This window comes from Prauserella sp. PE36 (assembly GCF_003311655.1).
Lineage (GTDB): Bacteria > Actinomycetota > Actinomycetes > Mycobacteriales > Pseudonocardiaceae > Prauserella_A > Prauserella_A endophytica.
In genome coordinates this window covers 115,344-172,674 of record NZ_QEQT01000082.1, presented here as the reverse complement: position 1 = coordinate 172,674, position 57,331 = coordinate 115,344, and the positions used below count along the sequence as shown (strand labels likewise).

53 protein-coding genes (2 of these 53 only partly in view) are annotated in these 57,331 nt (G+C 71.3%); 19 read left to right on the top strand and 34 right to left on the bottom strand.

Annotated elements, in window-relative coordinates; genetic code table 11:
- The 12 genes from DI005_RS23250 to DI005_RS23195 all read right to left on the bottom strand — a co-directional run.
- A protein-coding gene (locus tag DI005_RS23250) for an NAD(P)/FAD-dependent oxidoreductase (RefSeq protein ID WP_113643520.1) crosses the window boundary here: on the bottom strand, nt 1-850 show its 5' portion. It extends 410 nt beyond the left edge of the window; the window shows 850 of its 1,260 coding nt (coding positions 1-850); it begins with the start codon at nt 848-850; its stop codon lies off the left edge, out of view.
- Nucleotides 850-1,170, bottom strand: a complete 321-nt coding sequence (locus DI005_RS23245; RefSeq protein ID WP_112273327.1) for a 2Fe-2S iron-sulfur cluster-binding protein — start codon at nt 1,168-1,170, stop codon at nt 850-852. Before DI005_RS23245 ends, DI005_RS23250 begins: the two co-directional genes overlap by 1 nt.
- Before the next feature lie 23 nt (nt 1,171-1,193).
- Entirely contained in the window at nt 1,194-2,687 is a 1,494-nt protein-coding gene (locus tag DI005_RS23240) for a glutamine synthetase family protein (RefSeq protein ID WP_112273329.1), read from the bottom strand.
- A 17-nt stretch (nt 2,688-2,704) separates the two neighbouring features.
- Entirely contained in the window at nt 2,705-3,376 is a 672-nt protein-coding gene (locus DI005_RS23235) for a type 1 glutamine amidotransferase (protein WP_112273331.1), read from the bottom strand.
- Nucleotides 3,373-3,648, bottom strand: a complete 276-nt coding sequence (locus DI005_RS23230; RefSeq protein ID WP_113643519.1) for a hypothetical protein — start codon at nt 3,646-3,648, stop codon at nt 3,373-3,375. Before DI005_RS23230 ends, DI005_RS23235 begins: the two co-directional genes overlap by 4 nt.
- Nucleotides 3,649-4,248 (bottom strand): aromatic-ring-hydroxylating dioxygenase subunit beta, encoded by a 600-nt coding sequence (locus tag DI005_RS23225; protein ID WP_112273335.1) that lies wholly within the window; start codon nt 4,246-4,248, stop codon nt 3,649-3,651.
- On the bottom strand, nt 4,245-5,573 hold the full coding sequence (locus DI005_RS23220; RefSeq protein WP_113643518.1) for a Rieske 2Fe-2S domain-containing protein: 1,329 nt from the start codon (nt 5,571-5,573) through the stop codon (nt 4,245-4,247). Before DI005_RS23220 ends, DI005_RS23225 begins: the two co-directional genes overlap by 4 nt.
- Nucleotides 5,574-5,777: 204 nt before the next feature.
- Nucleotides 5,778-6,548, bottom strand: a complete 771-nt coding sequence (locus tag DI005_RS23215) for a FadR/GntR family transcriptional regulator (RefSeq protein ID WP_113643517.1) — start codon at nt 6,546-6,548, stop codon at nt 5,778-5,780.
- 21 nt (nt 6,549-6,569) lie between these two features.
- Entirely contained in the window at nt 6,570-7,403 is an 834-nt protein-coding gene (locus tag DI005_RS23210) for a GntR family transcriptional regulator (protein WP_113643570.1), read from the bottom strand.
- A gap of 11 nt (nt 7,404-7,414) precedes the next feature.
- Nucleotides 7,415-8,458, bottom strand: a complete 1,044-nt coding sequence (gene pdxA / locus DI005_RS23205) for a 4-hydroxythreonine-4-phosphate dehydrogenase PdxA (protein WP_113643516.1) — start codon at nt 8,456-8,458, stop codon at nt 7,415-7,417.
- Nucleotides 8,455-9,633, bottom strand: coding sequence for a four-carbon acid sugar kinase family protein (locus tag DI005_RS23200; protein ID WP_113643515.1), 1,179 nt, complete (start codon nt 9,631-9,633; stop codon nt 8,455-8,457). The genes pdxA and DI005_RS23200 overlap by 4 nt, the downstream gene beginning before the upstream one ends.
- Nucleotides 9,630-10,625 carry a 2-keto-3-deoxygluconate permease gene (locus tag DI005_RS23195; RefSeq protein WP_170200512.1) on the bottom strand — a complete coding sequence of 332 codons (996 nt, stop codon included), beginning with the start codon at nt 10,623-10,625 and terminating at the stop codon, nt 9,630-9,632. The genes DI005_RS23200 and DI005_RS23195 overlap by 4 nt, the downstream gene beginning before the upstream one ends.
- Nucleotides 10,626-10,917: 292 nt before the next feature.
- On the opposite strand from DI005_RS23195, the gene DI005_RS23190 reads away from it, so the two are divergent.
- From DI005_RS23190 to DI005_RS38705, 7 genes are all read left to right on the top strand, one after another.
- Nucleotides 10,918-11,982: a LacI family DNA-binding transcriptional regulator gene (locus DI005_RS23190; protein ID WP_113643514.1), complete on the top strand. Its 1,065-nt coding sequence runs from the start codon at nt 10,918-10,920 to the stop codon at nt 11,980-11,982.
- A gap of 40 nt (nt 11,983-12,022) precedes the next feature.
- Nucleotides 12,023-13,651 carry an FAD-dependent oxidoreductase gene (locus DI005_RS23185; protein WP_113643513.1) on the top strand — a complete coding sequence of 543 codons (1,629 nt, stop codon included), beginning with the start codon at nt 12,023-12,025 and terminating at the stop codon, nt 13,649-13,651.
- 21 nt (nt 13,652-13,672) lie between these two features.
- On the top strand, nt 13,673-15,811 hold the full coding sequence (locus tag DI005_RS23180) for a hydantoinase/oxoprolinase family protein (RefSeq protein WP_228713648.1): 2,139 nt from the start codon (nt 13,673-13,675) through the stop codon (nt 15,809-15,811).
- Nucleotides 15,808-16,458 carry a hypothetical protein gene (locus DI005_RS23175; RefSeq protein WP_233520286.1) on the top strand — a complete coding sequence of 217 codons (651 nt, stop codon included), beginning with the start codon at nt 15,808-15,810 and terminating at the stop codon, nt 16,456-16,458. Before DI005_RS23180 ends, DI005_RS23175 begins: the two co-directional genes overlap by 4 nt.
- Nucleotides 16,459-16,467: 9 nt before the next feature.
- The gene (locus DI005_RS23170) at nt 16,468-17,751 is read left to right on the top strand and encodes a TRAP transporter large permease subunit (protein ID WP_113643511.1); all 1,284 of its coding nucleotides are present in this window, start codon (nt 16,468-16,470) and stop codon (nt 17,749-17,751) included.
- 34 nt (nt 17,752-17,785) lie between these two features.
- Nucleotides 17,786-18,769 (top strand): hypothetical protein, encoded by a 984-nt coding sequence (locus DI005_RS39165; protein ID WP_113643510.1) that lies wholly within the window; start codon nt 17,786-17,788, stop codon nt 18,767-18,769.
- Nucleotides 18,770-19,089: 320 nt separating this feature from the next.
- Nucleotides 19,090-19,332 (top strand): hypothetical protein, encoded by a 243-nt coding sequence (locus DI005_RS38705; RefSeq protein WP_199543145.1) that lies wholly within the window; start codon nt 19,090-19,092, stop codon nt 19,330-19,332.
- A gap of 148 nt (nt 19,333-19,480) precedes the next feature.
- Here DI005_RS38705 and DI005_RS23150 read toward each other — a convergent pair whose 3' ends face one another.
- Both DI005_RS23150 and DI005_RS23145 read right to left on the bottom strand, forming a co-directional pair.
- Complete coding sequence (locus DI005_RS23150) at nt 19,481-20,107, bottom strand: MBL fold metallo-hydrolase (RefSeq protein ID WP_112273353.1); 627 nt, start codon at nt 20,105-20,107, stop codon at nt 19,481-19,483.
- Entirely contained in the window at nt 20,104-21,189 is a 1,086-nt protein-coding gene (locus tag DI005_RS23145) for an S-(hydroxymethyl)mycothiol dehydrogenase (RefSeq protein WP_113643509.1), read from the bottom strand. Before DI005_RS23145 ends, DI005_RS23150 begins: the two co-directional genes overlap by 4 nt.
- Before the next feature lie 152 nt (nt 21,190-21,341).
- Between DI005_RS23145 and DI005_RS23140 the strand changes: the two genes are divergently transcribed.
- The 5 genes from DI005_RS23140 (at nt 21,342) to DI005_RS23120 (ending at nt 27,194) form a co-directional block, all read left to right on the top strand.
- Nucleotides 21,342-22,616, top strand: a complete 1,275-nt coding sequence (locus tag DI005_RS23140) for a LuxR C-terminal-related transcriptional regulator (protein ID WP_113643508.1) — start codon at nt 21,342-21,344, stop codon at nt 22,614-22,616.
- A gap of 471 nt (nt 22,617-23,087) precedes the next feature.
- Nucleotides 23,088-23,741, top strand: coding sequence for a TetR/AcrR family transcriptional regulator (locus tag DI005_RS23135; protein WP_158303050.1), 654 nt, complete (start codon nt 23,088-23,090; stop codon nt 23,739-23,741).
- Between the two features lie 206 nt (nt 23,742-23,947).
- Nucleotides 23,948-24,856 (top strand): SMP-30/gluconolactonase/LRE family protein, encoded by a 909-nt coding sequence (locus tag DI005_RS23130; RefSeq protein ID WP_113643506.1) that lies wholly within the window; start codon nt 23,948-23,950, stop codon nt 24,854-24,856.
- Nucleotides 24,857-24,870: 14 nt separating this feature from the next.
- Entirely contained in the window at nt 24,871-26,430 is a 1,560-nt protein-coding gene (locus tag DI005_RS23125; protein WP_158559884.1) for an AMP-binding protein, read from the top strand.
- Between the two features lie 2 nt (nt 26,431-26,432).
- Nucleotides 26,433-27,194 carry an SDR family NAD(P)-dependent oxidoreductase gene (locus DI005_RS23120; protein ID WP_113643504.1) on the top strand — a complete coding sequence of 254 codons (762 nt, stop codon included), beginning with the start codon at nt 26,433-26,435 and terminating at the stop codon, nt 27,192-27,194.
- A gap of 19 nt (nt 27,195-27,213) precedes the next feature.
- Here the strand turns inward: DI005_RS23120 and DI005_RS23115 are convergent, their stop codons facing one another.
- The 6 genes from DI005_RS23115 to DI005_RS23090 all read right to left on the bottom strand — a co-directional run bounded on the left by DI005_RS23115 (nt 27,214) and on the right by DI005_RS23090 (nt 33,645).
- Nucleotides 27,214-28,773, bottom strand: coding sequence for an MFS transporter (locus DI005_RS23115; RefSeq protein ID WP_113643503.1), 1,560 nt, complete (start codon nt 28,771-28,773; stop codon nt 27,214-27,216).
- A gap of 158 nt (nt 28,774-28,931) precedes the next feature.
- The gene (locus DI005_RS23110; protein WP_112273368.1) at nt 28,932-29,567 is read right to left on the bottom strand and encodes a class II aldolase/adducin family protein; all 636 of its coding nucleotides are present in this window, start codon (nt 29,565-29,567) and stop codon (nt 28,932-28,934) included.
- Nucleotides 29,567-30,520, bottom strand: a complete 954-nt coding sequence (locus DI005_RS23105; RefSeq protein ID WP_158303047.1) for a sugar-binding transcriptional regulator — start codon at nt 30,518-30,520, stop codon at nt 29,567-29,569. Before DI005_RS23105 ends, DI005_RS23110 begins: the two co-directional genes overlap by 1 nt.
- A gap of 94 nt (nt 30,521-30,614) precedes the next feature.
- Entirely contained in the window at nt 30,615-31,379 is a 765-nt protein-coding gene (locus tag DI005_RS23100; protein WP_113643502.1) for a glucose 1-dehydrogenase, read from the bottom strand.
- A 2-nt stretch (nt 31,380-31,381) separates the two neighbouring features.
- The gene (locus DI005_RS23095) at nt 31,382-32,347 is read right to left on the bottom strand and encodes a carbohydrate kinase family protein (protein ID WP_113643501.1); all 966 of its coding nucleotides are present in this window, start codon (nt 32,345-32,347) and stop codon (nt 31,382-31,384) included.
- The gene (locus DI005_RS23090; RefSeq protein WP_112273375.1) at nt 32,344-33,645 is read right to left on the bottom strand and encodes an MFS transporter; all 1,302 of its coding nucleotides are present in this window, start codon (nt 33,643-33,645) and stop codon (nt 32,344-32,346) included. Before DI005_RS23090 ends, DI005_RS23095 begins: the two co-directional genes overlap by 4 nt.
- 187 nt (nt 33,646-33,832) lie before the next feature.
- On the opposite strand from DI005_RS23090, the gene DI005_RS23085 reads away from it, so the two are divergent.
- The 3 genes from DI005_RS23085 to DI005_RS23075 are packed head-to-tail and all read left to right on the top strand — an operon-like array spanning nt 33,833 to nt 37,919.
- Complete coding sequence (locus DI005_RS23085) at nt 33,833-35,377, top strand: FGGY family carbohydrate kinase (RefSeq protein WP_112273376.1); 1,545 nt, start codon at nt 33,833-33,835, stop codon at nt 35,375-35,377.
- The gene (locus tag DI005_RS23080) at nt 35,377-36,378 is read left to right on the top strand and encodes an NAD(P)-dependent oxidoreductase (protein ID WP_113643500.1); all 1,002 of its coding nucleotides are present in this window, start codon (nt 35,377-35,379) and stop codon (nt 36,376-36,378) included. The genes DI005_RS23085 and DI005_RS23080 overlap by 1 nt, the downstream gene beginning before the upstream one ends.
- 23 nt (nt 36,379-36,401) lie before the next feature.
- Nucleotides 36,402-37,919 (top strand): aldehyde dehydrogenase, encoded by a 1,518-nt coding sequence (locus DI005_RS23075; protein ID WP_199543143.1) that lies wholly within the window; start codon nt 36,402-36,404, stop codon nt 37,917-37,919.
- 34 nt (nt 37,920-37,953) lie between these two features.
- On the opposite strand, the gene DI005_RS23070 is transcribed toward DI005_RS23075, so the two are convergent.
- The 14 genes from DI005_RS23070 to DI005_RS23005 all read right to left on the bottom strand — a co-directional run bounded on the left by DI005_RS23070 (nt 37,954) and on the right by DI005_RS23005 (nt 52,659).
- The gene (locus DI005_RS23070) at nt 37,954-39,129 is read right to left on the bottom strand and encodes an acetyl-CoA C-acyltransferase (protein ID WP_112273378.1); all 1,176 of its coding nucleotides are present in this window, start codon (nt 39,127-39,129) and stop codon (nt 37,954-37,956) included.
- Nucleotides 39,126-39,554, bottom strand: a complete 429-nt coding sequence (locus DI005_RS23065) for a MaoC family dehydratase (protein WP_112273379.1) — start codon at nt 39,552-39,554, stop codon at nt 39,126-39,128. Before DI005_RS23065 ends, DI005_RS23070 begins: the two co-directional genes overlap by 4 nt.
- Nucleotides 39,551-40,768, bottom strand: coding sequence for a nitrate/nitrite transporter (locus DI005_RS23060; protein ID WP_112273380.1), 1,218 nt, complete (start codon nt 40,766-40,768; stop codon nt 39,551-39,553). Before DI005_RS23060 ends, DI005_RS23065 begins: the two co-directional genes overlap by 4 nt.
- Nucleotides 40,758-42,098: an MFS transporter gene (locus DI005_RS23055; protein WP_113643567.1), complete on the bottom strand. Its 1,341-nt coding sequence runs from the start codon at nt 42,096-42,098 to the stop codon at nt 40,758-40,760. Before DI005_RS23055 ends, DI005_RS23060 begins: the two co-directional genes overlap by 11 nt.
- A gap of 31 nt (nt 42,099-42,129) precedes the next feature.
- Nucleotides 42,130-42,537 carry a Zn-ribbon domain-containing OB-fold protein gene (locus tag DI005_RS23050; RefSeq protein WP_112273381.1) on the bottom strand — a complete coding sequence of 136 codons (408 nt, stop codon included), beginning with the start codon at nt 42,535-42,537 and terminating at the stop codon, nt 42,130-42,132.
- Nucleotides 42,534-43,691: a thiolase family protein gene (locus tag DI005_RS23045; protein WP_113643499.1), complete on the bottom strand. Its 1,158-nt coding sequence runs from the start codon at nt 43,689-43,691 to the stop codon at nt 42,534-42,536. Before DI005_RS23045 ends, DI005_RS23050 begins: the two co-directional genes overlap by 4 nt.
- Entirely contained in the window at nt 43,688-45,622 is a 1,935-nt protein-coding gene (locus DI005_RS23040; RefSeq protein WP_233520285.1) for an AMP-binding protein, read from the bottom strand. Before DI005_RS23040 ends, DI005_RS23045 begins: the two co-directional genes overlap by 4 nt.
- Before the next feature lie 123 nt (nt 45,623-45,745).
- Complete coding sequence (locus DI005_RS23035) at nt 45,746-46,957, bottom strand: CdaR family transcriptional regulator (RefSeq protein ID WP_113643497.1); 1,212 nt, start codon at nt 46,955-46,957, stop codon at nt 45,746-45,748.
- A 67-nt stretch (nt 46,958-47,024) separates the two neighbouring features.
- Entirely contained in the window at nt 47,025-47,651 is a 627-nt protein-coding gene (locus DI005_RS23030; RefSeq protein WP_158559882.1) for a 3,4-dihydroxy-2-butanone-4-phosphate synthase, read from the bottom strand.
- The gene (locus DI005_RS23025) at nt 47,644-48,408 is read right to left on the bottom strand and encodes an enoyl-CoA hydratase/isomerase family protein (RefSeq protein WP_158303045.1); all 765 of its coding nucleotides are present in this window, start codon (nt 48,406-48,408) and stop codon (nt 47,644-47,646) included. Before DI005_RS23025 ends, DI005_RS23030 begins: the two co-directional genes overlap by 8 nt.
- On the bottom strand, nt 48,389-49,573 hold the full coding sequence (locus DI005_RS23020; protein WP_113643495.1) for a CaiB/BaiF CoA-transferase family protein: 1,185 nt from the start codon (nt 49,571-49,573) through the stop codon (nt 48,389-48,391). Before DI005_RS23020 ends, DI005_RS23025 begins: the two co-directional genes overlap by 20 nt.
- A complete protein-coding gene (locus DI005_RS23015) occupies nt 49,570-50,730 on the bottom strand; it encodes an LLM class flavin-dependent oxidoreductase (RefSeq protein ID WP_112273392.1) in 1,161 nt (386 codons plus the stop codon). Before DI005_RS23015 ends, DI005_RS23020 begins: the two co-directional genes overlap by 4 nt.
- A gap of 26 nt (nt 50,731-50,756) precedes the next feature.
- Nucleotides 50,757-52,097, bottom strand: a complete 1,341-nt coding sequence (locus DI005_RS23010; protein ID WP_233520284.1) for an MFS transporter — start codon at nt 52,095-52,097, stop codon at nt 50,757-50,759.
- A gap of 37 nt (nt 52,098-52,134) precedes the next feature.
- Nucleotides 52,135-52,659 carry a flavin reductase family protein gene (locus DI005_RS23005; RefSeq protein ID WP_158559881.1) on the bottom strand — a complete coding sequence of 175 codons (525 nt, stop codon included), beginning with the start codon at nt 52,657-52,659 and terminating at the stop codon, nt 52,135-52,137.
- Nucleotides 52,660-52,804: 145 nt separating this feature from the next.
- On the opposite strand from DI005_RS23005, the gene DI005_RS23000 reads away from it, so the two are divergent.
- The 4 genes from DI005_RS23000 to katG all read left to right on the top strand — a co-directional run.
- Nucleotides 52,805-54,034 carry a CdaR family transcriptional regulator gene (locus DI005_RS23000; RefSeq protein ID WP_113643493.1) on the top strand — a complete coding sequence of 410 codons (1,230 nt, stop codon included), beginning with the start codon at nt 52,805-52,807 and terminating at the stop codon, nt 54,032-54,034.
- Nucleotides 54,035-54,113: 79 nt separating this feature from the next.
- Complete coding sequence (locus DI005_RS22995; RefSeq protein WP_113643492.1) at nt 54,114-55,223, top strand: TetR/AcrR family transcriptional regulator; 1,110 nt, start codon at nt 54,114-54,116, stop codon at nt 55,221-55,223.
- Nucleotides 55,224-55,357: 134 nt separating this feature from the next.
- Nucleotides 55,358-55,813, top strand: coding sequence for a Fur family transcriptional regulator (locus DI005_RS22990; RefSeq protein WP_113643491.1), 456 nt, complete (start codon nt 55,358-55,360; stop codon nt 55,811-55,813).
- A protein-coding gene (katG, locus tag DI005_RS22985) for a catalase/peroxidase HPI (RefSeq protein ID WP_113643490.1) crosses the window boundary here: on the top strand, nt 55,810-57,331 show its 5' portion. 755 nt of this gene lie beyond the right edge of the window; the window shows 1,522 of its 2,277 coding nt (coding positions 1-1,522); its start codon is at nt 55,810-55,812; the stop codon falls past the right edge of the window. The genes DI005_RS22990 and katG overlap by 4 nt, the downstream gene beginning before the upstream one ends.

Below are 57,331 nucleotides of genomic sequence, written 5' to 3'. Positions count from 1 at the left end.
CCGCCCACACCCCGGGATGGTTGGTCCGGCAGGCGGCATCGACGACGATGCCGCGCCGCACGTCGAGCCCGAGCTTCTCGGCCAGCGTGGTCTCCGGCACCGCCCCGATCCCCACCAGCACGAGATCGGCCGGCAGCAGCCGCCCGTCGGCCAGGCGAACGTCATGGACGCGGTGACCGTCACCGACGAGCTCCCGGACGTCGGCGGCGAGCTCGAACTCCACGCCCCACTCGCGATGCCGCTCGGCCAGGAACTCCGACAGCGGAGCGGCGCTGACCCGGCTCAGCAGGCGGTCCTCGCGTTCGACCACCGTGGTCGCCAGACCGCGCACGCTGGCGAGCGCGGCGACTTCCAGGCCGATGTACCCGCCACCGACGATCACGACCCGGCCCGCCGTGGCCAGCCGGTCGCGCAGGCGCTCCGCGTCGTCGAGGCCGCGCAGGACGCACACGCCGTCCAGGCCACCGCCGTCGACCGGGAGCGGGCGTGGCCGCGCACCGGTCGCCAGGACGAGCCGGTCGAACTCGACGGTGTCCCCACCCTCGCACGTCGCCGTCCCGGAGCCGGAGTCGTCCACCTCGACGTCCGTCACCCGTTGGCCGGGGCGCACCTCGATGCCGGCGTCGCGAAAGAACTCCGGGGTGCGCAAGGCCAGGTCGGCGCGGACCGCCTTGCCGTCGAGAAAAGCCTTGGACAGCGGGGGCCGCTGGTAGGGCTGGTGGGGCTCGTCACCGCAGAGCACGATCGGCCGGTCGTAGCCGAGCTCGCGCAACGTCGTCGCGACGCGGACGCCGGCCTCACCGGCTCCGGCGACGAGCACACCGGCTCGCGCGGGGACACGCTCGCTCATCATTGCTCCGGAGCCACGGTCACCTCGATGCCGTCCAACTCGTCGGTCATCCGGATCTGGCAGGACAGCCTGCTGTTGGCCGTACGTTCGGCGGCCGCGTCGTCCAGCATCTCGTCCTCGAACTCACCGACCTCACCGACCAGCGGCAGGTAGTCGTCGGCGACGTAGACGTGACAGGTCGCGCAGGCCATGGCACCGCCGCACTCGGCGACGATCCCGGGGACTCCCGACCTGGTCGCCGTATCCATGATCGAAGCACCCGGACGGGCTTCGACGATCTGCTGGGAACCATCGGCACGGTTGAACACGATCTTGGGCATGAGCAGGTCTCTTCGGTCGGGGCTCAGAACAGCTCGAAGTACTCGCGGTGCTCCCAGTCGGTCACCCCGTTGACGTAGGTGTCCGGGTCGGGGTTGTCGGCGACCCAGGCTTCGTAGCGGGAGATCTCGCTGCGCTTCATCGTCACCAGGTAGTCCACGAAGGTGTCGCCGAACTGCTTGCGGAAGAACTCGTCGGCGTGCAGGACGTCGACCGCGTCAGCGAGCGTGGTCGGCAGATGCGGAACCTCTGCCGCGTACGGGTCCTCGCTCAGCGGGCCCGGCGACGTCTCGTTGAGGATGCCGTCCAGCCCGGCCGCGGCCTGGGAGGCAAGGTAGAGGTAGGGGTTCGCGGCGGCCTCGCCGACCCGGTTCTCCACGTGGGAGGCCTTGTCCCCTGGCGAGCTGATCACGCGCATCATGGCCGCGCGGTTGTCGTAGGCCCACGTGAGCCGGTCCGGCGCGAGCGAGTACGGACGGCGCCTGCGGTAGCCGTTGACAGTGGGTGTGGTGAACACCGACGCAGGGGCGCCGTGGGCCAGCTGACCTCCCACGTAGTGCTGACCCAGCGGGGACAGGGCCTCGTCCTTGCCGGGAACCATCAGGTTCTCGCCGGTCGTGGCGTCGGCGATGGAGGTGTGCAGATGCCAGCCGCTGGCATAGAAACCCTCGATGGCCGGGGTGCACATGAACGACGCGAGGAATCCCCGGCGTTTCGAGATCTGCTTGACCGCCATCTTGAACAGGATCGCCGCGTCGGCGGCCGCCATGCCCTCCAGGACGTCGAACGTCGTCTCGACCTGGCTCGGCGCCCACTCGTCGTCGAACGAGCGCAGCGGAAGGCCCATCGCCAGTAGCGCCTCCCGGATCGGGAGCAGGGCGTGATCGATCTCGTCGAGGTGGTCGAGCAGCAGGTAGTTGTAGCCGCGGGCGACGGGGGCGACGCTCGGCGGGTCCGCCGGGCTGCCGGGCGCGCCGAGCGAACCCTTCCCCAGCAGGTCGTCCACGACCCTGGTCAGGTACCACTCCATCTCGATCCCGGACACGAGGGTGTAGTTGTGGTCGGCCAGGCGGTTCAGCGCGTCACGCAGGATGGTGCGGGGCGCGAGCGGAAACGGTGTCCCGCTGGTCAGGTACAGATCCGTGAACACCACGGCGGTCTTCGGCGCCCAGGGCAGGATCGTGAACGTCTGCGGGTCGGGCACCATCGTGACGTTCGGGCTGCCCCCGAGTCCCTCTATCTCGAAGCCCCCGTCGGCGCTGAAGGGGTTGAGCACGATCGCGTTCGCCGGGTCGAAGAAGAACGGCGCCATCGTGATCTCGTTACCGGACTCCAGGGCACCGAAGTACGCGGGTGCCGTCAGGGCCTTGCCGCGCATCAGGCCGTGCTGGTCGGGCCACACCAGGCGGATCATCTCGATACCGTGCTGTTCGACCAGGGAACGGGAGCGCGCTGCCGCCTCGGCCTGTTCCGGAGTGTGGAGGCCGTGACGTTCGATGAACTTGGCGTTGCTTGGCATTGATCTCTCCTTTGAAATCAGCGGGAAAGGCGGTCGAACCACCGGTTCAGCAGGGCTCGAGAGTCGTCGGCACCGTCGGCGAAGTACCGTTCGGCGTCGCGTCGCATACTCGCCACGTCCACGCCGAACCGCTCGAGTTTGGGGCCTTCGACGGCGAGAAGACCGCCGATGCCGCGCATGGTGATCTCGGGATGGAACTGCACCGCGAAGGCCGATCCTGCCGACCATGCCTGCAGGTAGCGGTCCGATCTCGCGAGGATCTCGGCGCCCACGGGCGGGGTGGCGGAGTCGGAGTGGAACGAGAAGAACTCGCCGGCGACCTCCGTCGTGGCTCCCTCGGCGGGCTTGACCGTGATCATGCCCGCCTCCAGGCCGGTGTCCCCCGGCTCCGCCGACCCGCCGAGCGCGCGCGCCAGCAGCTGGGAGCCGAGGCAGATGGCGAGGACGGGAACCTCGTCGCCGACCGCGGCGGCGAGATAGCGTTCTTCCTCGCGCAGGTAGGAATGATCGTCGTAGGCGCTCTGCGGACCGCCCATCGCCACCACCGCACCGACCCGGTCGAGCCGGGGCAGCTCGTCGCCCCGATAGGGCCGGACGAGCTCCAGCGCGATGCCACGTTCCCTGCCGAGTTCGGCCACAAGTCCCACGTCTGCGCGGTCGACATGGGTGATCACCGCGATCGGTTTCATGGTCGCGGCCTCGGCTCGATCGTGGTGCCCCACGGGTTCCAGTGGTCGATGCGGGCGAGCGCGGCCATCAACGCCGCGGCCTTGCCGCGATCGACAGCGCCCCAGCTCTCGTCCGGACCGACCTGGTACGGGGCGAAGTCCCAGAAAGCGAGGTGCTTGACCTGCTCGACCAGCGGGGCGACGCTCGCCAGTTCGCGCTCCAGCCGCGCGATCCGACGGCGGAGCAGGGCGTTCTCGCGCCGGAGCACGTCGAGTTCCTTGTCGTCGGCCATTCAGAACACCAGCGTGAGATTCTCGTGGAGCTGGTCGGAGTCGAGCAGGTTCACCTGCTTCAGCCTGATGCGCCAGCCGTCCGAAGAGGACCGGAGCACGTGCCCGTACCACCCGGGGTAGATTTTGGTGACGCCGGCCCGGAACTCGTGCACGACGAAGTTCGAACGCACCAGCCGGTCCCCGGTCGAGGGATCGACCGTGGTCTCCACGTTCCCGATCACCCGCCTCGTCCTGGACGCGGGGATCTGGCAGAAGGCCAGTCCCGTCCGCAGCCAGTAGACCCGGTCGGTGAGCCGGCGCCGGTCGTCGAACGCGTGCGACACCTCGACGGTCGGTTCCCCGCCACCCGGGGTCACCGGAACCCAGTAGAGGCAGTCGTCGGTGAACAGTTCGAGCCAGTCGTTGAAGCGGCCCTCGTCGACCAGCCGCGCTTCCCCGGCGAGGAACGACGTCGCGCGGGACAGTTCGTCCGTTGTGGACTCCGGCCAGTCCTCCCTGAGCAGCTCGGACTGGCGGCTCAGCTCACGGTAGTAGTCGTTGCCGATGTGGTACGACCACGACGACGTGTCGGCGAACCGCGAGGGAATCTCGGTGCTCATCGGACCCCTCCGGGAGTCATCAGGTCGAGCCAGGTGGCGTAGTAGTGCCGCATGTGCAGTTCGTCGGTCGCCGTGCTGGAAACCACGCCGTCGGGGCCGACCTCCTGCCAGCCGGGGACGTTGAGCCCGCGGTTCGCGAAGACCCATTCCGCCTCCGGCGCCGCGAGACCACGCTGAACCTCCTCGAAGTTCGCCTGGTCGTCTGGCTCGCCGAACGCGGGAAAGTCCTCCTGCGTGCGCATCCTCATCGTGTTGATCTCCGGGGGAACGCCGCCGATCGACGTGGCGTGCCAGCTCAGCTGCGTGCTGTCCACGGCGAGCGGTTCGACGACCTGGATCTGGTTTCCGATGATCAGCAGGTTCGGGAAGATGCTGAGATTGATCTGCGAGCCCACACAGAGGTCCAGGAGCCGGTCGGCCTCGGCGCCGTACTCGGCGCGGATGTACTCCTCGACCCGTTCCCGGCCCGGCTGTGGCCGCTGGTTGGCCCAGAAACTGCCCGGGCCTTCGTAGTTGGGCCGCTGGTCGATCACGCTGTGCCCGTTGCCGAGCATGTAGGTCCGCATGGGGCCCTCGTCCGGTGACCGTCCGAAGTAGGCCATGTCCTTGCTTTCTCCCATGCGCGAGGCCATCTCCAGCAGCGACCGGTGGGAGAACGCCGGGTGGTAGCCATCGCCGGCGTTATCGTAGGCGAGCTTCCAGTTGCCGCGGTAGCCCATGCGATGCGCCCCGCTGCGGACGAGGACCTCCCCGCCGGGAGCGCGGTCGATCCAGTAGTCGAGCCACCCGGTCGCCGGGCCGAGCCAGTCCGAGAGCGCCGGTGCCGACTCGTTGAGCGTGGCGAAGACGAACCCACGGTAGGACTCGGTCCGGGCAACCTTGTGCAGGCCGAACTCGCCGCGGTCGAAGTCCTCCCCGTAGCCCTGCGGCCACGGCGTCCCGACCAGCTCACCGGTGTTGCGGAAGGTCCAGCCGTGGTACGGGCACTGGAAGCTCTTGGCGACCCCGCTCTGCTCACGGCACAGCGTGGCTCCCCGGTGACTGCAGCGATTGAACACCGTGTGCAGCGCGCCCGCCCGGTCGCGGGTCACGATCACCGGTCGGAGTCCCATTCGGACGGACAGGAACGAGTTCGGCTCCGGCAGTTGCGACTCGTGTGCGAGGTAGACCCACGATCGTCCACCGAAGATCTTCACCATCTCCTCGGCGAAGATCTCCGGGTCGGTGTACAGGGTCCGGTGGACCCGGTCGTCGCGGACGAGGGCGCGGAGATCCGGCCGGATCGCGGCGGATCGCCCGGCCACCGCGTCGTGCTGGAGGGTCATGCCCACCTCCGGCCGGGAAAGCGCGAAGCGTGTTTCGGCGCTCGCACTTCGGAAACCGACGTCATCGCCATTCCGGTTCACTCCTAGCAACACCATTGGGCCGGACTGCTTTCGAACGCGCGGTGCGTTCTGGGCACTATCGTCGGCCGGTGCCGTCAGGGAGTAAAGGCAAGGATTCTGACAATTCGAACCGTGGCCGGAGTCTCAGCGCTGTGCGGGCGGCTCGATGCCGCACAGGTCTCCAGCCAGTTCGAGATGACGCCGCATGGCGTCACGCGCCAGGAGCGGGTCGCCGTCCACCACGGCCTGCCGGACGTCGTCGATGTGGGCGAGGACGTCCGCCGGATCGAAGTCCTCGATATTCACGCCACAATCCTGGAAAGCGATGATCGTGGAGCTGACAAATGCCACGACCATCGGATTGTGCGAGCATTCGGCCAGTTTGCGGTGGAATGCGAGGTCGTAGCGCAGAGCCGACTGCCGGGTCCACGAACCCTCGTCCCCGGCCGGGCGCAGCCGCTCCAGATCGGCCAGCGCATCGAGATCCTCCGCGGTGCGCCGCTGCGCCGCGGTCCGCGCCGACAGCAGTTCGAGCTCGAACCGGACCTCGACGATGTCGCGGTAGCTCATCCGCTCGGCGCCGATCGCGAGTGTCATGTACTGACCCATTCCGAGCGCGAAGTGCTCCATGGAAAGGTCCGAAACGCAATGCCCGCCGTTGCGGCCTCTCGTCGCGATGATCACCCTGGCCTGCTTCAGCGTCCGCAGCGCCTCCCGCACGGTCGGCCTGCTCACCCCGAAGTTCTCGGCCATCTCCTCTTCCGAGGGAAGGCGGGATCCCGGAAGCAGGCTTCCGTCCAGAATGGCCTCCTTGATCGCCGTCGCGACCTGTTGCGGAGCCGTTTGGACCTTCTTGAACAGCCGAGCGTCCACCTTGCCCACGAGCACTCCCGACTGGTTCACCGCTGTGTGCACTTCAGCGGGAGTATAGGGTGCTCACCCGAGTACCCGCCGCAGCTCGTCGAGCAGTGCGCGCGCCCGGTCCAGGTCCGCGCCCGCGGGCGTGGCCGTGGGCGCGGGCGTGTCCATGCGCACCGTTTCAGCAGCCGTTTCCGAGACGTCGATGTCGAACACCACGCGGTCGGCCCGGTGCCACGCGGCGAACCACTCCAGCGGGCGTTCGTGCTGGTCGGTCGTCTCGCCCTCCAGCAGTAGCAGGGGGTCGCCCGCGCCGGCGTGCAGTGTGGCGGCGAGCGCGTCGTCCGCGGCGACCGCGCGCACCTGTCTGCGGCCCCGCACCGGCCGCAGCCCGTATACGTCGGTGAGCAGCCGGTGCAGGGACGCGTCGGTGAGCTGGTCTGCCCGCAGCCCCGGCACCCGTTCGGCGGGCAACCACGTGCGGACGTAGGAGAGCACCTCGCCGTCGACGAGGCGGACGCGTTCCAGGCGAAGGGCTTCGCTCGTGCGCAGGAACGCTCGCGCGGCCGGGGGCGGCTCGTCGGCCCGCAGGCCGAGCACAGTGGTGCGCAGGTCCTGTCCCCGGCTGGCGAACTGGTCGAACAGGCCGGTGGCGCGCTGGACCAGCCTGCGGTACTCGGCGGGCTGGGCCACCAGGGTCGGCCTGCCCTGACTGCGGATCACGAGGCCGTCGGAGGCGAGAGCGGCCATGGCCTGGCGCACCACGCTGCGCGCGACCCCGAACCGCGTGCTCAGCTCCGCCTCGCTGGGCAGCGGTGCGCCAGGGGGCAGGTCGTGGTCCAGGATCTGCTTCCGCAGCGCCTGGGCCACCTGCTGGTGCAGGGGTCGCGAGTCGGACCGGTCGACGAGCACGATCGTGGATTCTACGAACCGGCCGTCGCGCGTGCGGCCTCCCACACCTGACCCCAGCCGGGTGCGAGCTCGGCCGCGCGACGGGTGGCGAGCACCAGGCTCGCCTCCCTGGCGACGCCCTTTCCCGCGATGTCGAACGCGGTGCCGTGGTCGACGGACACGCGGACCACGGGCAGCCCTGCGGTGATGTTGACGCCGTCGTCGCCGTAGACGGCCTTGAACGGGGCGTGCCCCTGGTCGTGGTAACAGACGACGACCAGCTGCCACTTGCCGCGCACGGCCGCGGGGATGAGCGCGTCCGCGGGCAGCGGGCCGACGGCGTTGATCCCGGCGGCCTTCGCCCGCTCGATCGCGGGCGCGAGCACGTCGGCGTCCTCGTCCCCGAACAAGCGGTTCTCCCCCGCGTGCGGGTTCAGCCCGGCGACGCCGACCGGGGTGTCCGGGCTGCCGAGCGCGTCGGCGAAGGACCCGACGAGGCGCAGGACCTCGTCGACCCGGCCGGGGGTGATGCCCTCGATGGCGTTGCGCAGCGAGACGTGGGTCGTGAGGTGGAAGAGGTACAACTCGCCGGCCGAAAGGACGAGGCTGAAGTTGCGTACCCCGAACTCGTGGGCGAGCAGTTCGGTGTGCCCGGGCCAGTCGTGCCCGCCCGCGTGCATGGCGGCCTTGTTGAGCGGGGCGGTGACGATGCCGTCGATGAGTCCGTCCCTGCCCAGCGCGCACGCGGCGATGACGAAGCGAGCCGCCGCGTCGCCAGCCACGGCGCTGAGCTCGCCGTAGGGCACGGCCTCGAGCTCCGGGCCGACCTGGATCAGCTCGATCGTGCCCGGCTCGTTCGCGGCCTCGGCCGGTGAGCCGATCACCCGCACGACGCCGGGATCGGCGCCGACGAGCTCGACGGCCCTGCGCACGGCACCGGCGTCGCCGAGCACGACCGGCCTGCACACCTCGCGCAGCTGGTCGTGGAACAGCAGGGTGCGGGCCGTGATCTCGGGCCCGATTCCCGCAACGTCGCCCACGGTCAGCGCGAGGGTGGGTACCCGCGGTTGGTTCACCGCATGCTCCTTCTCTCTCGGACCGCCTCCGCGGCCTTGATCAACACATGGGGGTCGCCGAATCCGCCCGCCTTGGTGGAGATGGGCAGCCCGGCGGCCCAGCCTCCGACGACACTGCCCAGCGGCACGCCCGGCGCGACGTGGCCCTGCAGGCGGATGCCGGCCCCGTCGAGCCGGTCGAGCACGGCGCGTGCTCCGTCGCCGCCGGTCACCACCAGTCCGGCGAGGTCGTGGGCCCGCAGGACGCGGGAGGCCACGTCCGCCAGCCGGTCGCTGACCAGCGCGGCGGACAGCCCGGCGGTGCCCGGCGCGGTGAGCAGGAGCACGGGCGGCCTGGCGGCGGCCGACTCGAGCACGCCAGCGGCGAAGGACTCCCAGGCCGCGTCGTCGGCCAGGGCCCCTCCGGCCGGTTCGTGCTGGACGGCGGAATGCGCCGCGAGCGCCCGCACCTGTTCCCGCGCGGCGTCGTGCTGGCTGGTCACCACGACGAGCACCGTGCTGGGCTTCGCCGTGGGCTGCCACAGCCTGGCGAGCGACCCCGCCAGCCCCGCCGAGCCCACGGGCAGCGCGGGTGGCCCGAGCTCGACCGCGGTGCGGGCGATCCGCACCAGGTCGTCGTCATCGGCGGCGTCGAGTACGACGACCGGCGCCGCCTCGCGGACCTGTCGCGCCCACGTGACGGGTGAGCCGTGCGGATCGAGCCGCACGAGGGGCGCGCCGAGCAGCGTGGGCACGTGGCTCTCGGTCACCGGCGTCACCGGGTCGCGCCCGGCGGAGGTCTCGGCCACGGGCCGCCCGTTCACCAGCAGCACGCCGTCCTCGACCGTGCGGCCGAGTGCGGGGAACGCGGGACAGACGAGGGCCGTGGTGCCGGGGGCGAGCTCGCCGAGCACCGCGTCGAGCTCGGCCCGGATCGGGCCACGAAGGGTCGAGTCGACCTTCTTGAACAGGTGCGTCACGCCCGTGCCGAGCAGGTCCTTGACCGCGTCCCGCACCAGGGCCGCCGCCTGCTCCGGCGCGCAGGCGCGGGAGTCGGTCGTAACCGCGACGACCTGCGCGCTGCTGTGCCCTGGCCGCAGCCTCAGCTCGGCGGCCCAGCCCTCTTCGCTGAACTGTACCGCCGTGTCGCCGGCCCCGGTCAGGTCGTCGGCGACGATCGCGACGTCGTGGCTCATGCCGGGGCCGCCGTGGAGTCCGAGGGTTTGAGAGCGCCGGCCCGTTTCAGCGCGAAGGAGGCCAGCAGTGGCGCCACGATCGCCGTCACGAGCACCGAGGCGGCGACCTGGGCGGTGGCCGTGCCGACGTACTGCTGGAAGCTGGGGTCGGCGGCGGCGACCACGGCCGGAGTGGCGATCGCGTTGCCCGCCGTGGTCCCGGCGGCGAAGCCGATGCCCGACATGGCGCCGCGGCGCAGGAGGAACCGGTAGCCGAGGTAGACCAGCCCACCGGTGACCGGCGCGATCACGAGGCCGAGCACGAGGCCGGTGAGCCCGCCCGTCACGACGTCACCGAGATCGATGCCGGTGCCCAGCGCGAAGGCGAAGAACGGGATCACGATGTTGGGCACGGGCTCCACGACCCGGCGCCACTGGGCGTCGATGTTGCCGACCACGACGCCGAGCAGGAACGGCACGATCGCGGCGACGAGGGCGAGCAGCGGGATGTCGCCGAACCCCGAGGCGCCGAGGAACAGCAGCGTGAGGAACGGTCCGTCGTTCACGGCGCTGGCCACGTAGGCGCCCCGGTCGCGCTCGTCGCCGTACTGCCCGGTGAAGGCCAGCCACAGTCCGCCGTTGCTGTTGTCGATCGCCGCGAGCAGGCCCAGCAGCGAGATGCCGAGGAACCCGTCGACGCCGACGAAGACGCCGAGCAGCACCACCAGACCGGCGGGGATGAGGCTCTTCGTCAGCAGGACGGTGCCCGCGGTGGCCAGGACCTGACCGCCGGTGCGGGCGGTGACCTGCGTGCCCGTGGCGAAGATGAGCAGGGCGATGAACGGCAGGGCGCTCTCCTGGAACAACGCCGTGGTGAAGCTGCCGATCTCGAGAGCACCTGGCGCGAACGTGCCAACGAGCGCACCGAGCACGAGCGGGACCAGCATGAGCCCGCCCGGAATGCGCTGCATGGTGGCGAACAGGGGAACTCGCGAGGCGTCCGGACTGCCCACACCGGCCTCCTTGTCAACTCTGACACTTATCCGTACATGTTGTACGTACAAGATGGCACACGAGCTACGGAGACGGAAGCGTGACCTCGATCTCCGCGACGTTCGAGAGGGATGTTCGTCCGAACTGGACACGCCGGCCGGGCGGGCCGCCGGATATTAGCCGGATATTAGGCGGATGCCGGTCTTGACGACGCCCGCGCAGCGGCGACAGACTCCTTGACTAATCCGCATCAGCACTGCTCAGGGCGGTTCGCAAACGCGGACTAATGCGTATTAGTCAAGGAGAATCGCAATGGCCGAGAACCGATCCGCGAGGGTACGGCGGGGCCGGCCACGGCAAGCGGAGGTCGCCCGCCTCGCCGGGGTCTCGCAGACGACGGTGTCGGTGGTGCTCGGCGGCAACAAGCAGGGCATCGTGCTGCACCCCGACACCACCGCGAGGGTGCTGGAGGCGGCCAGGGAGCTGGGCTACGTGCCCGACCCGGCCGCACGCAGGCTGGCGGCCGCGCGCAACAACCTGCTCGGCGTCTTCAGCTTCACCGCGACGTTCCCGACCGCCGTGGAGCACTCGTACTACCCGTTCCTCGTCGGCGTCGAGCAGGAGGCCGCGGCCCGCGGCTACGACCTGGTGCTGTTCACCGGGTCCAGCGCCGGCGCCCAGTCAGGCACGTCCGGCGCGCTGGAGCGGGTGAGGCTCGCCGACGGATGCCTGTTCCTCGGCCGCCACATCCCCGCCGGCGAACTGCGCAGGCTGGTCGAGCACGGCTACCCGGCGGTCCACATCGGACGCCGCGACGAGCTCGATGGCCTCGCCTGGGTCGGCGCCGACTACGTCGAGGCCACGGCCGAGGTGGTACGGCAGCTCGCGAAGCTCGGCCACCGCCGCGTGATGCTCGTCCGCGAGGACGACGACGCCCCCGCGTCCACCGACCGCGAGCGCGGCTTCCGCGAGGCGCTGGCCACCGCCGGGCTCGCCGGCGCGGATCCCGTGGTGCGCGCCGCGCACCCGGCCGCGGAGATCACCCCGGCCTGGCTGCGGGACCGGTACGCCGAGGGCGTCACCGCCTTCGTCGCCGAGGAGACCGACACCGGCGCCGCCTGGCGGGCGCTGCTCGCGGCCGTCGAGGGGGCGGGGCTCGACGCCCCATCGGACGTCTCCCTCGCGCTGCTCGGCTCGCCGCCCGCCGACCTCGCCGGGCGACCACAGCCCACCGGCTTCGACATCCCCAGGGCCGAGCTCGGCGCCGCCGCCGTGCGCGCGCTCACCGGCCTGCTCACCACCGGCGAGGCCGAGTCGCCGTTGGTGGCCTGCGCCTTCCGGCCGGGGAGCACCGCGGGCCCCGCGCCCGCCCACTGACCCGAATCCCCTTCCACCGCAGCAAAGGAGCCCGCACCACATGCCGACCCCCACCGCCACTCCGGCCGAGACCGACGTCCTCATCGTGGGCGGCGGGCTCGGTGGCGTCGCCGCCGCTCTCGCCGTCTGCCGGGCCGGGCGCCGCGCCGTCCTGACCGAGGAGACCGACTGGATCGGCGGGCAGCTCACCGCGCAGGCCGTACCCCCGGACGAGCACCCGTGGGTGGAGCAGTTCGGCGTCACCGCCACCTACCGGGCGCTGCGCGAGGCGATCCGCGAGCACTACCGCCGCTGGTACCCGTTGCGCGCCGAGGCACTGGACCTGCCTCGGCTGAACCCGGGAGCCGGCCGGGTCAGCAAGCTCTGCCACGAGCCGAGGGTCGCGCTCGCCGTGCTGGAGGCGATGCTCGCCCCGCACCGCGCCGCGGGCAGGCTCACCGTGCTCACCGAGCACCGGCCGGTCGCCGCCGAGTCCGACGGCGACACCGTCCGCGCCGTAACGCTCGCCGACGTCCGCGACGGCGCCCTGCACACCGTCACGGCCCCGTACGTCATCGACGCCACCGAGACCGGCGAGCTGCTCGAGCTGGCAGGCGTCGAACACGCGCTCGGCGCCGAGTCCCGCGCCGAGTACGACGAGCCGCACGCTCCCGAGGCCGCGGACCCGCTCAACCAGCAGGGCATCACCGTCTGCTTCGCCGTCTCCCACCACGAGGGCGAGGACCACACGATCGACCGGCCGAGCGGCTACGACTTCTGGCGCACGTACCGCCCGGACTTCTGGCCCGGCCCGCTGCTCGGCTTCCTTGCTCCCGACCCGCGCACGCTCGCCGCCGTCGAACGCACCTTCGTGCCCAACCCGGACGTCGACCCGCTCGCCGTCAACGCCGACCAGAGCGCCGACGCGGGCGACAAGGAGCTGTGGGGCTTCCGCCGCATCCTCGCGCGCGGCCTGCACCGGCCCGGCGCCTTCGACTCCGACATCACGCTCGTCAACTGGCCGCTCAACGACTACTGGCTCGAACCGCTCGTCGGCGCGGGCGAGGAAACCTCCCGGCAGGCGCTCGCCGGGGCCAGGGAGCTGTCGCTGTCCGTCCTGTACTGGCTGCAGACCGAGGCCCCGCGCCCCGACGGCGGCACCGGCTTCCCCGGCCTTCGCCTGCGTCCCGACATCACCGGCACCGCGGATGGCCTCGCCAAGTCCGCGTACGTGCGCGAGTCCCGCCGCATCAAGGCCGTCACCACCGTCACCGAGCACGACGTCGCCATCGACCTCGTCGGGCCGTACGGCGGCACCCGGCACCGCGACTCCGTCGGCGTCGGCGGCTACCGCATCGACCTGCACCCCTCCACCGGGGGCGACAACTACATCGACATCGGCTCGGTGCCGTTCGAGATCCCGCTCGGCGCGCTGGTTCCGCGCCGGGTCCGCAACCTGCTGCCCGCGGGCAAGAACATCGGCACCACGCACATCACCAACGGCTGCTACCGCTTGCACCCCGTCGAGTGGAACGTCGGCGAGGTCGCGGGCGCGCTCGCCGCGCACTGCCTCGCCGAGAACGTGCAACCACACGAAGTCCAGGCAGAGGACAAGCGGTTCGGCGAGTTCGTCCGCGTGCTCGACCGCGAGGGCGTGCAACGCCACTGGCCCGACGTCCGCGGCTACTAGGCCGCTTCACGACACAAGGAGGTGTCCACTTTGGCCCCGCACCGCATCCGCGTCGGCATCGACGTGGGCGGGACCTTCACCGACGCCGTCGCGATCGACTCCGCCACGCTGGAGCTCGTCGCGCAGGTGAAGGTCCCGACCAGCCACCACCACGCCGACGGTGTCGCCCATGGCATCGTGGAGGCGCTGAACCGGCTGCTGAAGGACGTCGGCTGCACCCCCGAGGACGTCGCGTTCCTCGCCCACGGCACCACCCAGGCCACCAACGCCCTGCTGGAGGGCGACGTGGCGCCCGTCGGCCTGATCGGCATCGGCGCCGGGCCCGGTTCGCTGCCGACCAAGCGGCTCGCCGGGCTCGCGAACCTCGAGCTGACCCCCGGCAAGCGGCTCCCACTGCACTACGCGCACGTGCCCGATCCCGGTGACACGGCGGCCGTGCGCGCCGCCGTGGAGCAGGTCCGTTCGGCGGGCGCCGAGGTACTCGTCGCGAGCGAACCGTTCAGCGTCGACCTGCCGGACGGCGAGGAGGCGGTGCTCGAAACGGCCCGCCCGTACGGGCTGCCGATGACCGCGGCACACGAGATCACCTCGCTGTACGGGCTGCGCAAGCGCACGCGCACCGCCGTGGTCAACGCCGCGATCATGCCGAAGATGCTGGCGACCGCAGACCTGGTGGACTCCAGCATCACGGCGGCCGGGGTGCAGGCGCCGCTGATGGTGATGCGCTGCGACGGCGGCGTCATGTCGCTGGCCGAGATGCGGCGGCGGCCCCTGCTGACCGTCCTTTCCGGACCCGCGGCCGGCGTGGCTGGGGCGCTGATGCAGGAACGGGTCAGCGAGGGCGTGTTCCTGGAGACGGGCGGCACGTCCACCGACATCAGCGTGATCCGCCGCGGCAAGGTCGCCGTCAAGCACGCCACCATCCTCGGCCGGTCCTCGTACCTGTCGGCTCTGGACGTGCGCACGGTCGGCGTCGGCGGCGGTTCCCTGGTGCGGCTCGGCGGCGGCCGGGTGCTCGCCGTCGGGCCGCGCTCCGCGCACATCGCGGGCCTGCCATATGCCTGCTACGCCGACCTCGACGATCTGCGCGACGCGCGGCTCACCACCGTGAGCCCGCTGGAGGGCGACCCGGACGACTACGTGGTGCTCGACGCAGCGGGCGGCCGCTTCGCCATCACCATGACCTGCGCGGCCAACGCCCTCGGCCGCGTCCCGCACGGCGACTTCGCCGCCTGCGACCCGGAGGTTGCCGCGGCGGCGCTGGCCCCGCTCGCGCGGGCACTCGGCACGGACGTCGCGGGCGCGGCGGCGCAGGTGCTGGACGCGGGCGTGCGGCAGGTGCGCGACGTGGTGGACACGATGATCGGCGACTACCGCCTCGACCGCGACACCGCCGTCCTCGTCGGCGGCGGGGGCGGCGCGGCGGCCGTCACCCCGCACCTCGCCGCCGACACCGGGCTCGAGGGCCGGATCGCCGCGCACAACGAGGTCATCAGCCCCATCGGCGTCGCACTCGCCCTGGTGAGGGAACAGATCGAGCGGATCATCCCCGGCGCCACCCAGGAGCAGATCCTCGGTGTGCGCGGCGAGGCGGAGGCCGCCGTCGTGGCGCAGGGCGCCGCACCGGAGGCGGTGGAGGTCGAGGTCACGGTCGACCCGCAAACCAACACCGTGCGGGCCGTCGCCACCGGCGCCACCGAGCTGCGCACTCAGGACCGGGCCCACCGGGCCGACGCCGCAGAGCGCCTCTCGGCGGCGGCGACCAGCCTCAAGGCCGACCCGTCGGCGGTGGAGGTGCTCGCCGGCACGCCCGCCCACACCGTGTACGGCACCACCCACCGTCGGCGCTTCCGCAAGCCCCGCCGCCCGGTCCGGGTCCTCGACGCCGACGGCGTGGTCCGCCTGCACGCCGCCGACGCGCACGTGGCGACCACGACGGTCGGCGAGGCGCCGGAGCTGCTGTCCCGCCTGATCCACGAGTCCACTTCGTACGGTGACGGCGGCGTCCGCGCCCCCGCGCTGCGCCTGCTGCTCGGTTCCCGCATCGCGGATCTCTCCGGGGTGCTGGAGGCGGAACCGCTGCTGGCGCTGGCGCGCAGCGAGCTGCGCTCCCGCGCGGCGGACGAACCGGTCATCGCGGTGCTGGAGGCGCGGTCATGACGGGCACGACAGGCGACACCCTGGCCACGCTCGGCCGCCTCTCCCCCGCTGTCCGCGAGGCGCTGCGCACCGAGTGCGCCCGGCTGGCGGACGAGGACGACGCGGAGTTCGGCGTCCGGCTGCTGGCGGGCACCCCGACGCACGAGGGCCGCGACCCGGCGCTGTTGCGCCGTTGGGCGACAGCGGCGACGGAGTTCGGCGCCGGGCTCACCGTCCGGGCCCGGCTTCCGCAGCCGCGCGTCGTCGAGCGCACCGGCGGTATCGAGCGGCTCCTGCTCGCCCGGTACGTGTCGCGGCCCGCCCCCGCCGTCGAGCTGTTCACCGACACCCTCGCCCTCGGCGAGGAGCTCGTCGACCTGCTCGGCTGGCGCGGGTGGTACCCCGCAGGCGCGCTGCGCGCGGCGGCCATGGCGCACGAGGACGCGCACCGTCTGCTGCACGACGACGCCGCACTGAAACGCGCGCTGCGCGAGCGACTCGGGCACACCGCCCTGCGGCTCGGCAGATTCCGGATCGCCGCCCACGTCGCCGGTGCCGACGAGCTCGCCGCGCACGGCTACGCGGCCGCCCGCCGCGGTCTCGGCCGCAGCCCCCTTCTGCTCACCGCCGCGCTCGCGAGCGCGGTCCGGGCCCTCGCACAGGACTGAGGTACCGCCATGGGAATCGTCATCATCCTGCTGATGCTCGCGGGCGTCGGCCTGATGCTCACGCGCAAGCTGCCCACCGCCTTCGCCCTCGTGCTGCTGGCCGTGGCCATCGCTGCGGTCGTGGGCGCCCCGCTCACCGGCGAGAACAGCATCGTCGACACGGTCCTCCAGGAGGGCGCGGTGGCGCAGGCGGCCACCATGCTCGCCGTGCTCATCGGTTCCTGGATGGGCAAGCTGATGGCCGAGACCGGCATCGCGAGCACGCTCGTCCGCAAGATCGTGGAGTTCGGCGGCGACCGGCCCACCGTGGTGGCGCTCGGCGTGCTCGCCGTCTCCGCGCTCATCGGCACCGTCACCGGATCCGCGCCCGCCGCGATGATGGCCGGCATCATCGGCATTCCCGCGATGGTCGCCGTCGGGGTGCCGAAGACCACCGCCGCCGGCACGATCCTCATGGGCATCGCCGCGGGCATGCCGTTCGAGCTCCCGATCTGGCAGTTCTTCTCGACCACTCTGGACCTGCCGGTCGACACGGTGCGCGGCTTCATGCTGAAGCTGTTCCCCTTCGCCGCGGCGTTCGCCGTGCTGTTCGTGCTCGTCGAAACGCGGCGCAAGGGCGTCGAGCACGCCTGGTCGCTGGCCGCTCCCGCGCACGGCCGGCGCCGCGACCGGGCCCGGCAGCTGGGCGACGCGCCGTGGTATGCGCTGCTCGCGCCACTCGTGCCGCTGGTGCTCGCGCTCGGGTTCGAGCTGGCGATCATCCCGTCGATGCTGGCCGGTGTGCTGTACGCCCTGGTGACCACCACCCGGCCGAGGGAGATGAACAAGCGGCTGCTGCGCACCCTGTACGGCGCCTTCGACATCGCCGCCCCGCCCATCGCGCTGTTCGTGGCCATCGGCATCCTGCTGGCCGCGGTGACTCTGCCCGGCGCGGTCGAGGCGCTCAACCCGCTCGTCACGGCGGTCAGCCCGGGCCATCCGGTGGTCTTCGTGGTGGTCTTCGCGCTGCTGACCCCGCTGTGCCTCTACCGCGGCCCGCTGAACGTCTTCGGCCTCGGTGCGGGAATCGCGGGCGTGCTCATCTCCGCGGGCATCTACCCGGCCGTGGCCGTGCTCGGCCTGACCGCCTCGTACAACCAGGTCTTCGGCGTCGCCGATCCGACCAGCACCCAGACCGTCTGGGCGGCGCAGTACTCCGGCGTCAGCCCGCAGCAGGTGATGGTGCGGACGCTGCCGTACGTGTGGTGCGTCGCACTCGGCGGGCTGATCGTCACGGCCGCCACCCAGCTGTAGCAGAAGCCTCCGTCCACAAAGGAGCAGAAGAACGATGACGTTCAACCGCCGCCGTTTCCTGCAGGTCACCACCGCGGGCGCCACGGTGCTCGCCTCCGGCGCGCTCGGCACGAGCGCGCTCGCCGCACCCGGCGGGTTCCCGGACTACCGCTACGTCCGCACCCTGCTGCGCCCTGACCGGCTCGCGTACAACCCCACCGGCGAGATCATCTTCCCGTGCGTGCGCGGCGTGTACGACAGGCTCAGCGCGCCGCTGGGCCGCTACTATCTCTACTACGCCCCGCACGACGCCCCCGGCGGCATCTGCCTGGCCTACGCCGAATCGCTGGAAGGACCGTTCACCGAGTACGCGCACAACCCGATCGTGGGCAGAACCTGGAACCCGCACTACGACGTCAGCCACGTCTCGTCGCCGCACGTGCTGTGGCACGCCGAGCGGCGGGAGCTGTGGCTGTACTTCCACGGCGAGAACACCACGACCCGCCTCGCCCGCTCCAAGGACGGCATCCACTTCACCTACGACAAGACCGTCCTGACCACGGACATGCTCCCGGACGCCAGGGAGGCCTCCTACGCGAGGGTTTTCCGGCACGACCTCCCCGCCCGCGGCGCCCGCTACGTCATGGTGTTCATGCGCAACACCTCCGCGGACCGGCGCGACATCTGCTGGGGCTGGTCGGCCGACGGTCGCGACTGGGAGTTCGACCCGCGGCCGCTCGTCGGCCCCGACGAGGTCGGCGCCGTCAACCTCTCCGGCCCGCACCTGCTCGAGCGCGGTGGCAGCACGTACGTCGTCTACCACACCGACAAGGGCAGCGGCGGCAACATCCTCATCACCGAGGTCGGCGCCGACTTCTCGCGCCGCGAGCACCTCGGCGTCTTCTACGACTCGGGCTCCGCCGCGCCGGAGAACGGCCGGGCGGCGGCGCCGTGCTTCGGCACTGACCGCGGCGTCCCGTACATGATCTACGAGGCAGGCGACCGGCTCGGCGGCGTCATCGCCATGGCGCGCGGCTGACGGCAGGTCGTCACCGTCGCGAGCGTGCCAGCGGCCGTGGTCCGGTACGTGCTCGCCGTGCGGACCGCGGCCGGCCTGCCGCTGGAGAACGCGGCTCCGCGCGGCGCCCACGAGGTCTGAGCCGGTGACCAGCGCACGACCGGCGAGGCACTCGGCGAGGTCACCGTGCACTCGCCGGCCGTCGCGGTCGTGGTGGTCGCGGCGATCGGCCTGGCGCCACCGGGCCGACCTGGCGGTCGCCGCCCGGTGTCATCGTCGCCGGGCAGCTGATCACACAGGCGCTCAAGCGGTTCGTGCTACCCCAGCCCTCGCTGGTTCCGGTGGGCGGGCCTGACGTGGAGAACAGCCTGCCCAGCGGGCACACCACGCTCGCGATGACGGTGTTGTCCGCCGTGGCCTGCATCGCGTCGTGGTGGCTCGCGCGTCGTGGCATGGTGCGCCACCACGACGGGCCCGGCGGATCCCTCGGGTGGTCATCGTCCGCCAGTTCGTTCGCGTCGTTCGGTTCGATCGCGACGGCACCGGTGTTCCTGGCGACCTGGCGCAGGCTGGAGATCGCGTGAGGCCGTGGCTGATCCCGTTCGCCGTCGCCCCGCTGTTCGCCGATCAGCTTCGTCCGCGACCGGCGCAAGCTGCGCAACGGGTTCTACCTGTTCTCCGCGCTGGTCTTCTTCGCGCCGAGGTCGCTGTTCCTGGTGGCCTACGGCGGACTCAGTGCCCGCGGGCGATCCACTCCTCCAGGTGCGGCGCCTCTGCGCCGATGGTGGTGTGGTCGCCGTGGCCGGTGTGCACGCGCGTGTCCTCGGGCAGCGCGAACAGCCGTTCCCGGATCGACGCGATGATGGTCGGGAAGTCGGAGAACGAGCGGCCGGTCGCGCCGGGCCCTCCGGAGAACAGGGTGTCACCGGAGAACAGGGCCTTGGCCTCGGGCAGGTGCAGGCAGATCGACCCGGGCGAATGCCCCGGCGTGTGGATCACCTCCAACTCCGTTCCCGCCACCGCGATCCGCTCGCCGTCGCCCGTCCGCCAGAACGTCTCGCCGGGGTGGGTCATCTCCCACAGTTCCGCATCGCCAGGGTGCAGCAGCACCGGCGCGTAGAGCTCCTTGCCCAGCTGCGGGGCGAAGGTGACGTGGTCGTTGTGCCCGTGTGTGCAGACCACGGCCACCACGTTGCGCCCGGCCACGGCCTCGGTGATCGCCGTGTCGTCGTGGGCGGCGTCCACGATCACGACCTCGTGGTCGTCGCCGACGAGCCAGACGTTGTTGTCCACCTCCCAGCTCCCGCCGTCGAGCTCGAAGACTCCGGAGGTCACGACCCGTTCGATCCGCAGGTTCACAGGATCACCACCGAACGAAGCACCTCGCCGGCGTGCATCGTGTGGAAGGCCTTCTCGACGTCGTCGAGCGCGATCCGCTCGGTCACGAACTTCTCCAGCGGCAGCCTGCCCTGCAGATACAGGTCCACCAGCATCGGGAAGTCCCGCTCCGGCAGGCAGTCGCCGTACCAGGAGGACTTCAGCGAGCCGCCGCGGGAGAAGAAGTCGAGCAGCGGCATCTCCAGGCGCATGTCCGGCGTTGGCACGCCGACGAGCACGACCGTGCCCGCGAGATCGCGGGCGTAGAACGCCTGCTTCCACGTCTCCGGGCGGCCGACCGCGTCGATCACGACGTCGGCGCCGAACCCGCCGGTCAGGCCCTGGATCGCCTCGACCGCGTCGGTCTCGGTGGCGTCGACGGTGTGCGTGGCGCCCAACTCGACCGCCCAGTCGAGCTTCCTCGCGTCGCGATCGACGGCGATGATCGTGGACGCGCCCGCCAGCCGGGCGCCGACGATCGCCGCGTCGCCCACGCCACCGCAGCCGATCACCGCGACGGAGTCGCCCCGGCCCACCGCGCCGGTGTTGACCGCCGCGCCCAGCCCGGCCATGACGCCACAGCCGAGCAGCCCGGCGACCGCGGGATCGGCGGCCGGGTCGACCTTGGTGCACTGCCCCGCGTGGACGAGCGTCTTGTCCGCGAACGCGCCGATGCCCAGTGCGGGGGTGAGCTCGGTGCCATCCGTGAGCGTCATCTTCTGGCTCGCGTTGAACGTGTCGAAGCAGTACTGGGACCGCCCCCGCTTGCAGGCGCGGCACTGCCCGCACACGGCCCGCCAGTTGAGGACCACGAAGTCTCCGGGCCGGACCGAGTCCACGCCCTCGCCGACGCTCTCGACGGTGCCCGCGGCCTCGTGCCCGAGCAGGAAGGGGAACTCGTCGTTGATCCCGCCCTCCCGGTAGGTCAGGTCGGTGTGGCAAACGCCGCACGCGGCGATCGCGACCACGACCTCGCCGGGACCGGGAGCGGGCACCACGATGTCCGTCAACTCCACCGGAGCCTGCTTCGACCGGGCGATCACACCGCGTACCTGTTGTGGCATCTCGACTGCTTCCTTCACCACTCGACGAAAGGCATGCGCATCAGCGCATATCCAGCGCGACACTAGTCCGGCAGCCTGCGCCCACGACCTGATCGTCAGGCCAGGAAAACCTGGACTTCCGGACAGGTGGCCCTACAGCTACGCTGACCGGGATGCCCGAGAAGCCGACACCGCCCGCGCAGAACTGCCTCCCCGCGTTGCGGGACGTGATCGACGGCCCGCTGCACGAGATCGCGGGCCGGTTCTCCCGGTTCCTTTCCGACCGGTGGCCGCACACCGCGCTGGTCATCTTCACCAGGGAATGCACCGGCCGCCCACGCAAGGTCGCCGGGGACACCGAGACGATCAACAAGGTGACGATCGGCGAGCTCGAACGACTCAAGGCCAGCGTCGAGCCCGGGCACGCACTCGGCACGACGGCAACCATCGCCGGCGCGACCCGGACCGTGTGGGCCGTCCAGGACCCGATCGGCACCCTGCTCGTCCTCATCCCCCGCTCCGCCAGGAAGCACCTCCCCGAGCACACGGTCCTCGCCGACCTCTTCGGTATCGTCGCCACCTCGATCCGGCAGCAGGTCGCCCAGGCCAGCCCCGACTACCTCGCCGAGTCACGGGCCGCCTCCAGCGAGCGCGCCCGCACCATCGCGGAAATGGCCGCGGCACAGGAAACCGCGCTCGTCACCATCCTCACGACCCTGCGCTCCACCCGGCTGGACGACCACCGCGCCCGGGTCGCCGCGACCGAGTCGGCCTCCTCGGCACTCGTGGCACTGCGCTCGGCGCAGAAGACCGATCTGGCCCTGTCCGAAGAATCCGCCTCGGCGGCGTTCACCAAGCTACGCAAGAAGATCCGGCAGACCCTGCGACACCACGACGCGCAGCTCGACTTCGTGCCCCCTGCCACGGCCGCGCGACCGCTGCCGGGCGACATCGCCCACGCCGCCAGGGTCATGACGCTGACGGCCGTGCTGGCCTTCACCGCCCAAAAAGGACTGCGGCGCCTGCGGGTCGCCTGGCAGTCCGACGACACCTCGCTCCGGATCGACGTGCGCGACCACGAGTCCGGAAGCCTCGACGTGAACGACCTGCGCCACCAGCTCGACGGCCGGGCCAGGACGCTCGGCGCCACGGTCGAGCTGGAAGCGGTGCCCGGCTGGGGCAGCCGGATGACCATCCACCTGCCGTTCGAACCGGCCCACGACCACGCGGGCGAAACCCGGCTGGAGAGCCTCAACCGGCGGGAGCTGGAGGTGCTGCGCTCCCTCACCCAGGGCAAACGCAACAAGGCCATCGCGGCCGAACTCGGTGTCACCGAGAGCACGGTCAAGTTCCACGTCGCCGGGGTCCTCAAAAAGCTGGAGGTCTCCTCGCGCGGCGAGGCGGCAGCGATGGCGATCAAAGCCGGGTTCGCGCCACACACCCTCTGACCTCAGCCGGGCGCGGGCTACTCGGCCTGTCCCCCACCGCGGGCCGGCGCCACTCGGCAGGTCCATCGGCACAGCGCGCCCGTGAACGGCACCCACCACCGGCACCCGCCAGCAGCGGGGTGTCGTCCTCTCTTGGCCGGGAACCTCTCCCGGCCCACACGGCTTCCCCGATGAGCCTGGCATGCACAGCCTCGGACACGCTCGTGGTGAGCGCGCAACGCCCGCCCCGGCGGGCACTTGCTCCACGCCGTGCGGACGGCTGGTGCGAGGTCTGCGATGGCCCCGGCGCTCACCTCGTCGCCCGTGGACTGATCGAGAATTGCCACCTGTGCGATCTGCGTACATTCTGCCCGCATGCCTTCAAACGACGCTCCCCACGGACCGGCGCACGTCAAGAGGAGGCGCCGGCCGCGTCTCGGCTCGGCCGCCCGCGGCCGACACCTGCGGAGTCAGCCAGCGATAATCGCGGGCGTGGACACGACTGAGGGGCTGACCGCGCCGGCGAACGGGCGGACCGGGGAGACGAGGAAGCGGCGGTCCAACGCCGAGCGGAGCGCGACCACGCGGTCGGCCGTGCTGGACGCGACGATCACGGCGATCGTCCGGTACGGCTACCGCGGAGCCACGTCCGAGCGGATCGCGGAGCTGTCGGGACTGACCAGGGGAGCGCAGAAGCATCACTGGTCCAACAAGGCCGAGATGGTCGCCGAGGCCCTGCTCCACCTGCACGACAAGTTGATGGCCGTGACCATCTCCGAACTCGAGCAGGCGGCGGACCAAGGCGTTGGCCCCGCGCTCGAGGCGCTCTGGCGGTCCTTCAAGTCCGACCTGTTCACGGCCGCCGACGAACTGCACATCGCGGCACGCAGCGACGAGGAGCTGCGCACGCTGCTGATCGACGTCGAGCGGGAGATCGGCCGCCGGATCCGCGACATCACGATGTCCATGCTCGACGACGGACGGCAGTCGCGGCAGCGGCTCGCCGACATCGGGGCCCACGCCATCAACGTCATGCGCGGCATGGCCTTCCAGTCCGCCCTGTTGCCCAGCCCCGAACGGGAACGCCGCCAGCTCGCGGTGCTCGAGGAGTCGGTGCGGGACCTGCTGCGCGCCGGCTCCGACTGAACCTCGCTCGTCACCCACTCGGGCACCGCCCGCTCAATTGACATCCAGCCTGGGATGTTTGTATGTTTGCCCGCATCGGTCGACGGCGACCGCTGGCGGGCAAGGTGATGGATGTCGGCGGGCAGCCCTCGTCACCGGAACCCGGCCGTTGCCGGACCGGGTTTCCATTCACTGCACAACGACGTACAGGAAGCGAGGCGGTCGCCATGACGACAACGAGGCCGGTCCAGCTGCTCGCGAGCGGTGGTCACTACTTCGAGGGTGCCCGCTGGCACGACGGCCGGTGGTGGGTGTCGGACATCTACGCCCAGAAGGTCTGCACCTACGACACCGCCGGGAACCGCACCGAGGTGATGCACGTCCCGAACAACCCGTCCGGGCTCGGCTGGCTACCCGACGGTTCACTGCTGGTGGTGTCGATGCACGACCGTAAGATCCTGCGCCGCTCACCTGACGGTGAGGTGAGCGTGCACTCCGACCTCTCCCAGCTGTGCGCCCACGACCTCAACGACATGGTCGTGACCGCGAGCGGGCACGCCTACGTCGGCACCATCGGCTTCGCCATCGCCGAGGGCGACGAGCTGCGTCCCGGCGCGGTCTACCGGGTGGACCCCGACGGGACACCGAGCGTGGCCGCGGACGACCTGATCTGTCCGAACGGGATGGTGATCACCAACGACGGGCGTACGCTGATCGTCGCGGAGTCGTTCTCCTCCCGGCTGACCGCCTTCACGATCGGCGACGACGGCACTCTCTCCGGCCAGCGGGTCTGGGCGCAGATCGGCGAGGACCCCGGCCTTGTCCCGTTGCCGGAGGCGATGGCCAAGGCCGAGCTGTGGCCGGACGGGTGTGCCATCGACGCGGAAGACCATGTGTGGGTGGCGGACGCGGGACACAAGCGCATCGTGCGCATCGACCCTGCCGGCGCCATCGTCGACGAGATCCGCGACGGCGACGAGCTGGGCATCTACGCCTGCGCCCTCGGCGGCGAGGACGGGCGCACGCTGCTCCTGTGTTCCGTGCCCGACTTCTTCGCCGCGGCGACGGGCGTCGACACCGACAAGGCCGTGCTCAAGACCACGACGGTCGACGTTCCGCACGGCGGCAGGCCGTAGCAGATATGTCCACAATGGATCCAGCGAGCCTTCTGCGCAAGAGCGCCCGTCTCTTCGGCGGGAACCTCGCCGTCGTCTGCGAGGGACGGCGGCAGACCTATGGTGAGCTGTTCGACAGTGCGAAGCGTCTCGCGAACGCGCTGCGGAACGCGGGTGTCCGGCCGGGCGACCGCGTCGCGATGCTGGGCGACAACGCGTTCGAAAGCCTCGAGCAGATCGCGGGACTGGCCGTGGGCGGCTACGTCCGATGCGCGCTGTACGCGCACGACTCACCGGAGCGGCACCACTACCTGCTCGACCTCGTCGGCGCGCGGGCGCTGATCGTGCAGGACAGGTACTACGACGCGGTGGCGCCGCTACTGGCCGAACTCCCCGGGTTGGACACGGTCCTGGTGCTCGGGAAGAGCCCGGCGGGAGTGCGCTCCTACGCCGACGCGCTGGCGGCCGCGTCCCCGGACGACCCCGAGGTACCGCTGGCCGAGGACGACCCGCACATCATCCGGTTCTCGGCCGGCACCACGGGTAAGCCGAAGGGCATCCTGCACACGGTGGGCGGCTGGATGGACATGGGCAACGAGATCGCGCTCGTCGTCCCGAGGTTCACCGAGCGGGACCGGTACCTGGTCCCGGCTCCCCTCGGCCACGCCGCGGGCATGTTCGTCTGGCCGCTGCTCGCCGCGGGCGCGGCGTGCGTGGTGATGCCCGCCTACGACACCGCGCGCTTCCTGGAGCTGATCGAGACCGAACAGGCGACCCTCGCGCTGGTCGTGCCGACGATCATGCGGATGGTCATCGACCACCCCGACGCGCGGACGCGCGATCTCCGCAGCCTGCGCGCCGTGCTCTACGGGACGGCTCCGGCTCCCGCGGCGACGCTGACGGAGGCGATCGCCTTGTGGGGCAACATCATGTATCAGGTCTACGGGCAGAGCGAAGGGCTACCGATGACCGTGCTGGCCCCCGAGCACCACGTCCTGGACGGCACCGAGCAGCAGCGCCGCTGGCTGCGCTCGGCCGGACGGCCGACACCGAACTCCGACGTCGTCATCCTTGACGACGACGGCAACCGGCTGCCGCCGGGCGAGATCGGCGAGATCGCCGGCCTCACGCCCGGCCGCATGCGCGAGCTGTGGGGCAGCCCGGAAGCCACCGCGGAGCGGATCACGCCTGACGGGTACCTGCGCACCAGGGACATGGGCTACCTGTCCGAGGACGGGTTCCTGTACCTGAGTGACCGCAAGGAGGACACCATCATCTCCGGCGGTTTCAACATCTGGCCCACTGAGCTGGAGGACGCGCTCACCGGGCATCCCGCCGTGTCCGAGGCGGCCGTGGTCGGCGTCCCGCACGACAAGTGGGGCGAGACCCCGCACGCCGTGGTCGTCCTGCGCGACGGCGCGCAGGCGTCCGAGGAAGAGCTCGTCGCGTGGACACGGGAGAAGCTCGGCTCGGTGAAGAAGGTGACGGCGGTGCACTTCGCGCAGTCCCTGCCGCGGTCGCCGATCGGCAAGATCCTGCGCCGGGTGCTGCGCGAGCAGCTCGCATCCGAAACCGGCACGAACACTGAAGGGTAGCGATGTTCCCCCGACTCAGAGACAAGGTCGCGATCGTGACCGGTGCCGCCCACGGCATCGGCCAGGCGGCCGCCCGCCGGTTCGTCGCCGAGGGAGCGAAGGTGGTGCTGGCCGACGTCTCGGAGCGGGGGCTTCGCTCACTCAGCGACGAGCTCGGCGACGCCGTGCTCGACGTCCGGTGCGACGTGGCGAACGAGGCCGACGTCTCCGCGGCGGTCCTTCGCGCCGTCGGCGAGTTCGGCGGCCTCGACATCCTGTTCAACAACGCGGCCATCGGGTCGCGCGGGCACATCGTCGACCTCGAACTGTCCGACTGGGACCGCGTGTTCGCGGTCAACGTCGGCGGCGTGCTGCACGGCATCCGTGCCGCGGTGCCCGCGATGCGTGAGCGCGGAGGCGGCGCGATCCTCAACACCTCGTCGCTCGTGGGCCGGCGAGGGGGCCCGGGGATCGCCGCCTACGCAGCGTCGAAGGCCGCCGTCGAGGCCGTGACCAGGTCCGCGGCGCTGGAGCTGCGGTCCGACGGCATCCGCGTCAACGCGATCGTGCCCGCGATGATCAGGACCAGGGCCGCCGACGCGAGCGCCCCGTTTCTCGGCGAGGCACTCGGCACCGACGTCGCGGGCTACATCGAGCAGCGTCAGGGCCGGTGGGGCGAGCCGGCGGAGGTCGCAGCCGTCGCCGCGCACCTCGTCAGCGACGAGGCGTCGTTCGTCACCGGGCAGGCCTACGTGCTCGACAACGGCGCGACCGCGCACGCCTGAGCCGGACCCGCTCGCCGCGTCACGGCGCGGCGAGCACCTCGTCCTCGACGCCCGGAGCGGGCTCGGCCGGGGCGGTGCCGGACTTGCGCAACGCGGACATGCCGACCACCGCGAAGACCACGACCACGGCCGCGCCGATGACCGCTACGGTGTGCAAACCGCTGGTGAAGGCTTCCCGCGCCGAGGCCAGCAACGTCCCGGCGACCTGGTGGTCGAGCCCGGCGGCCGTGTTGACCGCGCCGGCCAGGCTTTCGGCGGCGTCGGTGGCCGCACCGGCCGGGAGCTGGTCGGGAACGGTCACGTCGTGCCGGTAGACGGCCGTGCCCACGCTCCCGAACACCGCGATCCCCATGGCGATGCCGAACTCGGCGCTGGTCTCCGACATCGCCGAGGCGGCCCCGGCCTTGCGCGGCGGCACCGAGCCGACCACCATCTCGGTGCACAGCACCCCCTGCGGGCCCATCCCGAAGCCGGCCACCGACAGGCCCAGCACCACCAGCACGACGCCGTTGCCCGCGCTCGCCTGCGTGAACAGCAGGATCCCGACGGCCGCCACGAGCATGCCGAAGCCGAGCACGAACTCCGGACGAAACCGCCTGGCCAGCCGCGGTGCGACGAGCGAGCCGATCACCACGGCGATCGCCTGCGGCACCAGCGCGACACCGGCCTGCGCCGCCGACAAGCCTTCGACCAGCTGAAGATACTGGCTGACCAGCAGGAAGACGCCACCCATCGTGACCGCGCCGACGAGCATGATGCACAGCGCCGCCGCGAAGGTCCGGTTGCGGAAGAGACCCAGGTCCAGCATCGGGTCGGCCAACCGCCGCTGACGCCGGGCGAACACGGTGCCGATACCGAGACCGGCCCCGAGCACGAGCAGGTTCCGCGCGTCCGGCCCGCTCTTCGCGATCTCCTTCAGCGCGAACACGACGGGCAGGATCGCGCCGAGCGAGAGCGCCACGCTCACCAGGTCCAGCCTGCCGGCGTGCTCGTCGCGGTACTCCGGCAACAACTTGGGCGCGGTGACCAGCAGCAACACCATGACCGGCACGGCAAGGAGGAAGACCGCGCCCCACCACGCCACCTCCAGCAGCAGACCGCCGACGAGCGGCCCGGCCACCATGCCACCCATGAAGCAGCTCATCCACACGGCGATCGCGGTGCCGCGCTGCTTCGGGTCCGGGAACATGTTGCTGATCAGCGCCAACGTGGAAGGCATCAGGGTCGCTCCGGCAATCCCCAGCAGGGCCCTCGCTCCGATGAGCATCGCCGGGCTGGTCGCGAACGCCGCCGCCACCGAAGCCATGCCGAACGCGGCGCCCCCGATCATGAGCAGCTTCCGCCGCCCGATCCGGTCGCCCAGCGTGCCCATGGTGACCAGGAACCCGGCGATCAGGAACCCGTAGATGTCGATGATCCAGAGCAGCTCGCTGCTGCTGGGCCGCAGGTCAGCGGCGAGATGCGGCACCGCGAGGTGCAGCACGCTCATGTCCAGCGACAACAGCAGGGTCGGCAGGGCCAGCACGGCCAGCCCCGTCCACTCGCGGCGCCCCGCCAGCGCATTCGTCTCCACCCTCATCACCCGGCTCCGTGGTCTCGGTCTTCACGTCTCACCCGTTCGTCGAACGGGGCCACGCGATTTCGACATCCACCGGAGAACTGTTCTGAGGGTCGCGGACGCCCTGACCTGCCAACGGCGTCCCGGTTGCGCGAGTGCCCGACAGCGACGGCCGCCGCTCAGGCGTGGTGCAGCGACCGGTAGGCCTCCTCGGGGAACGCGGTCGCCGTGTCGCCGAGACAGAGCGCCCGGTAGGTCGCGATCGCCGCCTCCTCGAGGTTCATGGCCCGCCGGAACGCCATGCCGACGTCCTCCCCCAGCGCCGAGCAGCCGTGGTTGCCCATGATCACACAGTTGTGGACCTTGGCCTCCTCGGCCGCCGTGTCGGCCAGCTCGTCCGAGCCGTTGGGGTAGTAATCGGTGCGCCCCACCGACTTCACGTACACGGCATGGTCCAAAGTGAACAGCCGAACCGGGTGGCCGAGTGCGTCGACCAGCACCGCGTGCTGCGGGTGGATGTGGATCACGGAGTTCACGTCGTCGCGAACCCGGTAGGTGCGCTGGTGCAGTTTCCACTCGCTCGACGGAGCGGGGTTGCCGCCGACCACCTCACCGTCGAGGTTCATCGTGCTGAAGTCCGCCGGCTCGAGCCGGTCGAGCCAGGTGCCCGACGCGGTCACCACGAACTCGGCCGCACCGGGCAGCCGGGCCGACAGGTTGCCTCCACTGGCGAGCACGAGACCACGCTCGACGGCCATGCGGCCGACCTCGATCAGCTGCTCGACGAGCTCACCGACGGTGGTTGCCTTCTTCATTACCCACTCTTTCTGTTGTCGGACGCCGCCTTGGTGAGCGCCTTCGCGGTGTCGACGTCCGTGACCACCATGTTCATCAGCCCGGTCCGCAGCGCGGTCTCCAGCGCGTGCACCTTGTGCGGGCCGAAGGACACCGCGACGCGATGCGGGATCGCGGTGAGTTCATCCAGCGAGAGCCCGACCACGCGCTCGTCCACTTCCCCGCCGACGCTGTGTCCGGCGGCGTCGAAGAAGCGAGCGGAGATGTCGCCGACCGCGCCGTTCGCGACCAGCTGCCGCTGCTCGGACCTGCCGAGCACGTCGATGAGGATGCCGGATCTCGGGTCCATGCCGCCGACCCCGGCGATCAGCAGGTCGGCGCCCGCCGCCAGCTGCATGGTCTCCCGCACACCGGGGTCGGCGCGGAACGCCGCGGCGGCCTCGGGCGTCGAGGCCAGGATCGGCGCGGGCAGGTGGTAGGTCCGCGCCCCGAACGCCGTGCCCAGCCTGAGCGCCAGCTCATGCGGGTTCATGCCCCTGGAAATGCCGCCCCAGCTGCCGGCCAACGGCACGAAACCGAGGTCGGGCGCCGGCTCGGCGTGTACGTGCGGCACGATCGCGGCGACGCTGGACGACAGCCCCACCGCGACGGTGCCGGACGTGGGCACGAGCGCACGCAGGCACTGCGCTCCGGTCATGCCCACCGAGTCGGCCGTGCGCCGCTCGTCGGCGAAACTCGGCGCGATCCAGACCTGCTGCAGCCCGAACCTGCCGACCAGCGCGGCCTCCAGCTCGTCGAACGGACTGGCCGAGCTGTGGATCCTGATCTCGACGATGCCGGAGCGGCGCGCGTCGGCGAGCAACCGGGTCACCTTCACCCGGGAGAGCCCGAGCAGCTCGCCGATCTCCTGGTGGGTCATGCCGTGCTGGTAGTGCAGGCGCGCGACGCGGCCGTGCAGCTCTCGCGACTCCATGAGTTGAACATCCGTTCTGGTAACCGAGCGTAGGTTCACACTCATCTTGCCTCGTCCCCGGGGGACCCGTCGACCGGCCCGGCGCGGACGTCCTTCACCAGCATGTGAAACCCCCGTCCACGAGCAGGTCGACCCCGGTGCAGTAGCGCGCGGCGTCCGAGCACAGGAACACCGCCGGGCCCGTGAGGTCGTCCACCGTGGCCATGCGGCCAAGTGGGATGTCGCGCGTCCACGCCTCGCGCAGCTCCGCCACCTCGGGTCGCGCGGTCAGTGGCGTGAGCGTGTATCCCGGCGAGATCGCGTTGACCCGGACTCCCCTGTCCGCCCACTCGACGGCCAGCGACTTCGTCAGGTGGGCGACGCCGGCCTTCGAGGCGTTGTAGTTGGGCTGGAGCAGACCCCGGTTGGCGATGGTCGCCGACATCGACGCCGTGTTGAGGATGGCGCCGCCGCCCCGCGGCAGCATGACCCTGGCCTCGGCCTGTGCGCACAGGAACACGCCGGTCAGGTTGACGTCCACGACCCGGCGCCAGTGCTCCGGATCGAGCCGCTCGGAGGGCACGTCGCCGATCGCGATCCCGGCGTTGTTGCACGCGACGGACAGCCCACCGAGCTCGGCGACCGTCCGCTGGACGGCGTCCTCAACAGCATCGGAATCGGTGACGTCGGCGGCGATCGCGATCGCCCGGCGGCCGTGCCGGGCCACCGCCTCGGCGGTGCGTTCGGCGAGTGTCCCGTCCCTGTCGACGCAGGCGACGTCGGCTCCCGCCTCGGCGAAGGCAAGGGCGATCGCCTCGCCGATCCCCTGGCCCGCGCCGGTGACGAACGCCTTCCTGCCGGTCAGTGCGAAGTCGGGCATTCTCAGCCCCTCCTTTCCTTGTCTCGCCGTGGGGTGGCCGCCATGAACCGGGTGAGCGCGGCGCGGTCGGTGAGGCCCGCGTCGGAGCCGAGCCCGGTCGCGACGAGGCTGCCGCACGCGAGTCCGAGTTCCAGCGCGCTCTCCTCCGAGGCGCCCTCGACGAGCCCGGTGATGAACCCGGCCGCGAACGCGTCACCACAGCCCGTCGTGTCGACGACGTCGACGTCATAGGCGGGCCTGCGCAGCTCCCCGCGGCCGCGCGCGGTCAGGCAGGCGCCGTCGCCGCCCATGGTGATGACGACGCAGCCAGCTCCAGCGTCGAGGAAGAACCTCGCCGCCTCGGCGCCGTCATCGGTGCCCGCCAGCGAGAGCGCGTCCTCGTAGCTGGGGAACACGTAGTCCACATGGGGCAGTGCGGGCAGCAGGGCATCGAGGTCGGTGGCGTCGCCGGTGGGGATCAGATCCAGGGTGGTGATCAGGCCGTTGTTCCTGGCCCGCTCCAGCACGCGTGCGGCCGGCTCACCGTCCAGCCCGGGCAGCAGGCACGTGCCGCCGAGGTGGAGCACCTTGGTCTCCGCCATGTCGGACCACGGCACGTGGTCCGCCTCGAGAACCGCGTTCGCACCCACCACGTGCAGTGCGGGACGGCTGCCGTCCGGCCGGATCGGCAGCATCGTCGCCGAGGTCGGAACGCCGGAATGTTCGGTGAGCCACGCGCACCCGACACCCTCGTCCAGCATCTTCTGCCGCAGGAACCTGCCGAGCGAGTCCTCTCCGAGCGCGCCCACGCTCTCCACGCGCACCCCGAGCCGGGCGAGGCCGACGGATGTCGCGGCGGCGGTCCCGGCGACGGTGATCGCGATCTCGTCGATCCGGCGCATGCCCTGTCCGGGCGGGATCTCGGTGACCGGCCTGCCGAGCACGTCGACGATGTGCAGGCCGATGCTGACGACGTCGTTGGCGCTCACGGCGCGGCCACCTCGCTGCGCCCTGCCTTCCCCTCCGTGGTGCCATCGTGGTCGCCGGGCTCCCGCAGCCGGAAGGTGAGCACGATGCCGACGGCGTAGAGCGCGGCGAGCAGCCACATCATCCCGCCGACGCCGAACGGGCCGAGGAAGGCGCGGGCCAGCAGCGGGCCGGTCGCGTTGCTCAGCCCGGCGCCGAGGTTCAGGATCGCCACCGCCGCGGCCTTCTGCCGCGGCGCCAGCAGCGGCACGATGGCGCTCAGCGGCACGTAGGCCGCCATGGCCAGGCCGAGCAGGATCGCCACGGCGATGGTCGCGGGGAAGTTCGGGCCGAACCACTCGGGCACGTAGTACATCCCGAGCACGGTGATCACGCAGCCGAGACCGCCGAACCACGCGACGACGTTGATCCGCCCGATCTTGTCGCCGAGGTAGCCCGCGAGGACGTTGCCGATGATGTTGGCGAAGAGCATCGTGCCCCAGATCGTCTGCCACTGCGGCAACGAGAACCCCACGTTGTTGACCATGTGCGAGGCGAGGAACACCGGGAAGGCGTAGAAGCACAAGGTATTGATGATGCGCACGACACCGCCGATGCCGACCTTGGGGTGTTCCCGCACGACCGTCAGGCCGCGTACGACCTGACGCAGGTTCGTCCACGCACCGGCCTTGGCCTCGTGGCGGCGCGCACGCACGAGGAAGAGCACGATGACCCCGCCCGCGACGACGAAGGCGAGCGACACCCACATGGTCGCCAGTTCGCCGATGACCGGAATGACCGCGCCGGCGAAGTAGGAGCTGAGCACGCCGAGGCCGGCGGTGGAGGCGAACCAGTACCACCCGACCGCCCTGCCGATCACGGCCTTGGGCGTGTCCATGGTGACCCAGACGAGGAACCCGTAGGCGAAGAACGGGTATCCGAGGCCGCGGATCCCGTAGGACACCAGCATGACCTCGTAGTTGCCCGCCGTGACGCCGAACGCCAGGAAGACCACTTCGAAGACGGCCCACACCACGAACCCGATCAGCATCACGCGCCGGGGGCCCCACGCCTCCGCCAGCGCGCCGGCCAGCCAGGCCGCGACCGCCACGACAACGCCGTAGACGCTGATGAGCGTGGCCACGCCCGCGGCGCCGAACCCGCGGGATTCCAGGTACGGCCCCAGGAAGCCGAGCTCGATCCCGTCGCCGACCATGAAGAGCAGCAGCGCGAGATAGCCCCACGCCAGCGAGCGGACGATTCCCTGTCTCGCGAGCCAGCCCGCGAAGCCGGTGCGTGGTTCCTCAGTCGCGTCTGCCATGGCGAACTCTCCCTTGAGCCCAGTCTCGCTTGAACAATTGTTCATCACCTTGCACGTCCGGTCGGAGAGTGACGCGCCGGACCGCCGGTTGTCAAGCCCGCGCGGAGCCTGGTTGACCGAGCGGGGACAGAGCCGTACGTTGTGAACCGTAGAACAAAGCTATGAACTATTGTTCAATGGAGAGCAGATGAGCCAGCTCCGGCACGCCGTGCTCGGAATCGACGCGGGCACCACGGCCGTCAAGGCGACCGTGCTCACCACCGAGGGCAGGGAACTCGCCACCACCCGGACGTCAGTGCACGTGGAACGGCCCGGCCCCGGCTGGGCAGAGCAGTCCATGCACGACGTCTGGCACGCCGTGACCGACACCGTGCGCCGGGCACTCGATGCCGCGGGCGAGGTCGAGGTCGTCGCCGTGGGCGTCACCGGGCAGGGCGACGGCGCGTGGCTGCTCGACGAGAACCACGAACCGGCCGGGCCCGCGGTCCTCTGGCTGGACGGCAGGGCCGCCGACCGGGTGCGCGAGTGGGAACGCGACGGCCGGGCGGCCGCGATCCGGCGCATCACCGGTTCGACGCTGTTCCCCGGTGCGCTTCCGGTGCTGCTGGAGGAGCTGGAGGCCACGCGACCGGAACTGCTCGCCAATGCGCGCCACCAGGCCAACTGCAAGGACTGGATCCGCCTGCGCATGACGGGTGTGCTGGCCACCGACGCCTCCGAGGCATCCCGGACCTATGTGGACACCTCGACCGGCGCCTATTCGGCAGAGCTGATCGACGCGCTGGGGCACCGGAGGTTCGCGACGCTGCTGCCACCGATCGTCCCGGCCGGCGCGCACCGGCCGCTCACGGACGCCGCCGCGGCCGCGCTGGGTCTGCCAGCCGGGATCCCCGTGGTCACCGGCCTCGTCGACACCGCGGCGGGCGGCGTGGGACTCGGCGTCAGCACACCGGGCCAGGCCTACGCCATCATCGGCACCACCGCGTTCCTCGGCACCGTGCACGCCACGGCCGCCGACGTGCGCACCGACGTCGGAATCACCCTGTCCACCGGGCAGGACGGCGAGGTGCTCGAATGCCTGTGCCCCATGTCCGGAACGCCGAACCTCGACTGGGTACGGGACCTGCTCGGCAGGCGTTCGCGGAGCTGGGACGCGATCGAGGCCGAGGCGCGCACCGTGCCGCCGGGCGCGGGCGGCGTGCTGTACCTGCCGTACGGGGCGCAGGCGGGCGAACGCGCCCCCTTCACCGACCCGCACGCCTCGGCGGGCTGGCTCGGTCTTTCCACGGAGACGACGCCCGCCCAGCTGCTACGGGCCGTGTACGAGGGGCTGGCGCTGAGCCTGCGCGAATGCCAGGAAGCGCTGGGCGTCGGCGGGACCCTGCGCCTGTGCGGCGGCGCGGCCACCAGCGGCCTGCTGTGCCAGATCCTCGCCGACTTCACCGGCTGCACCGTCGAGCGTGCCTCCGCCGGGGAGCTCGGCGCACGCGGCGTCGCCGCGCACGCGCTCGCCGCGGTGTCGGGAATCGACGTGCCCACGGCCGCCGCGCGCCTGCTCGGCGAGCTCGACGTGTTCCGGCCCGACCCCGGCGTGCGCGAGGTCTGTGACGCCCAGTTCGCGACGTTCGTGGCCGTCCGCGACGCCCTCCGCCCACGCTGGCCCGATCTCCGCGCCCTCCGCACGGCGGGTGGCGGACTTTCCCTGTCCGACAACCACAAGGAGCTCGCCTGATGACCAGACCGCGCGTACTCGTGACCGCCGCCTTCGACCAGGACGTCGCCGAGGAGCTGCGGGCCGAGTTCGACGTCACCGTGGCCCCGCCCTCTGACACCGGGCGCTCGCTCGCCGACGCCGGGCTCGACGACGAGCTGGCCGCGGCCGAGGCCGTCGTGTGCGAGCTGGACCTGCTTGACGAGCGCTCACTGGCGATCGCGCGCAACCTGCGGCTCGCGGTGTCCTGCCGCGCGGCACCGGTCAACATCGACCTGGACGCGTGCGGGCGGCGCGGTGTTCCGGTGGCCACCACACCCGGCCGCAACGCCGACGTCACCGCCGACCTCACCTTCTCGCTGCTGCTGTCCGCGCTGCGCAACACCTCCCGCGCCGAGGCGTGGCTGCGCGCGGGCTCCTGGCACGGTGACGACGTGTTCGAGCCCTACCGGATCTTCCGAGGGCTCAGCCTCAACGGCCGAACCCTCGGCATCCTCGGCGGCGGGGCCGTGGGCAGGCGGGTGCTCGCCAGGGCTCGCGCCTTCGGCATGAACGTGCTCGTCTACGACCCGTACCTGCCCGCGGACACGTTCGGGCACGAGGCCCGCCTCGTGCCGCTGGAGGAACTGCTCGCCGCCTCCGACGTCGTGAGCGTCCATGTGCCGCTGATGGAGTCCACGATCGGGCTGCTCGGGGCCGAGCAGCTGGCCGCGATGCGCCAGGGCGCGTATCTGATCAACGCGGGCAGGGCCGCGGTCGTCGAGGAGCGGCCGCTGATCGACGCACTGCGCAGCGGGCACCTCGCCGGAGCCGGTCTCGACGTGTTCTGGACCGAGCCGATCCCCGAGGACCATCCCTTGCTGTCACTGCCCAACGTGACCCTCACCCCGCACATCGGCGGCGCCTCCGACGACGTGATCGCCGAGCACTCGCGGCTCGCCGCCGCGGCCCTGCGGGCGTGGCGTGCCGGTGCGGAGATCCCCGCCGTGGCCAACGCGGCCGCCCTGCGCGCCAACGCCTGACCGACCCCGGAACGGAGCCCGACGTGACCACGACCGAACTCACCCTGCCCGCCGGGGTCAGCGAAGCCACCCGGCGGTTCCTGGCAGGCCCGCCACGACTGCTCATCGACGGCGAGCTGGTTCCCGCTCGCGACGGCGGCACCATCGACGTGCTCGACCCGGCCACCGGCAGGCGGATCGCCACCGCGGCGGCCGGCGGCCCCGCGGACGTGGACAGGGCGGTGCGCGCGGCCCGCGCGGCGTTCGACCCCGCAGCGCCGTGGCGCCGGATGAGCGCGCCGGACCGAGGGCGCGTGATCGCGCGCTTCGCCCAGCTGCTCGCCGAGCACGCCGAGGAGATCGTGGAGCTGGAGGTCCTCGACGGCGGCAAGGTCGCCGCCGCGGCCCGCACCGTCGACGTGCCGCTCGCGGTGCGGCACCTGGAGTACTTCGCCGGCTGGGCGGGCAAGATCGAGGGCGACACCATCCAGCCGGCCGTCCCCGACGTCATGGTCCGCACCGAGCGGGAGCCGGTGGGTGTCGTCGCCCAGATCGTGCCCTGGAACTACCCGCTGCTCATGGCGATGTGGAAGGTCGCGCCCGCGCTCGCCGCCGGGTGCACGATCATCCTGAAGCCCGCCGAGGACACCCCGCTGACCGCGCTGCGCTTCGGCCTGCTCGCGCTCGAGGCCGGGATCCCTCCCGGCGTGCTCAACATCGTCACCGGCTACGGGACCGAGGCCGGCGAGGCACTCGTCGACCACCCCGGGGTGGACAAGATCGCGTTCACCGGTTCGACCAGGGTCGGCACCCGGATCGCGGCCAGGGCCGCCGCGCAGGTCAAGCGCGTCACCCTGGAGCTCGGTGGCAAGAGTCCCAACATCGTCTTCGCCGACAGCCCCGTCGAGGAGGCCGCCAGGGGCGCCGCGAACGCGATCTTCTTCAACGCGGGCCAGGCGTGCTCGGCGGGCTCCCGGCTCTACGTCGAGCGCAGCCGCTTCGACGACGTGGTGGGCAGGGTCGCCGAGCTGGCGTCGGAGCTGGTGGTGGGGCACGGCCTCGCGGAGTCGACCACGCTCGGCCCGCTCATCAGCGGCACACAGCACAACCGGGTCCGTGGCTACGTCGACCAGGCCCTCGACATGGGAGCGACGGCACTCACCGGGGGCAGCGACCGGCCAGAGGGCACCGATCCCGGCGGCTACTTCGTCTCCCCCACCGTGCTCACCGGTGTCGACGACTCGTTCCCCGCCGTCCGCGAGGAGATCTTCGGCCCGGTGGTCGTCGCGCAGCCGTTCGACGACCTGGACGAGATCGCCCGGCGCGCCAACGACTCGCCGTACGGCCTCGCGGCCGGTATCTGGACCCGGGACATCACCCGCGCCAACCGGCTCGCGCAGCTGCTCCAGGCGGGCACCGTCTACATCAACATGTACGGCGCGACCGACGCGGCCGTGCCCTTCGGCGGGTACAAGACCTCGGGCTACGGCCGCGACATGGGCCACGCCAATTTGGAGTCCTATCTGGAGACCAAGTCCGTCTGGACCGCGCTGCCCCGGTGACGGCGAGGCAGGGGCAGCGTCGTCAGCGCTCGCGCTAGAGCCTGCGCAGCAACACGGCCTGCCCCTGCCCACCCCCACCGCAGATCGCAGCGATCCCGAACTCGGCGTCGGCACGGGGAAGCTGCGCGGCCAGCGTCTGCGCGAGCCGGAAGCCGGAGGCGCCGAGCGGGTGGCCGAGCGCGATGGCGCCGCCGTTGACGTTGACCGTGTCGAGGTCGATGCCGAGCTTCCGGGTGCTCGCGAGCACGACACCGGCGAACGCCTCGTTGATCTCCCAGCGGCCGATGTCGCTCACCGCGAGCCGGTTTCGCTCGAGCAGCACCTGGATGGCGTCCGCCGGCCGCAGGTGCAGTGCGGGGTCCGGTCCGGCGACCACGGCCCGGTCCACGACCTCGGTCAGCCCCGTGAGGCCACGTTCCCGTGCCGCGCGCAGGGACATCAGCACGCCGGCCGCGCCCGCGTCGGACATCTGGGAGGCGTTGGCCGCGGTGATCGTGCCCGCCCCGGTGAACGCCGGGCGCAGCCGCGCGAGCGTTTCGGCCGAGCTGCCGGGGCGGATGCCCTCGTCGGCCTCCAGCGGCACACCGGCGACAGGCACGCATTCCGCGGCCAGGAGCCCCTCCTCGGTCGCCGCGGCGGCACGCTGGTGGCTGTGCGCCGCGAACTCGTCCTGCGCTGAGCGGGTGATGCCGAGCCGCTCGTTCTCGGCATCGGACAGTTCACCCATGCCCTTCTCCGCGAGACCGCACCACAGGCCGTCGTGGACGAGCAGGTCGACCATGGTCGCGTCACCGACCTTGCCCGAGCCACGGACCCGCAGCGCGTGCGGCGCCCTCGACATCGAGTCGAAACCGCCCACGACGGCCGTGCCGATCTCGCCCGTGCGGATCTGCGCGGCCGCCCAGCCCACGGCGCTCATGCTGGCCAGGCAGACGTCGTTGAGGGTCATGGCCGGGACCGTGATCGGCACGCCCGCGCGGGCCGCCGCGAGCCGGGCGGGGTTCTGCCCGTTGCCCGCCTGGACGACGTTGCCGAGCAGGACGTAGTCCGGTTTCGGCCCGCCGGCGCGGTCGAGGGCGCCCGCGACGGCGGTGGCACCGAGGTCGAGCGCTTCGACCCCGGCGAGCGCGCCACCGAACTTGCCGATGGGGGTGCGTGCCGCGGCCGCGAGCACCGGCACCCGGTCGTGGTGTGTGGACACGGTGTTCATCGCCCCAGCGCCATCGTGTAGCAGACCGCGGTGCCCGAAAGGGCGACGGTGCCGTCGTCCCGCGTCACGCTCACCTTCAGCTTGGTGATGGGCTTGTCCTCACGGGCCTCGGTCACCTCGACGCGGCCGGTGATCGTGTCACCGGGCCGCACGGGCGCGGAGAAGTCGAACTGGGTGTTGAGGAACACCGTGCCGGGGCCGGGCAGCTTCTCGGCGACGACCGCGTTGAGGATCGCGCTGGTGATCCCGCCCTGGACGACGATCTCGCCGAACCGCGAAGCCGCGGCTGCCTCGGCGTCGTAGTGCAGCGGGTTCCGGTCGCCGCTGATCTCGGTGAACAACTCGATGTCCCGGGACGTGACGAGCCTGCTCAGCTCCGCGGAGTCTCCGGCCGACGGCGCTCCGTTGGGCCAGCACGAGGTCATGTCGTCTCTCCAATCGGTTGGTTGGGCCGGGAGGCGGACGCCGCCCGGCCGCCGAGTGCCCGCATGGCGAGTGCACCCAGGATGGGGCCTGGCGCGAGCACGAGGAACGCGTAGCGCCAGCCGGTGAGATCGGCCAGCACGGGAACGAGATTGATGGTGACCACGGTCAGCAGGAACCCGATCGCCGTCTGCGCCGTCAGCGCGGTGCCGACGTAGCGGGAGTCTGCGACCTCGCTGAGCGCGGTGGAGAACACCCCCGAATCGGCGATCACCGCCGCGCCCCACACCACCAGCAGCACGAGCAGCACCGGCAGAGCCGTCCCGTAGAACAGCGGGGACAGCACACAGCACGCACCGCTGATCACGAGCGCCACCCCGGCCGCGCGGGCCCTGCCGTACCGGTCGGCCGCCCAGCCGCCGAGCAGGCAGCCCGCGAACCCGGCGACGCCGATCGCCGCGAACGCCACGAGTCCCGCGGTCGTGTCGGCGGCCAGCGAGCCCGCCGCGACGAACGACGGCAGCCACGTCCACAGCGCGTACAGCTCCCACATGTGCCCGAAGTAGCCCAGGTTCGCCAGCAACGGCCCGCGCTCGGTGAACATCTCCAGCGCGTACCTCGGGCGGTGCCGGGCCGCGCCCCCAGACAGGTACGGGCCCGGACGGACGAACGTCACCGCGAGCACGGCCGCGACGGCGCCCAGCGCGGCCGCGGCGCCCAGCACGCCCTGCCACGGCAGCGTGCCCAGGCCCTTGAGCAGCTGGGGCAGGGCGGAACCGAGCGTGAGTGCCCCCACCAGCACGCCCAGCGCCAGCCCCCGGCCCGTGGAGCCGAACCATGACGCCATCAGCTTCATCCCCACCGGGTACACACCGGCCAGGAAGAACCCCGTGCACAGCCGTAGCACGACCGCGACCCCGAAGCCGTCCGCGAACACCGGCACCGCCGCGGTCGCCAGAGCCGCACCGAGCGCCGAGCACGCGGCGACCCGCTGCGGAGGGAACCGGTCCGGCAGGTTCAGCGCCGCCGACGTGATCGCGCCCGCCACGAACCCCACCTGCACCGACGCCGTCAGCCACACGGCCTGCGCGTCACCGATCCGCCACACCTCGCGCAACGTCGGCACCACGGCCGACGCGGAGAACCACACCGCGAGGCCGAACACCTGCATCGCGGCGATCAGGCCGAGCTGGACGTACCGGTGGTCACGTGCCATCGACGCTCCCGCTCGTCTCCCGTGGCTCGCGGCGGTCGCCGCGATGGGTCTCCGGGCCGAGGGCCAGCGCCACGATACTGATCACCCCGACCACGATCATGTAGGCCGCGACGGGCCAGTGATGGTTGCCCGCCACGCCGAGCAGTGCCACCGCGATGACGGGCGAGAACCCGCCCGCGATCAACGAGGACAGCTGGTAGCCCAGGGATGCGCCGCTGTACCGCACCCTGGCGTCGAACAGCTCGCTGAAGTACGCGGCCTGCGGACCGTACATCATGTCGTGCCCGATCATGCCGATCACCATCGCGAGCCAGATCACCGCGGCCGAGCGGGTGTCGAGCATCCAGAAGAACGGGAACGAGAACAGCAGCGACACCACGGCGCCCGCCAGGTAGACCCGCTTCCTGCCGTACCGGTCGGACAGCCAGCCGAAGAACAGCAGGCTGACCAGGCTCAGCCCCGAGCTGATCAGGACGCCGGTGAGCGCGACGGACTGGCTCAGTCCCAGCACGGTGGTCGCGTAGGTGAGCACGAACACGGTGAAGATGTAGAAGATCGAGTTCTGGGCGAGCTTGACCCCGGCCGCGAGCAGCACGGCCCGCCACTGGGTGCGCAGCAACGTCACCAACGGCCTGCGGTCCACCTCGCCGGAGTCGGCGACCTCCGTGAAGGCGGGTGACTCCTCGACCTGCAACCGGATGAACAGCCCGACGAGCACCAGCACCGCCGACAGCAGGAACGGGATCCGCCAGCCCCACTGCAGGAAGGCGTCCTCCCCGAGCGCGTTGGTCAGCGTCATGAAGACACCGTTGGCGAGCAGCAGCCCCGCGGGCACGCCGACCTGCGGCCACGCGCCGAAGAAGCCCCGGGAGCGCTTGGGGGCGTGCTCGACGGCCATCAGCACCGCGCCGCCCCACTCGCCGCCGACACCGAAACCCTGCACCATCCGCAGCACGACCAGGAGCAGTGGCGCCCAGATCCCGGCGACGGCGTAGGTCGGCAGCACGCCGATCAGGGCGGTGGCGATGCCCATCAGCAGCAGCGAAAGCACGAGCATGGATTTGCGCCCGATGCGGTCCCCGAAGTGACCCATCACGATGCCGCCGAGGGGCCGGGCGACGAACCCCGCCGTGTAGGTGGACAGCGCCAGCAGGGTTCCGGCCAGTGGCGAGAACGACGGGAAGAACAGCTTGTTGAACACGAGTGCGGCGGCAGTGCCGTAGAGGTAGAAGTCGTACCACTCGATCGCGGTGCCGATGAAGCTGGCCACCGCGACCCTGCGTGCGGACCGGCCTCGGGTGCCTGTCGCGGTTGTGACGGTTGAGCTCATGGTCATCACCTCGTTGTGAAGACGAAGGTCGTCAGGATTCCTCGGGTCCGAACTGGACGATCGCGCTGTCGCCGCGTTCGGCGAACCGCGCCACGACCGGGAGACCGACGGCGACGTCGGCGGGGTCGATGCCGACGATGTTGGTCAGTAGCCGGGGTCCCTCGTCGAGCTCGACGATGGCCAGTGCGTAGGGAACGTCGTCCGTCCACGCGGGATGACCGGGCCGGTGCACGATCGTGAACGTCCACACGCGACCCTTTCCGGCCGAAGGAACCCAGTCCAGTTCACGGTGCCAGCACCGGGTGCACAGCACGCGGGGGTAGTGCTGGTGGTGGCCGCACGCGCGGCAGCGCTGGAGCAGCAGCTCGCCCCGGTGCGCGGCCGCCCAGAACGGCTCGGTCAACGGAACCGGCGTGGGGCCGGGCTTGGCGATCGTCATGTCGCGGCCTCCAGCACCAGCGCTACCTCCTCGCTCATCGTGGCGCCGTTGCCCGTCACCAGCGCCAGCTCCGGGTCGCGCACCTGCCGCTCCCCCGCGACGCCGCGCAGCTGGCGCACGGCCTCGACGACGTGCGCCATCCCGCCCGCCAGATCGGCCTGGCCACAGGCGAGCTGGCCGCCGTGCGGGTTGCAGGGGAGGTTGCCCGTGTGGGAGAAGTCCTGGTCGGCCAGCCACGGACCGACCTCGCCCTTCTTGCACAGCCCCGCGTCCTCCAGCGTGACCGCGAGCATGATCGAGTAGCAGTCGTAGAGCGAGAGCAGGTCCAGGTCGTCAGGCCCCACCGAGGCCATCGCGTAAGCGTCGCCGATCGCCGCCGCCAGCGGCGAGGTGGTGAGCTCGGGCGCCTGGCTCAGCGCGCGGTGCGTCACCTTCTCCCCCGCGCCGCGCAGCCACACCGGCCGGTGCGGAACGCGCCGCGCGCGGGCTGCCGAGGTGACGACCACCGCGGCCCCGCCGCCACACGGCATGACCACCTCCAGCAGCCGAAGCGGCGACACCACCAGCGGTGAGGCGAGCACGTCGTCGACGGTGATGGGCTTGCCGTGGAACACCGCGTCCGGGTTCAGCCGGGCGTTGTCCCGCTCGAACACCGGCACCAGCGCCAGCTGTTCGGGCGTCGTGCCGAACTCCGCGCAATGCCGGGTGGCGACCATCGCGTACGCCTGGTTGGCGCCGCTGCCGCCGTAGGGCACGTCGAACTCGCGAATCGGGTTGCGGTTGGGCGAGCGCGGTGTCACGTCGGTGCGCACGTTGCCGAGCACGCACAGCGCCGTTTCGCACATGCCCGCGGCGATGGCGGCCGCCGCCCGCCACACCATGCCCGCGCCGGTGGCGCCACCGAGGTCGACCAGGTCCGCGTACGTCGGCGCCAGCCCGAGGTACTCGGCGACGGTGGCGGGCACGTGCTGCGGCGTCTCTCCCACCTGCGGCCCGACGAGCAGGCCATCGATCTCGGCCCGCTCCATTCCGGCGTCGGCGACGGCCAGGGCGGCAGTGCTCGCGATCATGTCCAATGTGCTCATGCCGGGTGTGGTGCGGCGAGGCGGGATCTCTGCCGCGCCGACCAGCGCGGCGGCGCCACGCAGGCTCATCGGACCACCTTCACGACGTCGATCGACTCCGGATTGTCCAATGAGGACAGATCGCCGGGAGGCTCCCCGAGATACACGGCGCGGATCACGCGCCGCAGGATCTTGCCGCTGCGGGTGCGCGGCAGGCTCGGCACAACGTGCACGGCGTGCGGCCGCAGCGCGGCGCCGAGCCGTTCGCGCACCAGCGCGCTCACCTCGTCGGCCAGCCCGTCCTGCGCCACCTCGCCCGAGGGCACGACGAGCACGACGACGCGCTCCCCCTTCACCGGGTCGGGCGTGCCGAACGCGGCCGACTCGCTCACCCCTGGATGTTCACCGGCGATCTGCTCGATCTCGGCGGGCCCGAGCCGCTTGCCCGCCACGTTCATGGTGTCGTCGCTGCGGCCACGGATGAACCAGACGCCCCCGGCGTCGACCTCGGCGAAGTCCCCGTGCAGCCACGTGCCAGGCCAGTGCGACCAGTAGGTCCGCTCGTAGCGTCCCGGCTGTCCCCAGAAGCCCAGCGGCATGCCGGGTGAGGGGCGGCGCAGCACGAGCTCGCCGACGGAGCCGGTGACCGGCTCACCGCCCGGGCCGGCCACCTCGGCCGCCATCCCCGGCACCGGGCCCGCGAACCCGCACGACACGATCGGCTGCAGCGTCGTGTTGGACAGGATCGCACCGGACACCTCGGTGCCGCCGGAGTAGTTGATGATCGGGACGCGACCCCGGCCTGCCCGGTCGAACAGCCAGGAGAACGCGTCCGGGGTCCACGGCTCGCCGCTGGAGGCGAACACGCGGATCGTCGCCGGCTCTTCCGGAACCGCCTCCTCGCCACCGCGGGCCAGCGTTCGCACGAGCGTGGGCGACACACCCAGCATGGTCACGCCCGCACCCTCGGCGAACCGCCACACCCGGCCGTGATCCGGGTAGTCGACACCACCGCCGTAGACCGCGACCGCGCTGCCCGCGACGAGCCCGCCGAACACGGTGATCGGGCTCATGATCCAGCCCGGGTCGGTGATCCACGCGCTGACGTCGCCCTCGCCGACGTCGAAGCACCACGCGGCGTCGGCGCCCGCCTTCACCGCGAACCCGGCGTGCCCGAGCATGATGCCCTTCGGCGCGCCCGTCGTGCCCGACGTGTACGCGATCATCAGCGGATGGGTGCTCGCGCAGCGGGCGGCCTCCACGGGCCCGGCGCGTTCCGTGCCCAGCGCGTCCCAGGAGACCTCGCCGGGCAGCCGTGGCCCGGGCACTTCCGTTCCGGCCAAGGAGACCACGACGCACGTACGCAGGCTCGGGGTGCGCTCCGCGACCTTGGCGATCACCTCGCGCAGCGCGACGGTTCTGCCCCGCCGGGGGAAGCCGTCGGCGCAGACGAGCGCGACCGCTCCGGCGTCGCCGAGGCGCTGCGCGACGGCCGCCTCGCCGAAACCGGAGAACAGCAGCACGGTGATCGCACCGATCTTGGCGCAGGCGAGCGAGGCGACCACGGCCTCCCGCACCATGGGCAGCTGGATGCCCACGCGGTCCCCGAAGCCCACGCCGTGCCGCAGCAGGCCGGCGGCCACGCGGTCCACCTCGGCCGCCAGCTGGGCGAAGGTCAGGCACCCGCGCTCGCCGTCCTCGGTCTCCCAGCGCAGCGCGGGCTCGGCGCCCCGGCCCCGGCGCACCCAGCGGTCGACCGCGTTGTCCGCGATGTTCAGCTCCCCGCCGGGGAACCAGCGGGTGGCGTGCGGCTCGTCCAGCCCGGCGACGACGGCGTCCGGCTCACGCTGCCACTCCACGCCCAGCCAGCGCGCCGCCTCACCCCAGAACCACGCGGGGTCCTCCCTGGCGCGGTGGTCCAGGCTTCGCGGATCCGCACAGCCGGTCACGGCGAGGAACTCGCCGAGACGGCTTCGCGCCACCGTCTTCTCGTCGGGCACCCACACGGGCGTCGCGGCCACGTACACCTCCGAAGGACGTCTTCGACCTGGGGTTCAACGGAGGCGACGCTAGGTCGGCGCCCCGTGGAGTGTCAGCGCGCTAATCCGCGAAGTTGCACCCACGGTTGTTGTAGAAAACGCAAATCAGCTGGTCCAGCGGTCGCTCTTCATGCCGAGCAGCAGCAGGAGCAGCTGGTCGGGGTCGCTCGGGTCGTGCCCGGTGAGCTCGTGGATGCGGCGCAGCCGGTACACGACCGTGTTCGGGCGCACCCCGAGCCGGGCGGCGCTGCGCGCGACGTTGAACCCGTGCTCGAAGTAGACCCGCAGCGTCCGCACCAGCTGCGCGTCCCTGGCCCGGTCGTAGGCGTGCAGCGGGGCGATCGTCTCGTGGTGCAGCGTGGCCAGGTGCGGGCTGCTCGACAGCAGATGGTCGAGCAGCACCTCGGAGAACGTGCTGGCCTTGCCGCCACCGGTCGCAGCGCCGAGCCGGACGGCCTCCTCAGCCTCGGCATAGCTTGCCGCTATGCCCTCGGTGCCGTGGTGGGCACGGCCGACGCCGACGGCGAAGCCGTCGAGTCCGGCCGCCCACTCCCCGGCCTGTTCGACGAGCACCGCGTAGTCCCCACGGCCGGCCACCGGATAGATGGTGACCACCTCGTCCTCCCTGATGCCCACGAGGATCGCCGAGGACGTGGGCCGCAACCGCTCGCGGGCCTCGCCCACGGCGGCGCGCAGGGCGGAGCGGTCGTTTCCCATCGGCTCGAGCGACCTCGCGAGCACGACGGCGTGGTCTCCATCGACGTCGAGTGCCGAAGCCCCTACCCGGTGCCGCATGTGCTCGCTGATCGGCCTGCCGGAGACGAGCGCCTCCAGCAGGTCCCTGCGCATCGCCTCCCGGTCGCCGAGCATCCCGGTGACCTCGTCGAGATACGACTGTGCGACGACGACCGACACCTGGTCGACGTAGGCCATCACGCGAGCGGCGACCGCGAGCGCTGCCTCCCGCTCCCTCGGTGCGCGAGGATCGGTGACGGCGAGGATCTCCTGCCACACCACCTGGCCCCACAGCCGGTACGCGTGCAGCAGGGCCTGAAGGGGAATGCCCTGGTGGACCCGCCGCAACGCGCTGCGCCGCAACGCGTCCAGCGACGACTCGGTGGGCGGCGAATCCTCGCGCAGCGCGGTGAGCAACTCCTCGACGTTGCGCTGGGCGGTGGGCAGCACGTCGCCACGCAACGTGTGCTCGTCGAGAGCGCGGTAGTCGACGATCTCCGCCTGGTAGCGCTCGACCAGCCGGGCTCCCACCGCGTCCAGCCGCTGGCCGACCCGCTCGATGGTGCGCAGGACGTCGTTCACCCTCGCTCACTCCCTTCCCTGCCGGTCCGGGTGAGTCTAGGCGCGTTCCGGCGCACCGTGTCGTCCCTTATGGACGGACGGCGGCGGCCAGGGAAGGACCTCGCTCGACGAGCTCTGCCGTCGATACGGCGGTCAGCCCTTCGCGCCTCGCGAACTCCCGGGCCTCGCGCGCGCCCGCCAGGCCGGTGGGGTCGCGTTCACTGACCAGATGCCCGTAGGCGGCGACCGGCTCACCCCCGGTCGCACGGACGAGCGCGACGGCAGCGCCCGGCAGGGTCACGGGCGGGAGGTGGGCGGTCAGGACCCGGACGGTGATCACGTGACCGGGGCGGGTGAAGTCGCCGGGTACCGCGGCCGGATCGGCCAGCCGCCGGAAGGTCGTCGCCCTGGCCGCGGCCGAGATCCCCGTGCCCGTCCCCACGGCGTCCACGGAGATCCCGAACTCGATGTCCCGGGGGCGCAGATCGCGGGCTGGGCTGACGGGAATCCTGAGCCGGTCGGGCACCTGTGGGGGCATCGCCGCGCACAGGAAACCCGAGGTGTGACGAACCAGCACGGCCACCGTCGAGGGCTCGGCCGCCCCGGCGGCCAGCACCAGTGCCGCCAGGTCCGCCTGCGAGTCGATCAACACGACCGGCTCCGGCCGGCCGAGCGCGAGGACGGCGGCACCTGCCTGCGGCGCGAGGTCAATCACCGGTACCGCCCAGGTAACGGGCGAGGCGACCACGCAGTCCCGGCCGGGTCAGCGACGTGACCAGGGCCGCCAGGTCCGCCGCGTCGTCGGCGTCGGAGACCGTCGCCGTCCGGCTCAGGATCGCGGCGACCGACGGCAGGTCGACCGTCCCGGTCGCCGCCAGGATCCGCTCCGCCTGCTCCTGCTGGTGCTCGCGGGCGACCACGGCGGAGCCGAGGCCCAGCCGGACCGCTGTCGCGGCGTCGACCTCGGACGAGTGCAGCAGCAGGTCGCGGGCGGCGCGGGTGCCGACGAGCGCGGCGAGATGCCGGGTGCCGAGCGCCACGCCGAACCGGAAGCCGGGAAACCGCAGTGTCGTCCGCGGGTCCAGCAGCCGATACGCACACGAGGCGACGATGTCGGCACCGGCCCCGATGGCCTTGCCACCAACGCAGGCCACGGTGACGAAGGGCGCTCGGCGAAGCCGCTGGAGGAGCTGTTCGATGCGCACGAAGCGCCACAGCAGGTCGCCTTCACCGCTGTCGAGGACACCGGCCATGTCGAAACCCGCGCAGAAATGCCGGCCCGCTCCCCGGAGCACGAGGGCCCGGGTGCCGTCGCCACCCGCGGTGTCGACGACCGTGAGGAGACGTTCCACGGTGGCCGCGTCGAGGGCGTTCGCTCGCCGTGGCCGGTCGATGGTGACGGTGAGGATGTCGCCGGATCGTTCGACGCGCACCTCGCCGGTGCCCGGTGCCTCAGCGCTCGCCGTGCTCATCGAGCCACTCCTTCGCGACCTCGTCGTTGTGTTCCCCGAGCAGCGGAGGGGGACGCAGCGGCGCGACATGCCCGGTGATCGGGACGGGGAACGTGACCGTGCTGGTCGTGACCCCGTTGGGCAGGTCGAGGGGCTTGATCAGGCCCATCGCCTCGACCTGTGGGTCGCCGAGGATCTCGGAGAAGGTGTTGATCGGGGCGCACGGCACCCCGGCTTCCTCGAACGCGGCCAGCCAGGCCGCCGCGTCCCGCTCCAGAAACGGCGGGGCGAGCAGTTCGGTCAGCTCGTCCTGGTTGCGGGCGCGCAGCTCCTGCGTGCGGAACCGGGGATCGTCCGCGAGCCGGGGCAGGCCCACGACCGCGCAGAAGCGCCGCCACAGGTCGTCGTTGCCCGCGGCGACGACGAAACTCTTGTCCGCCGCCCGGAAGGCGCGGTATGGGGCGTTGCGCGGATGCGCCGAGCCGAGCCGGCGCGGGTCGCGACCGGTGCTGAAGTACTCACTGGTCTGCAGGGCGGCGATACCCAGCAACGTGCCCAGCATCGAACAGTCGATCCACGCCCCGCGGCCGGTGCGCTGGGCCCGGTGCACGGCGGCGGTGATCGTGTACGCGGCGTAGAGCCCCGCGACGAAGTCGCCCACCGGGACACCGCACTTGACCGGTTCGCCGTGCTCGTCGCCGGTCACGCTCATCAGCCCGGACACGGCCTGCACGGTGACGTCGAAAGCGCCACGCTGAGCGTACGGACCGGTCTGGCCGTAGCCGGAGATCGAGCAGTAGACGATCCTCGGGTTGCCCTCCGCCACCGCCTCGTAGCCCAGGCCGAGGCGATCCAGTGTTCCCGCGCGGAAGTTCTCCACGACGACATCGGCGGCGCCGGCGAGCTCGAGTACCCTGGTCTTGTCCTCAGTGGACTTCAGGTCGACGGCGATGCTTCGCTTGTTCCGGTTCACCGACGCGAAGTTCGCGCTGTACCGCGCCGGGGTGTCCGGTTCGCCCATCAGCGGCGGCCACTGCCGCATGCCGTCTCCGGCTCCGGCCCGCTCGACCTTGACGACGTCGGCCCCGAGGTCGGCGAGCAGCGATCCGGCGAACGGGCCTGCCGCGATCTGGCCGAACTCGAGCACGCGCAGCCCCGCGAGCGGCGCGCCCCGCGAGCCGGTCATCGGCCGGCCGCCTTCCGCAGCCCCGCCTCGACCAGCAACGGCATCACCTGCTCTCCGAAGCGCCGCAGGTCGGGCAGGTAGTCGAAGAAGTTCACCTGCATGCCGTCGCAGCCGGCCTCGTGCAGCTTGCCGAACCACTCGACGATCTGCTCGGGTGTGCCGACCAGGTGCACGTTGCCACCGACCACCCACTGCTCACGGCTGTGCCCTCGCCAGGACTTGTTGTCGCCCCCGGTGAAGCCCGCGACGAAGTTGTCCGCGGCGACGGTGTCCTCGTTGTCGAGGATCGCCTGATACGCGGCCCACGCCTCCTTCTCGGTCTCCCTGCAGATGACGTGGGGGTTGATCACGGTGCGTACCTCGCGGCCCCGGGCGCGAGCCAGGTCCTTGATCTTCTTGTTGTGCGCGGGCAGCGTCTCGACGGCCTTGTGCGGGTCCGCGCCGCCGGGGCTGGTGATGAAGATCAGGTCGGAGTACTGCGCGGCGTACTCCAGCCCCGCGGGCGAGGACGCGGCGTTCACCAGCACGGGCCGCCCGTGCACCGGTTTGGGCAGCACGTGCGCGTCCTGCATCGACCAGTACTTGCCGCGCGTCGTCACGTTGTCCTCGCTCGCCCACAACGTGCGGAGCATCTCGGTGAACTCGGCGGCCATGTCGTAACGCAGGTCGTGCTCGATCGGATCGAGCCCGAACATCCGGTACTCGCTGGGTTTGTAGCCGGTCACGACGTTGAGCCCCCAGCGGCCGCCGGAGATGTGGTCGATGCACGCGCCGTACTTCGCTAGGTGCACCGGGTGCCAGCCGTACAGCACGTGCACGGTGCTGATCAGCAGCAGCCGCGTCGTCTGTGCCGCGAGGGCCGCCGAGCTGATCAGCGGGTCGAGCTCGTGCTCGCGGAAGCGCGTCTCGCCGCCATAGCCGCCCTTGCCGAGCCACTGGCCGAGCCCGAATGCCAGGTCGAAGCCGTACTTCTCGGCCTCGAGCGCGCAGGTCGCGTTGTAGTCGTAGGTCCAGCTCGTCTCTCGGGGCGCCGACGAGGGGCTCCACGCGCCCTCCTGCAGCGGCAGGAACAGGCCGAGTATCAGGTCGTTCTCCATCGCGGCCGCCAGCGGCGAGCTCGGCGCCAGATCGGCCGCCGGTACGGGATTCGTCGACATGTCGTCCGTCCTTTCTCGTGAACTGGTCAGGAAGGCACGTGCCGTGCGGGCGTTTCCGCCTGCGCAGGCTCGGCGTCGCGTCCGTCCACAGTGGGCATGAAGAGCAGGGACACGAAGGCGATGGCGCACATGCCCATCAGGTAGAGCGCGATCGGCACCGTCGAGTTGTAGTGCGCCATGAGCGCCGTGGCGATCAGTGCGGCCGGCCCGCCGGAGGTGATGGACGAGAGCTGGTAGCCCAGGGAGGCACCGCTGTAGCGAACCTCCGCGGGGAAGCTCTCGGCGATGAAGGAGCTCTGCGGGCCGTACTGCATGTCGTGGACCACCAGCGACAGCACGATCCCGACGACCATCAGGGCGGTGACACCCGAGTTCAGCAACCCGAAGTACGGCAGCGCGAAGACGAACATCACCACGATGCCGATCTGCAGCATCCGCTTGCGGCCGATGCGGTCCGACAACGCTCCCCAGAACAGCGTGCTGGCCAGCGAGACAGCGGCGGCGAGCATGACGGCGAGCAGCATCGTCGAACGCTCGTGCCCGAGTGAGGTGACGCCGTAGCTGAGCACGAAGGTCGTGAACAGGTAGAACGACGCGTGCTGGCCCGCGCGCATCAGCGTGGTCTTCAGCACCATGCGCCAGTGGTGGCGCAACAGGTAGGCGACCGGCGCCTGCCGCACGGTCCCCGCCTGCTTCGCCTCGACGAACGAGGACGTCTCCGCCACCCGCAGCCGCAGGTACAACGCGAGCCCGGTGAGTACCAGGCTGAACAGGAACGGGATCCGCCAGCCGAAGGACTCATAGGCGGCGGGCGACATCAGGCGGCTGGCCCCTTCCGTCACCGCCGTGGCCGTGATCAGCCCGAGCGGACTACCGAACTGCGGCAGGCTGCCCATGAAGCCGCGCCTGCCCTTGGCGGAGCTCCACTCGGTGGCCATGAGCACCGAGCCACCCCAGTCGCCACCCACCCCGATCCCTTGCAGGACACGGAGAACCACCAGCGCTCCCGCTCCCCACATTCCGGCCGTGTCGTACGTCGGCGCCAGCCCCACGAAGACGGTGCCGAAACCCATCAGCAACGTCGTCATGATCAGGACCCTGCGGCGGCCGATGCGGTCGCCGAAATGCCCGAAGACCATGGCACCGAGCGGACGCGCCACGAATCCGGCGAAGAACGTCGACAGCGCGAGCAGTGTCCCGGAGTACGGGCTGCTGTTGGGGAAGAAGAGCTGGTTGAAGATCAGGGCGGCGGACAGCCCGTAGACATAGAAGTCGTACCACTCGATCGCGCTGCCCGCCGTCGAGGCGAGCAAACCGCGTCGCGCCATTCGAGCATCCGACAACTCGTTCGCACCGTTGCGTGACATCCGAGACCTCCTTGTTTCGGATCGCGTGGCGGTTGGGTCAGGCGGCGAGCCGCCGGTGGCGGCCCCGGAAGAAGAGCAGCGGCTCGCCCTCGTCGTGCCCCGCGTCGACGACCCGGCCGACGAACAGGGTGTGGTCCCCCGCTTCCTGAACGGTGTCGACAGCGCACTCGAACCAGCCCAGCGTGTGCCGCAGGATCGGTGCGCCGAGGACGCCAGAACGATGCGCGGCCCGCGCGAACTTGTCCTCCACGCGGCTCGCGAACAACGAGCACAGTTCGGCGCCTTCCTCGCTGTCCGGGAGGATGTTGATCGCGAACGAGCCCGCCCGCTCGATGGCGGCGCGGGTGCGTGAGCCGTGGCCGAGGGAGATCAGCATCAGAGCCGGGTCGAGGCTCACGCTGAGCACCGCGTTGGCGGCGCAGCCGTGCGCGTTGTCGCCTGTGGAGCAGGTGATGACCGTGATGCCCGTGGCGAAGGTGCCCGCGACGGCCCGCACCAGTCCGGGTTCGATGTTGCGGCCGGAGGCAGGCACCTCGATGCTTTCCCGATGGTCGAGCGACATTGCCTTCTCCCCTGTTCGGTGAGTGACCATGCCGGCTCCCGTACCCCTGTCACCGCCGTGACCAGGCGGGATCCGTGTAACGTATGTTTCCGCCCGTCGCCGACCGTGTCATCGGAGACATCGCACGATTCGGAGGGTCGTAGTTGTGACGACGTCGGAACCGCAGCCGGAGGACTTCGGCCGCGTCGGCCGGTACGTCACCGACACGATCTGCGCCGCCAACCCCGACTACGCCAACCTCGATCCCGCCGTGCTCGCCGATGTCGTGCAGACGAACGTGCACAACGCGCGTATCTACCTCCAGGCCGTCGCGCACCAGCGGCGCCCGACCGGCGAGGAACTCGCCACGCTCGCCGAGGCCGCACGCAGGCGAGTGCACCAGGGGATCGCGCTCGGGGCCATGTTGCGCGCCTACCGCATCGGCGCCAGGGCGATGTGGGAGAAGCTGAGTGAGAGCAGGCCCGACCTCGATCACCGGACGCTCACCGACTACACCCTCCGCTACATCGACTGGGTGAGCAGCGAGGCGGAGCGGGCCTATCTCGCCGAGCGTGACCGCCTGCTCGACTCGCGGCTCGAGGCGACCCGGCTGCTGCTGTCCCGCATCATGGAGGACGATTTCTCCACCGCCGAGGAACGCGACGCGGCCGTGCGTTCCCTCGGCTTGGATCCGCGGCAGCCGCACGCGACCGTCGTTATTGGACCGACCAGCCGCGCCGGCCACACGCTCGACGACGTCCTGCTCGAGGTACTCCAGGAGATCCGCCGCCACGTTCCTGGCAGCATCTCGTCGCTGCTGCGCCGCGGAGCCGTCATCCTCGTGCCGACGGCCGCGACCAGCGGGATCGAAACCCTGCTGGAACGCGCGCTGCGTCAGTCGGGAGCGGAGGCCGGGTACGTCACCGCGGGAGTCGGCCGCCCCACCCCCACTGCTGAGGGCCTCCCCGCGGCGGCGCGCGAGGCCGAACGCGCCCGCGCGCTCGGTGAGATCCTTTTCCCAGACCGCCTGGTGCACACCTACGAGGCAACGGCATTCTTCGACCTTTTCCGGCAGGGAGAACCGGTCGACACGTTCGTCGCGACCGTGCTGGGCGAGTTCCTCGGTGGCGACCGCACGAGCAGGATCGATCTCGTGCGCACGTTGTACGTGTACTTCACTCTCGGCATGAACCGCCGCGCCACCGCCACGCGGCTCGGCATCCATCCGAACACCCTCGACTACCGGCTTCGCCAGGCGGCCAAGACCTCCGGTGTGGAACTGACCTCGCCGGAGAACTCGTTCCGGTTCCAGCTCGCGGTCCGGCTGCTGCCGCTGTGCACGCACACGTCGTGGCTCGGCGACGAGGACGCGCTGGGGCAGATCCTGGCGACGTGACCCAGGCCGATTTCGAATGGTCTTATCATTCGGATTCTGTCTGTGTTCTGATGTCCGGCGTCAAGGGAAGGGAGTGCCGATGGTACGGCTGACCCGGGCACAGCAGCAGGAGCGCACCCGCGCGTCCGTGCTGGCGGCGGCGAGGGAGGAGTTCACCGAGCACGGCTACGCACTGGCGAAGGTCGACCGGATCGCCGAGCGGGCCGAGCTGACCCGTGGGGCGGTGTACTCGAACTTCCCGAGCAAACGCGCCCTGTACCTGGCCGTGCTGATCGACCTGGTCGAGAACACCGCCACCGCCGCGCCCGCGGCGTCGCCGTCGTCGCCTGCCGACGCGCTCGGCCGGTTCGCCCGGACCTGGCTCGAGCGGCTGCCGTTGGTGGGCGACACGGCCTCCGGAGGGCGGCTGCAACTGCGCTCGCTCGTCGGCGTCCTCGACGACGAGCGCGGGCGGACGGTGCTGGCGCAGGTCGCCCGGCTTGAGGCGCTGCTGCTCGGCGCCGCGCTGGAGTCGTGCGAACCGCCTCGGGCGGAGTCACCGCGGCGGGTACGTCTGGCGGCGCTGGTGCTGACGCTGCTCGACGGCTCGGGCCACCTGGCCGAAGCCGCACCGGGTTCGGGTGACCCGTTCGACGTGGCGCGCGCGTGCCAGCACCTGGCGGGAATCGGCCTCGCTGACACCTGGGCACCGCCACACCTGCCCTCCGTCGCCCCGGCACAGCCGTGCGAGGACACCTGGGCTCCGCCCACCGATCTCGCGGATCGGATCAGCGGTGTCAGGGTCGACCTCGGTGCCGACGGCGTGATCGCCGTGCTGGGGGCAGGCAGGCTCGCCGCGGCCGAGGAAGCCCTCCGGTCCGCCCGGCCCGGCGACCAGGTGACGGTGGCCGCCGTCACGAGTGATCCGGCGGAGACCGGCCGTCTCGTCCGGCTCAGGGTCAGCGACCTGGTGGGATGTCTGCGGCGGGTGTTCGCCGAGGGCGCGTTGCCCCCGCTGCGCCTGGTGCTCGACGACCACGCCACGGTCGCCTCGGCGCTCGGGCTCCCCGCTCCCGACGACGAGACCGAGACCGCGGTGCGCGTCGAGCGCGGAAAGATCGTCGCGCGCGCCCACGGCCGAGGCGCCGCCCATGCCGCGGCGACCGCCGAAGCCGCGGGCGCCAGACGCCCACGGAAGTCGAGAAGCTGACGCACCCGGAGTCGCTCCCCGCGACCGGCACCGGCCTGCCGATGCTCCACCCGCCGCGCTGGATCGGCCTCACCGGCTCGGCCCCCGCAGTCGCCTAACTTGAGCTGTTCAAGACAACGTCCTATGGTCGGGGTGTGTCTTCGGACTTCGAAGCGCAGCTGCGGGCGGTGTCATTGCGCGTGACACGGCCCCGGTTGGCAGTGCTCGCCGCACTGCGCGACCACCCGCACGTCGACACGGAGACGGTGATCGCGCTCGTCCGGGCCGAGCACCCCACCGTGTCCCACCAGGCGGTCTACGACGTGCTGCGGGCGCTGACCGACGCCGGTCTGGTGCGGCGCATCCAGCCCGCGGGCACGACCGCCCGCTACGAATCCCGGGTCGGAGACAACCACCACCACGTCGTGTGCCGATCCTGCGGCACGATCGCGGACGTCGACTGCGCCGTCGGGCACGCGCCCTGTCTCACCGCCTCGGACGACCACGGCTTCGTGATCGACCAGGCGGAGGTCGTCTTCTGGGGCGTCTGCCCCGAATGCTCGGCCCGGCCCACCCCCGAACGATCCGTCAGCTCGAAAGGAAGCAGATGAGCGACCCCCAGGACAACACCCCGTCCAGCGCGCAGGGAGTGGACAAGAAGGCCGCGGCAGGCTGCCCCGTCGCGCACGACTCCGTGACCTCGCACGGCAGCGAGAGCGAGAACCCGGCGATCGACTCGCCGACCGCGAAGACCGGCGGCCGTCCGCGCACGAACCAGGACTGGTGGCCCAACCAGCTCGACCTCTCGGTGCTGCACGCGCGCTCGTCGAAGGCCAACCCGCTCGCGGAGGACTTCAGCTACGCCAGGGAGTTCGCCAAGCTCGACGTGGAGGCCCTCAAGCAGGACGTCATCGAGGTGCTCACCACCTCGCAGGACTGGTGGCCCGCCGACTTCGGCCACTACGGCGGTCTGATGATCCGCATGAGCTGGCATTCCGCGGGCACCTATCGCATCCACGACGGCCGCGGCGGCGCGGGCGACGGCGCCCAGCGGTTCGCCCCGCTCAACAGCTGGCCCGACAACGCCAACCTCGACAAGGCCCGCCGCCTGCTGTGGCCGGTCAAGCAGAAGTACGGCCAGAAGATCTCGTGGGCCGACCTGCTCGTGTTCGCGGGCAACGTCGCACTGGAGTCGATGGGCTTCAAGACATTCGGCTTCGGCTTCGGCCGCGAGGACACCTGGGAGCCCGAGGAGATCTACTGGGGCCCGGAGGACGACTGGCTGGGTGACGAGCGCTACGTCTCCGGCACGGAGATGGTGCCCGAGCTCGGCGCCACCGAGATGGGGCTGATCTACGTCAACCCCGAAGGCCCCCGCGGCAGCGCGGACTTCCACGCGGCGGCCCATTTCATCCGCGAGACCTTCAGCCGGATGGCGATGAACGACGAGGAGACCGTCGCACTCATCGCCGGTGGCCACACGTTCGGCAAGACCCACGGCGCCGGCAACGCCGACGACCACGTGGGCCCCGAGCCCGAGGCCGCGCCGCTGGAGGCGCAGGGCCTCGGCTGGTTGAGCACCCACGGCAGCGGCAAGGGCCCGGACACGATCACCAGCGGCCTCGAGGTGACGTGGACCGACCGGCCGACCGAGTGGAGCAACCGCTTCTTCGAGATCCTCTTCGGCTACGAGTGGGAGCTCACCACGAGCCCCGGCGGCGGCAAGCAGTACGTCGCCAAGGACGCGCCGGAGATCATCCCGGACCCGTACGACCCGAACAAGAAGCACAAGCCGACCATGCTCACCACGGACCTGGCACTGCGCTTCGACCCGGTCTACGGGCCGATCTCCCGCCGGTTCATGGAGAACCCGGACGAGTTCGCGCTGGCCTTCGCCAAGGCCTGGTACAAGCTGCTGCACCGCGACATGGGTCCGGTCAGCCGTTTCCTGGGGCCGTGGGTCGCCGAGCCCCAGCTGTGGCAGGACCCGGTGCCCGCCGTGGACCACGAGCTCGTGAGCGAGGCCGACGTCGCCGCGCTCAAGGCGAAGGTCCTGGAGTCCGGTCTCACGACCGCCCAGCTCGTCACCACCGCCTGGGCCTCCGCCGCGAGCTTCCGGTCCACCGACA

Bases quoted from the DNA above. Each gene is read 5' to 3' on its own strand.
- DI005_RS23245 (WP_112273327.1), bottom strand. From the start codon at position 1,170: ATGCCCAAGATCGTGTTCAACCGTGCCGATGGTTCCCAGCAGATCGTC.
- DI005_RS23240 (WP_112273329.1), bottom strand. From the start codon at position 2,687: ATGCCAAGCAACGCCAAGTTCATCGAACGTCACGGCCTCCACACTCCG.
- DI005_RS23235 (WP_112273331.1), bottom strand. From the start codon at position 3,376: ATGAAACCGATCGCGGTGATCACCCATGTCGACCGCGCAGACGTGGGA.
- DI005_RS23230 (WP_113643519.1), bottom strand. From the start codon at position 3,648: ATGGCCGACGACAAGGAACTCGACGTGCTCCGGCGCGAGAACGCCCTG.
- DI005_RS23225 (WP_112273335.1), bottom strand. From the start codon at position 4,248: ATGAGCACCGAGATTCCCTCGCGGTTCGCCGACACGTCGTCGTGGTCG.
- DI005_RS23220 (WP_113643518.1), bottom strand. From the start codon at position 5,573: ATGACCCTCCAGCACGACGCGGTGGCCGGGCGATCCGCCGCGATCCGG.
- DI005_RS23200 (WP_113643515.1), bottom strand. From the start codon at position 9,633: ATGAGCCACGACGTCGCGATCGTCGCCGACGACCTGACCGGGGCCGGC.
- DI005_RS23190 (WP_113643514.1), top strand. From the start codon at position 10,918: ATGGCCGAGAACCGATCCGCGAGGGTACGGCGGGGCCGGCCACGGCAA.
- DI005_RS23185 (WP_113643513.1), top strand. From the start codon at position 12,023: ATGCCGACCCCCACCGCCACTCCGGCCGAGACCGACGTCCTCATCGTG.
- DI005_RS23175 (WP_233520286.1), top strand. From the start codon at position 15,808: ATGACGGGCACGACAGGCGACACCCTGGCCACGCTCGGCCGCCTCTCC.
- DI005_RS23170 (WP_113643511.1), top strand. From the start codon at position 16,468: ATGGGAATCGTCATCATCCTGCTGATGCTCGCGGGCGTCGGCCTGATG.
- DI005_RS39165 (WP_113643510.1), top strand. From the start codon at position 17,786: ATGACGTTCAACCGCCGCCGTTTCCTGCAGGTCACCACCGCGGGCGCC.
- DI005_RS23145 (WP_113643509.1), bottom strand. From the start codon at position 21,189: ATGCCACAACAGGTACGCGGTGTGATCGCCCGGTCGAAGCAGGCTCCG.
- DI005_RS23140 (WP_113643508.1), top strand. From the start codon at position 21,342: ATGCCCGAGAAGCCGACACCGCCCGCGCAGAACTGCCTCCCCGCGTTG.
- DI005_RS23130 (WP_113643506.1), top strand. From the start codon at position 23,948: ATGACGACAACGAGGCCGGTCCAGCTGCTCGCGAGCGGTGGTCACTAC.
- DI005_RS23125 (WP_158559884.1), top strand. From the start codon at position 24,871: ATGGATCCAGCGAGCCTTCTGCGCAAGAGCGCCCGTCTCTTCGGCGGG.
- DI005_RS23120 (WP_113643504.1), top strand. From the start codon at position 26,433: ATGTTCCCCCGACTCAGAGACAAGGTCGCGATCGTGACCGGTGCCGCC.
- DI005_RS23115 (WP_113643503.1), bottom strand. From the start codon at position 28,773: ATGAGGGTGGAGACGAATGCGCTGGCGGGGCGCCGCGAGTGGACGGGG.
- DI005_RS23110 (WP_112273368.1), bottom strand. From the start codon at position 29,567: ATGAAGAAGGCAACCACCGTCGGTGAGCTCGTCGAGCAGCTGATCGAG.
- DI005_RS23105 (WP_158303047.1), bottom strand. From the start codon at position 30,520: ATGGAGTCGCGAGAGCTGCACGGCCGCGTCGCGCGCCTGCACTACCAG.
- DI005_RS23100 (WP_113643502.1), bottom strand. From the start codon at position 31,379: ATGCCCGACTTCGCACTGACCGGCAGGAAGGCGTTCGTCACCGGCGCG.
- DI005_RS23090 (WP_112273375.1), bottom strand. From the start codon at position 33,645: ATGGCAGACGCGACTGAGGAACCACGCACCGGCTTCGCGGGCTGGCTC.
- DI005_RS23085 (WP_112273376.1), top strand. From the start codon at position 33,833: ATGAGCCAGCTCCGGCACGCCGTGCTCGGAATCGACGCGGGCACCACG.
- DI005_RS23080 (WP_113643500.1), top strand. From the start codon at position 35,377: ATGACCAGACCGCGCGTACTCGTGACCGCCGCCTTCGACCAGGACGTC.
- DI005_RS23070 (WP_112273378.1), bottom strand. From the start codon at position 39,129: ATGAACACCGTGTCCACACACCACGACCGGGTGCCGGTGCTCGCGGCC.
- DI005_RS23065 (WP_112273379.1), bottom strand. From the start codon at position 39,554: ATGACCTCGTGCTGGCCCAACGGAGCGCCGTCGGCCGGAGACTCCGCG.
- DI005_RS23060 (WP_112273380.1), bottom strand. From the start codon at position 40,768: ATGGCACGTGACCACCGGTACGTCCAGCTCGGCCTGATCGCCGCGATG.
- DI005_RS23055 (WP_113643567.1), bottom strand. From the start codon at position 42,098: ATGAGCTCAACCGTCACAACCGCGACAGGCACCCGAGGCCGGTCCGCA.
- DI005_RS23050 (WP_112273381.1), bottom strand. From the start codon at position 42,537: ATGACGATCGCCAAGCCCGGCCCCACGCCGGTTCCGTTGACCGAGCCG.
- DI005_RS23045 (WP_113643499.1), bottom strand. From the start codon at position 43,691: ATGAGCCTGCGTGGCGCCGCCGCGCTGGTCGGCGCGGCAGAGATCCCG.
- DI005_RS23025 (WP_158303045.1), bottom strand. From the start codon at position 48,408: ATGAGCACGGCGAGCGCTGAGGCACCGGGCACCGGCGAGGTGCGCGTC.
- DI005_RS23020 (WP_113643495.1), bottom strand. From the start codon at position 49,573: ATGACCGGCTCGCGGGGCGCGCCGCTCGCGGGGCTGCGCGTGCTCGAG.
- DI005_RS23015 (WP_112273392.1), bottom strand. From the start codon at position 50,730: ATGTCGACGAATCCCGTACCGGCGGCCGATCTGGCGCCGAGCTCGCCG.
- DI005_RS23010 (WP_233520284.1), bottom strand. From the start codon at position 52,097: ATGTCACGCAACGGTGCGAACGAGTTGTCGGATGCTCGAATGGCGCGA.
- DI005_RS23005 (WP_158559881.1), bottom strand. From the start codon at position 52,659: ATGTCGCTCGACCATCGGGAAAGCATCGAGGTGCCTGCCTCCGGCCGC.
- DI005_RS22995 (WP_113643492.1), top strand. From the start codon at position 54,114: ATGGTACGGCTGACCCGGGCACAGCAGCAGGAGCGCACCCGCGCGTCC.